This is a genomic window from Virgibacillus sp. Bac332 (assembly GCF_003667785.1).
GTDB classification, from domain to species: domain Bacteria; phylum Bacillota; class Bacilli; order Bacillales; family Amphibacillaceae; genus Virgibacillus; species Virgibacillus salarius.
In genome coordinates, this window is record NZ_CP033046.1 from 2,305,786 (window position 1) to 2,363,456 (window position 57,671).

A 57,671-nucleotide genomic window follows, 5' to 3' on the forward strand; every position below is an offset into this window, starting at 1 on the left:
AGCATACAAGCTATATCCAATTTAATGAAGGCGATCGAATCCTCCAGACAGGATCACTCGTGTTTGATGCCTCAACATTTGAGATATGGGGAAGTCTATTAAATGGACAGAGTCTGTATTTAACGAAGAAAGAGACCATCCTTTCGGTAGAAAAATTAGAAAACGCCATCGAGAAGCATTCCATCACTTTAATGTGGCTAACGGTTGCGTTGTTTAATCAATTAGCACAGGAGAAGCCAGATATGTTTCGCCATCTACGATGCCTCCTCGTTGGGGGAGACGTCCTATCTACAAAGCATATTCAACTAGTTCGTAGTCATTGTCCAAACATACAGATCATTAATGGTTATGGCCCAACCGAAAATACGACTTTTTCTACGACATTACCAATCGAAAAGGATTACGAATCGAGTATCCCGATCGGTAGACCAATTAGTAATTCCAGCGCGTATATTGTTGGGAAACATGGTGAGTTAAATCCAATCGGAGTCTACGGTGAGCTATGGCTTAGTGGGGATGGAGTTGCCAGAGGATATTTAAATAGACCAGCTCTTACCAAGGAAAAGTTCATCGAGAATCCATTTGTACGTGGTGAAAGACTATATAAGAGTGGGGACATTGCCAGATGGTTGCCGGATGGCACAATCGAATTTTTGGGTCGAGTTGATCACCAGCTTAAGATTCGTGGATTCCGAATTGAAATTGAGGAGATTGAACGGAAGCTATTACGTCACCACGCAGTGAAAGAGGCGGTTGTTTTAGTGAAAGAAAACGAGCAGCTAGACAAGTATCTTATTGCGTATCTGACCGCCCATAAATTAGAAAAAAGTAATTTAAAAGAATACTTACAAGATAGTTTGCCAGATTATATGATTCCATCCTATATAAAAGAAGTATCGAGCATTCCCCTCACCGCTAATGGAAAAGTAGATCGAAGATCGCTACCAGAAGTCACGAATCAAGATCTCATTCAAGGAGAGTACAAGGCGCCAGAGAATAAAGAAGAGGAGAAGCTTGTCAAGATTTGGCAAGAAGTCTTAGGCATAAATGAAATAGGAACGGAGGATAATTTCTTTGAACTTGGTGGGAATTCGATAAGCTTCGTTCAACTTTTATCTAAAATAAGAGAATATTTTAAAGCAGGCATTGGTTTGGATAGTTTGTATACAAATGCAACGATAAAATCAATGGCAAAATTAATAAGAAATGAAGAATCTTCCTTTATCGTTGGGGAAGAGGATCTTCACTTATTAAATGGTAAAAAGGATCATAACATTTTTGCCTTTCCGCCTATTGGCGGCTTCGGAATGGTATATAATGGAATGGCAAATTTAATGGATACACATTCCCTATATGCATTCGATTTCATAAATTCTGATAATAGAATTGATCAGTATATTGAATTAATTCGAATGGTGCAGCCAGAACCACCGTATCAACTATTAGGTTATTCAGCAGGTGGGAACTTAGCATTTGAAATTACTGCAGAAATGGAGCGACAAGGATTAGAAGTATCCTATATCATCCTTCTAGACAGTTATCCAATCGAGGGAGCAACACTAAATAAAGCGGATACTACTAACTTATATGACAATATTATAAAAGAAGCGAAAACAAATCCTGCCTATCAAAAGTATCTAGAAAGAGATTATTTTAAGGAAGAGATTATCAAGAAGATTAAACTTTATTCGGACTATGTTAATAATCTAGTAAACCATCATATCATTGATACGACTATTCACTTCATTCAGGCTCAAAATGATGAGCATTACGTTAAAGATGAACTGTCTTTGCCAAAATGGGACGAGTTTACAAAGAAAGACGTATTAAACTATCAAGGCTATGGTAATCATGGTGATATGTTATCGGAACCATATTTAGAAAGAAATATGGAAGTAATTAACCAGATATTAACCTCTTTGCAAATGAAAGCTTTAAATACTAAATGATATTAGGAACTAGTAAAGGGCGAAAAAACAGGAATAAAGGGAAACTACAATCAGTTGGGGGGTATCCCCTACGATTGTAGTACCACAAGGGTATGACCTAAAGGACTTTGTTGAACCAATCGGTCATTTACCGGCAGTCGATCGCCACATATCCATATTGGTTTCACTTTTGAAATGGAGGTCTTACTGCCGGTTATATCGAGATAAATATATATTTCAATTTTTCTACACTATTTTAATCCATATTTTCATCTTTTTTGATTATGCTTTACAATACATATAAAAGTGTAATCGTTTAATCACCTAGTTGAGATTCTACTTAGGGAAGGTGAACATGTTGAAAGGTGTTTATAAATTATTAATCATTGAAGATGATGAAAACATGGCAAACGTATTGAAGACTCTCCTTGAAAAATGGAATTTTCATACAATGGTTTGTAATGACTTTGAAAATATTTTAAAAGTGTTTGAAAAAGAAGAGCCTCATATTATTTTAATGGACATTAATATCCCGTCTTTTGATGGATTTTACTGGTGTAAAAAGATTAGAGAGATTTCAAGTGTTCCTATAATCTTTTGTTCCTCAAGAAACAGTAATATGGATATTGTAATGGCTATCAATAATGGTGGAGACGATTATATACAAAAGCCTTTTGATAGTTATGTACTAGTTGCCAAACTGCAAGCAATTATTAGACGTACGTATGAGTATAAATCAGATTCCAATCAAATCATTGAATGTAAGCAGGTCATACTAAATTTAAGCGATACAGCGGTTTACCACCAAGATCAGAGGGTAGAGCTTACAAAAAATGAGTTTGAAATTTTAAAAACATTGATGGAGAATAAAGGAAAAGTGGTCACACGAGATCGATTAATGAAGAAGCTCTGGGATGATGATATTTATGTAAACGAAAATACCTTAACTGTTAATATTAACCGTTTACGAAGTAGATTAGAAGATATCGGTGTCGTGAATTATATAGTAACGAAAAGAGGAATGGGTTATATAATTCAATGAAGATACAAGATTATTTAAAAGCTCACAAGCTATGGGTGGTAAGTAACGTAATTGTACTTTTTATTGTTAATAGTATTTACATTAGTACTGTAGTAGAATATAGATCTTCTGATTTATTGTATATGAACGGCCTACTAATCATTATACAACTATCTTTTCTATTAATTGGATTTTGGCAACAAAAAAATAAATATAACAAAGCTATGAAAAGCTCGATGGAAGAACTAGAAAAAATGGCCATTCATGATGATGATTACATTATAAATATGCTCTATACTTTATTACAGCAACAACGATTTCAACACCAAAACAATGAAGAAGCGTTTAAAAAGAAAATCAATGAAATACAAGATTATATTACACAATGGGTTCATGACATTAAAGTTAATATAGCAGTATGTGACCTGCTACTTGATGAAACAGAAGATATAAAGGTAAGAGATTTACGAAATCAAATAGAGCAAATTAAATTTAGAGTAAATCAAACGCTATATATCACTCGAGCAAATCATTATAGTCAGGATACAGTTGCTGAAAGAATAGACGTTGGTCAAGTTCTAAGAATGGCAATAAAAGAGAATGCGCTTTTCTTGATTAATAAAGACATTACGATTAATACGGATTTACACCATATTACGGTTATTAATGATAAAAGGTGGGTTTATTACATTTTTACCCAAATATTAAATAATAGTAGTAAGTATACCCAAAAAGGGGGAACAGTACAGATTAATAGTGAAGAGGATGATCATGCATATTATATTTACATTAAAGATGATGGCATTGGTATTCCTAAAGAGGATTTGGGGAGGATTTTTGACAAAGGCTTTACTGGTAAAAATGGAAAAAACGTTACCAAATCTACTGGTATGGGACTTTACTATACAAAGAAAATATCAGAAATGCTTCAAATCGGTATAGATGTTAAGAGTGAAGAAGGAGAATATACAGCGTTTACAATTATATTTTATAAACTATCAGATTACTTCAACATAGCATCTAATGGTTAAAAGTTTAAGAAAAGGTGGGAGTTTCATAATGAAAAAGATAAAACTTTTCTGTATCCCATATGCTGGCGGGTCTGCTACTGTTTATTCGAAGTGGAAAAGATTAGTAAGTGCTAATATCGAAATCGTAGAAGTAGAATTAACAGGTAGAGGACGTAGGATAAATGAGGCTTTAATAGATAATATGGATGATATGATAGAGGATATTTATACGAGCATTAAAGATCAATTACAGGAACCTTATGCAATATTTGGTCATAGCATGGGTGGACTTATTACATACGAACTTTGTCAAAGATTAAAAAAGGAAAGCCATCAAGACCCCGTACATATTTTTATTTCCGGAAGAAAAGCACCACATATAAAGAATCCATTTTATGATTATCACGATTTACCATTTGATGAATTTGTAAAGAAAATTGTAAATTATGGTGGAATGGAACGAGAGATTTTTGAAAATAAGGAGTTGGCTGAGATTTTTGTACCTATCCTACGAGCAGATTTTAAGTTGATTGAAACGTATGAATATAGCCAATTAAATCATCGTTTAGACTATGATTTTTCTATATTTCATGGCAATAACGATCACACGGTTCAATGGAATGACATAATACAATGGGATGAAATAATAAGTGGGAACAGTAAATATCATCGAATCCCTGGGGGACATTTTTTTATTAATGAGAATACAAGGCAAGTAACAGATATCGTTTGTAATGTTCTAGGAAATGAAATAAACAGCTTAACTAAAGGAATGGGGCCAACATTCAATGTGTGAAGTTTATGGTGTAAACATTGCACAAGGAATTGGTGACCAACCGTTTCAGCAATTATTAAGCATATTACCGTATGAAAAACAGAAGAGAATTAATCGATTTAAATTTGTTAAAGATGCGGAAAGAAGTCTAGTAGCAGAGTTATTAATTCGTTACCTCTTAAACATAAAGGGATTTACCAACGGTGAAATTCACTTTCAACTTAACCCATCTGGGAAACCATTTTTGCAAAATGTACCAAATATTGCATTTAATTTAAGTCATTCTGAAAACTGGGTCGTCTGTGCACTGGATAAGACCCCTGTCGGTATTGATGTTGAACATGTACAGTCTATTGATTTACAAATAGCAAATCAATTTTTTACGGATGTAGAATGCCATTATATATTTTCTAATTCTTCTGCTCAGATGGATAGATTTTATGAAATATGGACGATGAAAGAAAGCTATATAAAAGCAAGGGGACATGGGTTATCCATTCCATTGGATTCATTTTCCATAACCGCATTAAATAATAAATTTAAGATTGAGGTCCATAATACGATAAGTAAGTATAATGTAAAACTAATGACAGTCGATCCAAAATATAAGCTTGCACTATGTTCGATGAGTAATAATACTCCTGCACCTGTTACCGTTATACCCCTGGACAACTTAATTACCAATCATTTGCAAGATAGGTTATCTTAAGGGAGAAATGATCTCCCTTATTTTAGTTTCAACCTCAAATTTCTGGTTATGCATATAGATGTCCCTCCTTTGTAGTCATTATCCTCCTTACTTTAATTTAAAATTCTAGAAAACTAACATAAATGTCACATAACTATTTAAAATGTAACCTAAATCGATAGAGAGTGATTTTATTGCGAATTATAATAAAATTAAAACGTAATTAAGTTGGGTTGGAGGTTGAAATCTTTGAAAAAAATAGTAGAACTATCCAATGTAATTAAAGAATACGGTAAATCAAGTAATTCTTTTCGGGCATTAAAAGAAGTAAGCTTCGACATTAACGAAGGAGAATTTGTTGGCATTATGGGGCCATCTGGTTCAGGTAAAACTACATTGCTTAATATTATGTCTACAATTGATAAACCTACGTATGGAAAAGTCTTACTAGATGGTAAGGATTTAAATGAATTTAAAGGAGAGAATTTAGCTGGGTTCCGAAGAGATAATATTGGTTTTGTTTTTCAATCCTTTAATTTATTAGACAATATGACGGTAAGAGATAATATCGCCTTACCACTTACTTTAAATAATGTAAGACATGAAATTATTTTACAAAAAATTGATACGTTCACGAAGCTATTAGGGATCTCCGACCAAATGGATAAATATCCTGTTGAATTATCTGGAGGTCAAAAACAAAGAGTAGCTATCTGTAGAGCTCTAATTACGGATCCAAAGGTTATTTTTGCAGATGAACCAACTGGAGCATTGGATTCTAAGTATTCATCTGATGTGTTAGAGTGCTTTAAAAATGTTAATAGTAGGTTAGGGATCACCATTATTATGGTAACACATGATTCCAATGCAGCCAGTTACTGTGATCGTGTAATGTTCTTAAAGGACGGAAAGATGCACGGTAGATTAGATAGTAATGGTAACAAACAGGAAATGTTTACAAAAGTATTAGATATGCTTGCTATCCTGGGAGGTTCGGATAATGAACTCCTTTAGAATTGCTTTTAAGCTAATGCGAAACAATTCTAATATCTATGGTCTGTATTTTTTAGTGTTAGTAGTAACAGTTGCTACTTACTATAATTTCGCGGCCATTCAGTATAATGATAAATTTGTGGAATTAACCGAAAGAGTCCAGTCTGCTGTAGTAGCTAGTTTCGCCTCTGGATTTGTCTTGATATGTACAGTTGTATTTTTTATGTGGCATGCGAACAGTTTTTTTATAAAACAGCGTCAAAAAGAAATTGGGCTTTATATGTTGATGGGAATTAGCAATGCTAGAATTGGCAGAGTATTAGCGCTAGAAGGTTTGTTTATTGGTGGATTAGCTTTTACTGTTGGCTTGATCATTGGTATCTTATTTTCCAAGCTTTTCTTTATGTTATTAAGTAAGGCAATGTTTTTAGATGTTGTATTACCATTCAATATTTCAATAGAAGCAATTATACAGTTAATATTGGTGTTTGGGGTTATCTTTATCTTACTGGGAATTAAGAATTATAGTGCTATCAAGAAGAAACAGTTAATCGATATGTTACATGCTACGAAAGAAAAACCTGCTAAGCCAAAATATAGTCTACCTAAAGGTATTCTAAGCATTTTTTTAATTGTAGCAGGCTATTTCATTGCACTTAATATTAAGCCTTGGCAATTAGACTTATTGCTTGCTGCGGTAGCGATCGTGTTTTTAGTTAGTCTAGGAACATACTTATTTTTTGGAAGTTCATTAACAGTCATTTTAAGTAACTTAATTAAGACAAAGCGTTTTATTTATAAGGATGTAAGACTAATCAGTATAAGCAGTATTTTTTTTCGGTTAAAGGAGAACTATCGAAGTTTAGCAATGACAGCAATTTTGGCAGCGGCGACCGTTACAGCATTTAGCGTTAGTATTTCATTTAATCAATTTGCAAATAGTCACGAAGTGATTGAAACACCTTATAGTTTTAGCGTTGAGAGTGAATCCCCAGATACTAATGAATTGGTTAGAGAAGCTGTTGAGTCTTCTGAACATAGCTTAAAGGGAGTTCATGATCTGCATTTTTTTATTGGAAAGGTCCATTATGATGATTCCCGTAATGAAGTGGATAAAAATAATGAAGCTATAATTACGAGCTATTCACAGATGGAGAAAACACTGGAGTATTTACAGTATAAAGGTAGAGACAATCTGTTAGATCAGATTAAGCCATCTCAAAATGAAGCGACATTTATTCTAAATCCTAATACGATTGCTTCTCCTATGAATATTCTCGGAGATAAGATGAAGATAAATAAAACTGATTTCCAGATTGCAGAATTTACCCAAGTTCCATTTATAGGTAACAATAGTAAGTATGGACGAATGAACGTGTATGTTCTCCAAGATCAAGATTATGAAAGACATGTTCAAGATTTTGAAGAACTAACGCTTACTGGAGTAGACATCACCAATCAGGAGAACAGTAGTGAGTTAATTAGTAATATCAAACAAATAATTCCTAATGGGGAGCAAATGCTTTATGAGAATCCGAAACAATATATCTGGGAGTACTATGCTTTAGGAACATTGTTTTTCTTAGGTTTAATTATTTCGATTGTATTCATGCTTGCGACATTTAGTACGATTTACTTTAAGTTTTTAAGTGATGCTTTTTCTGATAAAGAACAATATGCGATGCTTAAAAAGGTTGGCATGAGTAGAAAAGAAGTCCAGCGTTCGGTTAATTTAACGGTTGGAATTGCATTCTTAATCCCTATCATAATTGGTATTGTCCACAGTGTGGTAGCGATGAAGGTATTGGAGCAAATCATGAGTGTGAAATTTACCTTCCCGCTTTTACTAGGGGTAGGTTGGTTTGTTTTTGTCATGACCTTCTTTTATAAAGGTATTATCAGAAGCTATACCAATATGGTCTATAAAGATTAAGCTTTTTATGGCCTAATTTCACAAAACAACATTGCAAAGGGGAGTTTTAAAGATGTCTTGGTTTACCAAATGGTCTTTTGCCAACAAAGCGGCTGTAACTCTAGTAACCTTAATTGTTCTGATATTGGGAGTCCTTAGTTACTTTAGGATGCCTATGGAATTCTTGCCAAAAGCGGAAACACCACAGATTAGAATCATCGCAATGGGGCAGGGTGTTAATTCTAAGTCGATGGAAACTGATGTCACAAGTCCGATTGAACAATCAATTGCAGCGGTAACTGGAAAGAGTGGAGTTCTTTCAACAACTGGTGATGGTTACAGTAAGATTGATGTGTTTTTTGAATATGGAACAGATATGGATCAAGCAAGACAAGATGTACAAGAATTAGTAGATTCGGTATCTTTACCTAATTACGTATCAAAACCTTCTGTAACAAAGCTGGATACGTCCTCTATTCCAATTTCCTTTGTAGCAATAACTTTTAAAGATGGTATCACAGCAGAAAATCTAGACTTTGTAAAAGAAAAACTGGAGCCAATATACAGAGATACAGAAGGAGTAGCAGAAGTACAAATACAGGGAGTTGAAGATTCCTTTGTTTCAATCCAATTAGATCGTGAAGAATTAGATGAATTACAAATACCAGTTCAAACTGTTATTGAGGCTCTACAAGGGCAGGATGGGTCATTTGCAGTAGGAGAAAATATCATTGAAGGTAATGCTAGTAATATTACAGTGGTTGGTAATATAGATAGTCTAGAAGACCTTGAGAATATTACTGTATCAAAAAATGTTCAGCTCGAAGATATTGCTATTATTCAAAAAACTAGACCAGGAGATGTTATTAATCGCTTTAATGGGGAGGATAGTATTGAATTTACCATTGTTAAAGATAGTACATCCAATGCAGTGACACTTAGTGAAGAGGTCGATAGCATAACAAAAGAAATAAGTGATAAATATGATAATTTAGAAGCTACTGTGTACCTGACTACAGCGGATATGGTCAAATCATCGGTACAATCGATGATCAAAGAAGTTCTTATTGGCGCTCTATTTGCAACAATTGTAATTATGCTATTCCTTCGGAAAATTCGTTCTACCTTTATTACGATTGTTTCAATACCATTATCACTATGTATTACATTAATTTTATTATCCCAATCAGGAATTACGTTAAATATTTTAACACTCGGTGGTGTAGCTGTAGCAGTTGGGCGTTTAGTAGATGATAGTATCGTTGTGATTGAAAACATATTTAAGAAAATGCAACAAGAAAAGTTCTCGGTAGGGATGATAATTGATGCAACAAGGGAAGTAGGCGGAGCAATTACTGTTGCAACTTTGACAACTGTCGCTGTTTTTTTACCGATAGGGCTAGTGAATGGGAGTTTACAAGAATTTATTTTACCATTTGCCTTAACAATTACGTATTCGTTACTTGCTTCATTACTAGTTGCATTAACAGTCGTTCCGCTTATGAGTGCAGGACTATTAAAAGGTTCAAAATTAACAGAGTATAAACCACCTGTCCGATTTAGAAAGGTTGTTAACTGGTCATTGAGCCATAAGTTCATCACGTTAACGATTGCTTTATTATTATTCTTTGGTTCAATCGGTGCATATTTCGTAATGCCAAAAGGAGTAGTGGATGATTCGAGTACAGATTATATACAAGCAACATTAAAATATCCCTCTGATACTCCGCTTAAAAAGGTAACAGAAAGCACATTGAAGCTGGAGTCGAAAGTTCAGAAAATAGAAGGAGTTAAACATGTTATCACCTATTTGGGTAACTCGAGCTCTGCCGTTCAATCGGGAGTCGTTAAGTCGCCTACAGAGGCACAGGTGAGAGTGTTACTTTCAGATGAAGAAGAGGTTGATCGTATAATGGAGGAGATAGAGCAGCAACAGGATTTATTTTCGGGCGCTGATTACAGTGTAGTAGCAGCTTCTTTCCTTGGATCAACAGCAACAGATATTAATATTGATGTAACAGGTGATAATTTAGAGAATATTGAAGATGTTACAAATGAAATAGTCGAACAGATTGAAGATGTAGAGGGAATTGAGGAAGTCACAACAAACCAACAAGAGAAGAAAAGCGTTTATTCGTTTGAAGTGAATTCTGCTAAAATCAATACTGAGCAAGTGGCATCTCAACTAGGCATATTATTAAATAAAACACCAATTGGGACGATTGATCTTCAAGGTGAAAAGACTAATATTGTATTAGAACCATTGCTGAGCACTGAAACAGAAGAGGATTTAGAGGATATCTCGATATTAAGTGAAGACGGCCCTACACCTATTACCGAAGTAGCATCGTTAAAGAGTGAGCGTACAGCTACCAATCAGTATCATAAAGATGGCGAACCATTCTTACAAGTAACGGCAAAAATAGATCCAACAAAACTATCCGAAATTAATGCAGATATTCGTACTACTATATTCGGAGATGGCGAGAAAAATGGGATTAAAATTCCCGAAGATGTTGAAGTATTTATTGGTGGAGCTAATGTCCAACAATCAGAAGACTTCAATGATCTATTCATGACGATGGGCATTTCCATTGGCTTAGTATTTTTAATCCTTGTTGTAACTTATAAAGGGATTAAAACACCAATTGCGATACTCATCACATTGCCGCTAGCATTAATTGGTTCCATTGTTGGCTTATTAATTACAGGAATTTCAGTAGATACGACCGTATTATTAGGGGCATTAATGCTCATTGGTATCGTAGTGACAAACGCAATTGTCTTATTAGATCGCGTAAAACAAAATGAGAAAGCGATGAGTATAAGAGAATCCTTATTAGAAGCCTCACAACGGAGATTACGTCCGATTATCATGACAGCTATCTCCACAATCAGTGCCATGATTCCACTGTTATTTGGAACAGCAGAAACAGGAAGCCTTGTATCAAAAAGCTTAGCAGTTGTTGTTATTGGAGGATTAACTATATCTACCTTATTAACGTTAGTAGTGATTCCATGTGTTTACGAATTATTGCATACCAAGAAGAGAAAAAGATCAGTTATAGAAAAGAATTAAATATAGCTTTTTGTTAGCTAATGGAGAAAATGATATGACGATTTATGAAAGAGTATCATTTTCTCTTTTTCAGAACATTCGATATAATGATGAAGAGACAAGGTCGTATAATAAAAAGCAGAAGGGATGGTGAAGATGGAAGCCATAATTGAAGTAAAAAACCTTAAAAAGGTCTATAAAAAAAGAAAAACGAAAGAATCTCTAATAGCTGTAGATGATATTTCATTTTCGGTTAATCGGGGAGAGATTTTGGGTCTGTTAGGTCCAAATGGTGCAGGAAAGTCTACTATAATTAAGATGATCTGTGGACTTCTTATTCCAGATGATGGCTCTATTATAGTAAATGGCATTAACACCCAAAAGAAGCGATTGGATGCGCTACGCCATATAAGCGCAGTACTTGAAGGGAATCGTAACCTGTATTGGCGTCTATCAGTAAAGGAAAATTTAGAGTATTTTGCTGGAAATAGAGGACTTTCTAGTAAAGATATTGCTGAACAAATTGAAGGCCTTTTGACCAAGTTTAATCTAAAAGACAAAGAAAATGAATTAGTGAATCGACTTTCGCGCGGAATGCAGCAAAAACTTGCCATTGCAGTTGCAATGCTTGCAGATAGCGAGATTATTTTACTGGACGAACCAACTTTAGGACTTGATATTGAAACAAGCTATGAGGTTCGCGAACTATTGAAGTCAATTGCCAAAGGGTATAACCGAACTATTATTATCAGCTCTCATGATATGGATGTCATTCAAGCTATTTGTAACCGGACTATTGTTATTAACTACGGAAAAGTAGTTGCAAATGATAATGTGGAAAACCTACTACGTTTGTTTGAAGTTCGCTCCTACAAGATTCAACTAGGTGATCATTTGACTGATCGGCAGTATAAGATGTTGGTAGAAAAGTTTCCAGGGCTAGAATACATACCAGATTCCATACAATCTACAATCGAGGTTGATCTAAATCATAGTAAAGAAATTTATGATTTGTTTGATGTATTGAAGCTTGAGCATATCCCGGTTGAGACAATTGATAGACAAACAGTTAATTTTGAAGAAATCTTTATGAAAATTGTAAAGGGAGAGAAAGAATATGCGATGGTATATCCTTCTTAAGACAAATGTTCGTAAAGAGTACATAGAGCTAAAACGCTATCTACCTAATACCATAGCTATGCTACTTACTTTTTATTTCATCTTTTTAGCAATGTTTTTAGGTATTCAAGTAATTGGGGATCCTGGTACTCAGGATGTAAACACGCAATATATTATTGTCAATTATGTTTTTTGGTTTTTGACGGTAATGGTTATAAATCAAATTGGCTTTGATATCATCAATGAATCCATGCGAGGTACACTAGAGCAACTTGCTATGTCACCTATGGGGATATGGAGAATCATGACTGCTAGACTTGTTGCCACAACAATACTGAATTTTATAATTGTCGTTATATTATTACTCATGTCTATGCTAACTACCGGACAATGGCTAAATATTGATGTGGTGACTATAATCCCAATTCTAGTATTGACACTTTTTAGTATGTATGGGCTAGGCTTAATTATTGCAGGTATTTCAATAGTGTTGAAACAAGTACAAGCTTTTCTCCAAATTTTACAGTTTATTTTAATGGGGTTAACGTTTATTCCATTATCTGTTGCACCTATCTTATCTTTCTTTCCATTTGTAAAAGGTGTGGATTTAATGCGAAGTGTGATGATAGAAGGCTTAACTTTATCCTCTATAAATTTGGGGGATATAGCAATATTGCTTATTAATGCGATTATTTACTTTACTTTAGGCTTAGCAACCTTTCTTTGCTGTGAACGGATAGCAATGAAAAAAGGATTGCTGGCACAATACTAACAGCTAAAATCAGTAAGTAAATAAGATAGAAGAAAAACTAGAATGCAGCCAAATGTATTTTAGTTTTTCCTGTGTCCTTTAGAAAGGAGTTTTTTATTGAATAATAAAAAATTAGAGAATTGAGAATAACTCTATACTGTCATCTAAAAGGGAGAGTAGAGGCTCTTTTTTATTAATCTAGGAAATTATAAAATTAGTCCATGTATAAATATCGAGCCGTGTCCAGCTCCAACGCCCAGAAACGGAATAATTAGGGGGATTATCAAGAGGATAAAGGCGACCTTGTTTTATTTGATCAACGAATCCATCTATTCATTCTAAGGAAGCGATGCAATGAAGACGCTCTAAAATAGGGTATTTGTTCAAAACTCTGGATTAGTAGAAGAGGAGACTGGCAAATGGAATTTGAATTTAGCTCTAGAATATAGGACAATGAAAAAAAGAAAAAATAACCAGAATAAGAGATGATCTTCATGAATTTGGTTTGCAACACCTAGAAAATCATAACGTCTATCAATTAAGTGAGGGAGAACAACGGATCGCTATTATCAGATTAATTTTACAAGACAGTGATTCGGGACTTGCCGATGGACCAACAGCAAGCCTTGACAGCGATAATGAAAAAATCATATTACAGTATTTAAAGCAATTAAATCAGAAGGGAAAGACAATTATCGTGGTTACACATCATCCAGCTATTTTACACTATTTCTCCCGTGTTATAAGTTTAAGCGATAGTGTATTAATGTTTCGTATGTAAAGTTGGATGCATTGGATTGGACGGAATATTTATTTATGGATTTAACTCTTAACATAGTAGTTATTCTTGTCATCGTAAGCTACTTATTTTTAGAGAAGGAGAAAATAATTGACAACGAAAATATGTGATTGCGGGGTCAAGGATAATGTTTATTTCCAAATGTGATCAATATCTTACAAGTGTTCAAAGCAAAGATTTTGTAAAAAGAAGATAGTCAGGGGCTTTAGAAAGAATTGTTTTATCTTAATGACAATAGGGAGTATAAAAGAATATGACATTAATAGGGTTGTTAGGAACAGTTCATACTCAAGAGCTTAGAGAAAAGTTTAAGTTTTCATTTGAGTTATTAGAGGAATTAATTTTAGAATTCCGACCCGACATTATTTGTGGTGAAGTAAAGAGTGAAGATTGGAAGAACTATACTAAAAATGAGAAGCAGTACACTGGTTATCTTGGGCCAGATGAGTATAAAAAGTCAATTTTACCTTTATGCAAAGAAAGAAATATTCTCTTTCATCCAATTGATTGGTTTGATAGCTCAATTGCAAGACTTGATCATTTTGATAATTATACAAAAGGTGAACAAAAAGATTTAGAAGAACAACTCTTTATAATGTATGACAAGATACTTAAGAAAAGTAAAGAATGTAAAATACCATTTAATGGACACCAAATAGATGCACTTGTTAAAGAAAAACATAATTGGCTTCATGAAATAAATCCTGAATATCAAAATCTAACTTGGATAGCAAGAAATCAAATGATGATAATTAACATTAAACAAGTCATCAATATTAATCCACAAAAAAGAATACTTTGTACAATTGGATTTGAACATAACTATTTCTTTTTTGAACAATTATCAAAGCTTAAAAATGTAAAAATCAATTATCCATTAAGGTAAATACTAGTGGGATATGTAAGAAATATGTATGGTTTGTACATGTATTGGAACTGGACAATCAGTTTATATTTTAATCTATATTTTTAGTGTTTAAATGTAGTATGTAAACAATAATACAAAGCGCCACTATATAGCTTTTGGCTATAAACTTTCAATCAGGATGATTATTAATGCGTACAGGAAAAATAAATATCTACATAAGGAGTACTGTTTGTGAAAAATCTTGTCCTTAGCTTAACAATTATTATAATGATTGGCTTAATCATTAGTAGTTACTTTTATCAAAAACAAAATCAGCTGACACTTCCGCAATTTGATCGGTCAACTAATCTAGAAGACCAAGAAAAATCATTAGATGAACAAGCACAGTCTCAGGATGTGCCATTACAGCCAATAAATAATGATATGGTTAGCTATACACTACAAAACGACAAGCTGCATCTCACCTACAATCATGGAAATGATTGGGTAGAGGTACCAATTAAAAAGGATTTATTATTTGAAGGAGAGTACAATGGTAACAAGCAAGAACTGATTGATGGTAGTTATATCATTACAGAAAAACGGGCTGCATTTTTATATTCAGAAGGTGATAACTGGGAAACAAAAAGAATAGGATTAAAATATTCCCTCAATCAAGGGAAAACGTGGAAAGATGGTGTTGTTGCGGAATCCTTTCCAGCTATGCGATTTAGAAAAGTTGATTTCATAAATGATCAGTTTGGATATGTGATTATTTCGGGAGGTCGAACTATGTCTCAGGAATATTCACGTGCTTATTTAACGCATGATGGAGGGAAAACTTGGGAAGCGACAAACGATTCAGGAGTAACGAGATTAATTTCAGATGGTGGTTTCATAAATAAAAACACCGGGTTTCTGTCTTTTGGAACAATCAATCCGGAAAAACCGGACTTTTATGTTACACAAGATGGAGGAAATACGTGGGATAAAGCAGTTTTTAATATTCCTGAGAAGTATGATAAAATCTTTGTTCAGGCTGAACTTCCAAAAAAAGAGGCAGATCATTTATCTGTTTTAGTTAATCAAGGTCCTAATGGTGATTATGAAGGCGGAAAAGTAAAAGGTAAATTTATTTCAAAAGATAACGGTAAAACATGGGAATTTTCAATGGAGGTACAGCTGAATGAAGCGAAATAGCACGAAACAAAAATGGATAGGCTGGATGTTATTTCTTTTTACAATTGCCTTTTTTTGTTTACAAATAGGATATTTGATTGTTCACGATAGATTTCAAGTAGAGTATATTGATAATAGATTATTTTATATGATTAATATTGTCTGTGTGGCCTGTTTATTTCTTGCAAATATTCTATTGCTGCGAATCACTAAACGATTCAAAATAATAGGTTCTAGTATCATATTCCTATTTATCGCTGTTCATGTAGTACTTCTAGTAGACAGTAATAAACAAGTTAACAATATAACAAGTGTTTCACCTGACTTTAAACATGTACTATCTATTAAAAAAAATGTTGAGAGTGGATCAGCCGTTTACTATAGGTCGTATTTTGGTATTTTAGCTCGTCCAAAAGATAGCTTACCAGCCGAGATAATTGGCGATTTTAAGGTAGATTGGTTAGCTAAAGATATCGCAGCCGTTACTTATAAAACGGCAGACAACTCGATACAGCAATTTATAGCGACATATGGGGATCGAGGTGATGGTACAAGCTATTATTATGTTGGCGCACAAATTCACGGGAATTGGCAAGGTGATAACATTAAAGTAGTTAGTAACCAAGAAGGGATCTCTGTTACACAAGCTAATCAAACAGAATTGTTTACATGGGACACTATTGAACAGTTTGGTACACTTGCAGTTGTTTTGAAGAAAAATAACGAAGCAGCTTGGACCATTTCTTTGAACGAGAATTTTGAAGTTGATTCTGCTGCTTCCCAATCAAATGTTGGCAATATTCGTTTATATAAAGCAACCTTAGAAGAAAATCAGCCAATTACGCTCCACTATAAATCTTCAAACTAAAATTAATTGTACTATTAGTGATCCCTACATTACTTTTTAGATGTAAGTATGCTACGTAATACGTAAGATTATATATAAATATTTGTTGCACCTTGTTAGGATGAATTATAAAATAACCAGAACGATTAACGGTCTAAGCTCTATGACAAACAGGGCAAAGGCCAATTAATCGTTATTTTTTTGAAACCAATTGGAGTTCCATTATTATCATAAACTATACTTTTATCAAACAAGATTTCTAATACTTTTGCAAGATCTTCTACTTCTTTTTCATCATAATTGTCAGCTTCAGAAGCACTTGCAGAAATACTACTTACATTTGTAATTAAAAATCGTTCAGAAACAGACAGGAACCTACAAAGTGTTGATTTATGGCTAACTACACGCTTTTTCGTAGTTGGCCATAAACTACAGTTTGTGGTTATCGGCTGTTTTAGAGGGAAGCGAGAAGCCATAGAGTTGTAAGTTAGCGTTCTTTGATAACTTACAACTTATGTGCAGACCTTTAGGCAACCCCCCTAAAAAATTTAATTTATTTGATTATTCTTGCAGGTTTGAAAAATTTTAGGCAGAAGTTATTATATAGGTTATTAATGTCGAAATTAAAAAGAAAGGGGGAATAGCCCTTCATTACCACGACAATAACCTTAATAAATGTTCTACTTTTAAAGGAGGAATTAAAATGAATAGAAAGAAAGTTATAAAGATATTGGCAGCACTTTTTATTTTACTATCAATCCCCACTTATTCTAGCGCATACGTACTTAATGGAAAATCTTTATCAAATAGATTAGATGCTTATTATTGGATAGATGGAGATTTCAATAGTAATAGAAGAGAAGTTTTATATGGCATATTAGCATGGAATGACACAAGCCAAATAAAATTCAGAAAAGAAGCCGGGGTTCCAGGGGGCGGGGATGTAATGGTAGAGTATGTAAACTATTATAACGGCGATATTTATGCTGTTAGTAAAGGACGTGGGCATATTATGGTTTATAAAAAATGGAAAAACATAAGTTCATATACACAAAGGAAAGAAGTCATAGTTCATGAGGTAGGTCATGAAGCAGGTTTAGCTCACACCCAAAAATCTAACAATAGTATCTCTGTAATGCGCCAATACGGTTTTAATAATAAAGCATATCCTTTATCAGACGATAAAGCTGGACTTCGAGCTAAATATTAAAAGGGGGTAAAAGTTATGAAGAAGATTACTAGTGTTTCGCTTATCCTAATATCTTGTCTAACAATAATGGTTTTTATAATTAGTAAATCGAATGAAGAAAAAAATATTATTCAAGGTAAGTCTTTAGATAATCTTTCCACAACTGAGACTTTAGTATTTGAAGCGAAGACAGATGGATTTGAGTCACTAGATGAATTAGAAAGTAATTCAAAAATCATTCTACGAGGAAAGAAAATAGGAGAAGAAAGTCCAGTAATTTATAGATCGGAAGTAGACGGTTCAGTAGCAGGTGGCTATACAGTAACTAACTTTAAAATATCAAAGGTATATAAAAATGAAACAAAAAATAAGAAGATTAAAGAAAAAGAAGAAGTTAATATAGCAGAAAATAATTTTTTTGATAAAAAAACAAACAAAACATACAGTTTTAATGGATATAAAAAAATGAATGTGAATGAAGAATATCTTTTATTTTTAACACCAGAACAAGATGGAGTATTTGCTACAAGAGGAGTCACTTTTGGTAAAATACCTTTAGAAACCAACAAAATTGAAGTTTTAAAAGACACAGAAGAACCTCTATCTTTGAATTTGCAAAAAATATTTAGTGAAGCAAGAAACCAATACAAATAATTTAAGTCATGAGGGAGATAACGTGAGAAAAACTATACAGTTAGTAATTATACTTTTAGTGAGCGTAAACATTATAGGTTGTTCTCAATCTTCAAAATATGATTCAAAAGAAGCGATAAAAAAGGGTGACGTTGTATACAGTGGAGATAACGTATACAACCTAGATATTTTTTTAAAATTTCTAGATAATATTCATAGCAATAAAAAAGATTCTATTCGAATAACTAGTTATACAAACGAAGGAGACCCTATATTTCAGGACTTGAATTTTGATGGAAATGTAATAAATTATAGTTATGATAATAGGTATGATGATTATGGAGGGGGTGATGTAGGAGTAAAAAAAGACGATTGTGAAAACATAAAGAAAGAAAGAAAGAAAGATGGAAAAATAGAATATTTCATCGTAGGTTGCTCAAAAAAACCTAATGATAGTTACTTACTTATTCGTACAGATGAATAAAAATAAACTTGAAGCATGATAGGTTGTTTACCAGAGGATATACAAATCTTCAATGTATTTTTAATCATAGATGTAAGCTAGCATAAATGCAGGAGTGTAATATTAACTGTGTAAGTAAGAAATGCGTACGGTTTCTTACTCACACAGTTGTTTTTATTTGGTAAAATAAAAACATAAAGCTAAAGGAGTGTTTTAAATGGGAAAACCTAAAAGAGATCCTAACTCCGTAGAATTAGCTAACAAGATTATTGAACAGTATCAACCAAAGTCTGTAGAAGGTTATGCAACATGCATTAAAGGACATATTTGGGCCGATGTTTGAATCGATGTTAAAAGGTGAAATGAATCATCATTTGGGCTATGGATCAAAGGAGAAAAAGAAACAAACAATAAACGGAATGGGTACGGAAAAAAGACAGTCAAAACGACTGCTGGCGAAATGAATATTGCCGTACCTCGTGACCGTGTCATTTGAAACACAACTTATTCTCAAGCGCAAAAGAAATGTTTCTGCCATCGAGGATAAAGTCATCTCCATGTATGCAAGAGGAATGTTCCAGCGAGATATTTCGTCCACTATCGAAGATACCTATGGTTTCTCTGTGTCTCATGAAATGATATCCGAAATTACCGATACAGTGCTTCCTGATTTAAAAGAGTGGCAAAGTCGCCCTTTAAGCAACTGTTATCCTTTTGTGTTTGTAGATTTCCTTTATACGACGATACGTAATGACTATGAAACAAAGAAATACGCTGTTTATAGGGGTGGTGTCAGCTTCGCTGGCACTACCCCTACTGCAAAAAGGATATTCAATAATCATTATCATCACGCAATAGAGGTTGTGAATTTGCATTCCTATAGGAAAGGTGAGGTATCAAAGATCATAGAAGAATTAAATATCCTTTTGATCAAATAAATATTCCTTTAGCTTTGTATACAGAAAAACCCAAGTTAGTAGATTACTACGAACAACATGGATTTATAAATTATGGAAGGTGTGGAGTTCATAGAGAATATTTTATGGTTAAATGGCCAGAGTCGTTATAGAACATGGAGAACAGAGGTTTAATGCTAATAGACATTACCAGCCTTTAGACCATTAAATAAGACTTAAACCAATAACATAATCCAAATTCCTTAACATACAAGAATTTGGATTTATCTATATAGAAATTTTCTTAGCGTACAAAATTTCCGAAATGGTGGCAGTACCCCCTTACTATTCTTTCTACAATTTTATTTATAATACCCTCCTACTAACAATACAACCAGAAGCAATTGGAAGATATGAAGGTGTTAGTCCACCAACCATCACGATTCCTCCAAGTGCAGATCCCATGGAACCACCTAAGTAATTAGCTGAGCTGTTTAAAACAACTACAGATGATCCGTGTTCTGGCTGTAGCTGAAGTAATACATGCTGCTGTGGGCCAATGAAGCCCAACCCATTTCTCCCCATACCATGAAGGGGAGAAATGCTAGAAAAGTAATTCCAAGCACCAATGGTAAACTAAACATTGCTAATGCTAATAGAGCAAGTATTCCACCTATAATCCAGCTTGGACGTCCTATTCGATCAATAAGCGTCCCAATAGATAAGTTTCCGATAACACCACCAATTCCCCATGCCCATAAATATGGTGTTACTTTTGGTACACTTGCAGTTGTTTTGAAGAAAAATAACGAAGCAGCTTGGACCATTTCTTTGAACGAGAATTTTGAAGTTGATTCTGCTGCTTCCCAATCAAATGTTGGCAATATTCGTTTATATAAAGCAACCTTAGAAGAAAATCAGCCAATTACGCTCCACTATAAATCTTCAAACTAAAATTAATTGTACTATTAGTGATCCCTACATTACTTTTTAGATGTAAGTATGCTACGTAATACGTAAGATTATATATAAATATTTGTTGCACCTTGTTAGGATGAATTATAAAATAACCAGAACGATTAACGGTCTAAGCTCTATGACAAACAGGGCAAAGGCCAATTAATCGTTATTTTTTCTTCACTGTCTATTCATAGTTTCTTATTATCTACTTCAAAAGGTCTTACAGCATGTTACTTCTTTCGTTGTTTATTTATTATAAGTATGATCAATTGCCCTAGAAAAGCCACTAGTACAAGGCAGCCAGAAGCAATTGGAAGATATGAAGGTGTTAGTCCACCAACCATCACGATTCCTCCAAGTGCAGATCCCATGGAACCACCTAAGTAATTAGCTGAGCTATTTAAAGCAACTACAGCTGGTCCGTGTTCTGGCTGTAGCTGAAGTAATACATGCTGCTGTGGGGCCAATGAAGCCCAACCCATTGCTCCCCATACCATGAAGGGGAGCAATGCTAGAAAAGGAATTCCAAGCACCAATGGTAAATTAAACATTGCTAATGCTAATAGAGCAAGTATTCCACCCATAATCCAGCTTGGATGCCCTATTCGATCAATAAGCGTCCCAATAGATAAGCTTCCAATAACACCACCAATCCCCCATGCCCATAAATATGGTGTTACTTGATGGATTTCCTGTAAATCTTGCAAGATTGGAGAAATATACGTGTAAAGACCTAAACTAGCAAGGGCAGCAACAAACGTTATGCCCACTGTTGCTGTGACACGTCCATTAGTCATCATTGCAAAACGTTGGCGCAATGAAGCTGGTTGTGAAGCAGGAATGTCCGGGAACCAGAGTATAATCCCGATCATAGCAATAATGCCGAGTGTAGTAATTAACCACAACGTACCGTGCCAACCTATCTCTGTGGCCATAATTAATCCAAGAGGAACCCCTATGACTGTGCCCAAACTCATACCACCTAATACCGTACCTAAGGCACGTCCACGTTTTTGAGGAGGAACTAGTGCGGCTGCTGCGGCTGTTGCAAGCGGTGAATAGAGACCAGCTCCAATACCTGCAATTGCCCGAGCCAATAGTAGCAGGGGGAAATTCGAGGCAAGTGCACTCATGCATTACCTAATGAGAAAATAACTAGTGCGATAACTAATATTCTTCGAGCTGGTTTGCCCGCTAATAATGTTGCGAAAACGGGGGCTGCAAGTGCAAAGCAGAGGGTAAAGACAGTGACTGCCTGTCCTGTCTGTGAGTCGCTAGTCTTAAAGGTTGCTCCGATATCAGGTAACAAACCAGCTACTACATAAGCATCAAATCCAAGCGTAAACATTCCTATAGTGAGAAGAAAAACCATTCTCATTTTACCCCTCCTTAAATGTCTCAGTATAATTTGTCAATGCTAATCAGAGTGGGATATAATTTTTTTGTTATATCGATATGTTATAATGATGGAGCGATTGACATTTGAAATAATATCATATCGATAGCCTCAATAGAATAATCAATATCTTAGAAGGGTATAACAAATAGTTATAACAGATGTGGGGTAAAAGAAATGAATACAGTGTGGATGCAAAGCTTTATAGAAGCTGCAAAGCAAAAAAGCTTGTCTAAAGCAGCTAAGGAAAATAATATATCTCAACCGGCATTGAGCAAACATATACGAAATTTAGAAAATGAACTAGATGTTGCGTTGTTTTACAGGACCTCTACGGGTATTGAGCTTACAGAAGCTGGAGAACGTTTTCGCTCTCGAATTTTACCTGTTATTACTGAGCTAAACGCGATCCGTCAAGATTTACGGCAGTTTTCACGAACTTCACCTATAGCGATAGGAAGCCTGCCTAGTCTAGCAACCTATTATTTGCCACCAATGATTAAGAAGCTTCAGTCTTTAGCCCAACCAGCAACGCTAATGATTCAAAATACTTCAAATGAGCTTGTACAATCATTAGAGGAAGGGAGACTTGATGCAATCTTTATGGATACAGTAAGTACAAGGGAATCCCTGTGGAGTTGCGAATTATTTAAGGAACCTTATTATGCGGTGTTTCCATTAGATCATCCGTATCGTTCTAGAAAAGCGGTCAAACTTGCTGAGTTATGCGAGGAGCAGCTTATTGTTCATCAATCTCCTTGTGATACAAGGAGTCGTATTATGGAGCACATGGAATTGATAGGGCAAAAACCTACTATTATTAGCGAGGTGGCTTTTGGTGATTTTATTTACGGAGCTGTAATAGCTGGAATGGGGATAACGATTGTTCCCGAAATAAGTGCAGAGCATATTGATCGTCATCAGCTTTTTGCTTTACCGATTATAGATTTCGGAAACGAGCGGTCGATTTCATTGGCCACCCGAAATGCTAAACTTGGATCACAACTTTATCAATATTTTTGTTGACATTGATTTCTTATATGTTTCCGTTAGGAGTGTAGCAGGCATTCTTACGTGTTTGGATACAAGTAGATAAGTAGTTTTAATTAGAAAGGTGAAAAATTCAGCACATTATAAGATATAATGGTTGAATACAAGTTAGATAAGTAAAATGATATATTCAAGATTAGAGATGGATGAATGAAATGAGAAGCGAGCAGGAGATAATGAATTTGATTATAAGGATTGCTAAGAATGATGAGCGTATTAGGGCTGTTTATATGAATGGCTCGAGAACGAATCCAAATGTTCCAAAGGATATTTTCCAAGATTACGATATCGTTTTTGTTGTGAGAGAAACATCCTCATTCATCAATGATGACAATTGGATCTCCAAATTAGGTAATCTATTAATGATTCAAGAACCTGATAAACTTGACAAAGGGATTGGTCAGGATAAGAATTTTGACGATACTTATGCCTATCTAATGCTATTTACAGATGTGACCTACGCCTTCAAACAGTTGATGTGATGAATCATACTTATACGAATGATAAGCTTACTCATCCAGTGTTGGATAAGGATAATATTCTGCCATCGATTCCCTCGCCATCTGATATCGACTATCATGTAAAGAAACCTACACATGGCCAGTTTGAAAGCTGTACAAATAATTTTTGGTGGTGCTTGCAAAATGTTGCCAAAGGAATATGGCGTGATGAACTGTCTTATGCAAAATTAATGTTTGAATATACCACAAGAGATTGTTTGGATAAAATGATTAATTGGTGGATTGGTATGGAACATGATTTTGGAGTGTCGACAGGGAAACTAGGAAAATATTTCAAGTACTATCTCCCTTCAACCTATTGGAAGATGTATGAAGCTACATATTCTAATTCGGACTATCAACAGATGTGGCATTCCATGTTTACTGCTTGTGAATTATTCAGGGAATTATCGTTAGATGTAGCTACATACTTTGGGTTCATCTATCCAAAGACGGACGATAACAACATAACCAAATTTCTAAAACATATTAAAGAATTACCAGCAGATGCAAAAGATATATATTAAATTACGAATAAATAAGAAAATTATTTGAATAATGGTATAACTGCATAAGTGTAAAGAAAGGAATGATTACTATGATCAATAAGCTAAATGGTATTAAAAAGGAAGCATTTGTATTTAGAAGAAAAACGATGCAGAGGAGATATTGTATTGAAGTCGGAGAACATAAACCATGATTTTGTTTCAGAAACAGAAAGATTAATAATTAGATTGTTAGATGAACAGGATTATAAACGGTGGCTGGAAGGGTTTAATAATAATTATCCTCCCCAGTACAAATATGATGATGACCACCTAGATATAAGCGAGTGGACGGAGGATGCATTTCAAAATGTTGTAAAAAAACATCGGGAATTAGCAGCTGATGATAGGGCGTATGTATTTGGGATTTTTCGAAAAATGGATGGTCAACATATTGGTAAAGTGGAATTTAGTACAATAATGAGGGGGGAATTTCAATGGGGGATGATTGGTTATCGTTTGCATAATCAATTTTGGAGATATGGCTATGGCAAGGAGGCAGTAAAAGAAGGATTGAATATCGCCTTTAGTCATCTTCATTTCCATCGGATTGAGGCCCATATAAATGTGGATAATATTCCCTCGATTAATTTAGCAGAGAGTGTAGGAATGGAGTTCGAATGTACACGTAAAGGATTTATATTTGAATTTGGAGAGTGGACGGATAATCTCGTTTATTATAAAAACGCAAAATAGCTAATTTCAAAATAGGTGCAGCTCATGTATCATATACTGACTGCACCTTTCCTATAGTCTAGGAAATTAAAGGAAATTATAAAATTTGCCCATATGGATAAAGATGGGCGTGTTGAGCCACGTTCAGCTCCAACGCCCAGAAACGTATCGACTTCACGAATCGCCCTAAGTTGTTATAAGTTTGTAGTTGAATTTTCAAAACGTGAACAATAGATAATCTTAAAAAAAAGGGGAGCTTACATGAGCCAATCAATGGGGACCGAAGAGGCAATCAAAAGATGGGATAACTTCGCTGAAAATTATTCAGAAAACCATACGGAACAAGGTGATCTTCATAAAGAAATCTTTTTAAACCCAGCTTTATTCTCACTTATGGGGAATGTGAAGAATAAAAAAGTGCTTGATGCTGGATGTGGAGAAGGATATTTGAGCAGAATTTTATCTAAGCGTGGTGCCGCTGTAACAGCGGTGGATTATTCTCCGACCATGATAGAAATCGCTAAGGAAAGAACGCCAAAAGAATTGAACGTTCATTATAGTCATGGAAATTGTGAGGATTTACATCAACTAGAGGATAAAAGTTTCGACTTCATCGTGTCCAATATGGTCATCCAAGATCTTGCGGATCATGAAAAAGCATTTCGAACGATGTATCGGCTGTTAGCAGATAAAGGTATCTTTATCTTTTCTATATTGCATCCATGTTTTGTTACTCCAGAAAGTGGTTGGGAAAGAACAGAAAACGGAGAAAAGCTGCATTGGAATGTGGACAAGTATTTTTATGAAGGAGTCTATGAACAGCCCTTAGGTGATAAAGAAAACATGCTGCTTTTCCATCGAACGTTAACAACCTATATAAATACATTAATACATACAGGGTTTGTTTTGGAGAGCATTATCGAACCACAGCCATCAAAAGACATGCTAAAAAAATACCCTTCATTTGGAGAAGATTTTAGGTGTCCTGACTTTATTGTTTTTAAATTAAGGAAATAGTCGAGCTTGTGTTATTTGTTACAGGGTGCTTATTTCTCCATACAATAAGCACCTTTTTTTGTGTGCTACATGAAGTAATATGTATAAATATTATGAAATACTTATTATTAACCTAGCATTGTAAGCAAACATACTGTCAGCCTAGAGCACAAAGTGACAGGATACATGGTGAAATACTTGTTAAGATCTGATTAGGGAGTGGGCGATATGACGTGGGTCGAATCATTACAGAAGGCCATCAATTATATGGAGGAGCATTTATTGGATGAAATATCGATAGATAGCATCGCAAAGCAGGCGAATTTTTCAGCATTTCACTTTCAGCGTACCTTTTCGATATTGACCGATATATCTGTTGGTGAATATCTCAGACGTAGACGCTTAACATTGGCTGCGCATGAGCTTAATCGTGAAAATACGAAAATTATTGATATTGCCTACAAGTATGGCTACGACACTCCAGAAGCTTTTTCCAAAGCATTTCGCAGACAGCATGGTATAACACCGAGTGAAGCGCGAAAATATGCAGGAAGGCTTAAATCTTATAACCGCCTGGTGATTCAGGTTAGTGTGAAGGGAGCAGAACCAATGCAATACAAAATTGTTGAACGGGAAGCATTTCAGATTGTAGGGATTAAACGAGAATTTTCGTGTATCAATCAGCAGAATCAAATTGATATTCCAAAAATGTGGGATAAAGTAAATGGGGATGGAACGGATGATTTATTATTCCGATTAAACGATGGTTTGATCGAAGGGGTGTTGGGGGTTTGTGTCGACAAAAGCTCGGAAGTAATTGATTATTGGATAGGTACAACCTATGAGGGGGACGTACCTGATGGGCTAGTGGCTTTGACTATTCCTGAATCAAAATGGGCTGTTTTTGAGGTGCATGGCCCGATGCCCGATGCCATGCCAAAAGTATGGAAACAGATTTTCTCTGAATGGTTTCCTTCGAGTGGTTATAAACATGCTGGTATACCGGAGTTAGAGGTTTATTCAGAAGAGGATCCTTCGAGCCCAGATTTGTATTCAGAAATTTGGATACCAGTGAAATAGAAACAGAGATGAATAGGTAGTTATTCATTCATTAATAATAATTGGGATTTCTTATTAAAATTCATGTTAATTTATAAGAGGTTGAGACAAAAGTCGTCAAAAAACAATCAAGAAACGAACGATAATTAGTTTAGATTCCACATATAACTGGCAATTAAACCCCCACTTCAAGCAATAAAGTGAAGCCAATATTGGTAAGTGGGGGTTCTCTTCCAGTAAATATCCAATTGGTTCAAAGGCCTTTAGGTCATACGTTTCTAGCACTTACAATTAGTGGGAATAAACAAACCCCCCATCATTTTAGGTTCACACCAACTTATTGAAGATAGTCAGTGTCTAGACTTAGATGCTTTACCAATAATTAATTTGTTTCCTTTTCACTAAAAGTCAATAGACGGAACAAATATTCACTAAAGCTTTTATTATGCTATAATAAGAATGTATGTTCTGGATAGGGGGAATATTCTTGTTAAAGAATAAAGAAGATGTCAGAAAGTTAATTCAAGCTGATGATGAGATGATGGAAATTTTGCAAGCTGCCAATACATTGAACCTGCCTGATTGGTGGATATGTGCCGGATTTATTCGTGCGAAAATTTGGGATACATTGCACGGCTTTACTAAACGAACTACTATACCAGATGTGGATGTAATCTATTTTGATATAGAAACGATAGATGAACAGGAGGAAAAAATTTTAGAAGCTAAATTAAAAAATAAAATGCCCAATGTTCCCTGGTCTGTTAAAAATGAAGCAAGAATGCATATTGTTAATAATATTCCACCATACACTTCATCAGTTGATGCGATATCTAAATTCCCAGAAACAGCAACTGCACTTGGGGTAAAGCTAGATAAAGAAGGTAAGGTAATTGTTACTGCACCTTGTGGTATAGCCGATGTCATCAATTTACAGCTGAAGCCAACGCCTTATTTCACAGAAACAAGAGAACGTGAAGCAATTTATGAGGAGAGAATAAGGAAAAAGAAGTGGAAATCTACTTGGAACAAGCTTAACATTTATCATACATAACTTTTTCATACAATCGGTAGATCTGTCCTATCAGTTTCCATTAAGAGCATGTAGTCGAACAAGAATAGTGGAGGAGGAGCCTAATTTGTCTTGGGAATATAAGTTATTATTAGCAAAAATTTATACCCCCACTAATTGAAGCTTCACTTTATATATTTCTTGTGAGATTAATAGATATATGTGCTATAGTCTGATAAAAAACTAATAAATTAAGAATTTTTAAAATAAAAATAGAAAGGTGCTTATAGATGAAAAAATGGCTTGGTGCTGCGGGAGTATGTGTTTATGACAGAAAGGTTCTAATGGTATTACAGGGAACCCCAGAAGAACCAAAACGTTGGTCTGTTCCTTCTGGCGGTTTAGAAGCAGGTGAAACCTTTGAGGAATGTTGTGTTAGGGAAATAAAAGAAGAAACAGGCTTAAACGTAGAGATAAGACAATCTATATGGAAAAAAGAAAGACCATATGGGGAAATTATTTATTTTGCAGTTAAGGTGGTTGGTGGAGAGGAAACCATTAATGATCCTGATAAATTAATTTATCGTATAGATTGGAAATCACCAGATGAACTAACAAATTTAGCTTTATCCTATCCTGAAGATAAAACATTTTTAATCGAATACATACAAAATTATAAGCACGATGATTTGTCTATTAAAAATGACAGAGAGTTAATAGGTGAGCATCTCAATAATGACATCGATGAAAAGTAAGCTTCTACTTAGGCATTTTCCTTTGAGAGAATTCATTTTCCATAGCATGTAGTAGGTTCAAGAACTCCCTCTTATACCTGTGATGATGGATCGATAGTTGCATTCAAACAGTAAATTCACAGAGAGCTTCTAAAAAGTTTGCAGCTATGATAGATAATAAAAAGGAATACCTTATCATGGGGAAGGGGCAGAGGACTTTAAAGTAATACTGGAAAAGAATCTGATCATATACATAGTATACTATAGACATTGATAAATCCTTAATTACTCAAGGTATAGAGTGTTTAATTATTGCTTCTATAAAAGGAAATAATTGGTTGAATTGCAGGATAAGTAAATGATATGATTAACTCAAATATATTGTTATTTATTAAGTAAAAAGCATCAATTGAGTATTAAGTTGGATTGGATGGTGGTCTTAAGTTCCTGTATTTATATTTTTTGGCTAAAAAGTCTTAATATTCTTATTGTTAGAGGGGATAAGAGGTGTTAGATTACATAGCACTTGTAACAAAGGGGAAGATTAGATGGGAAAAAAGAACAAGCGAAGGAAGTTGAAAAGGGAGAGACTTCCTTTTCGATTAAACATTTTATTTTTTGTCATGTTTATTATGTTTTCTGCATTGGTGTTGCAGCTAGGTGTAGTTCAAATTCTGAAAGGAGAGTCATTTCAAGAAGAAATCGATCGAACGATTAGAGACACAACTAAGGTACCAGTGCCGCGGGGGGAAGTTTATGATAGTAATCATCGATTAGTAGTCACGAATAAACCATTGTACGCTATTACATATACACCCGCTAAGAGAGTGCAAGCGAAGAATCGATTAACGGTTGCTAAGAAATTAGCGCAATTAATTTCTTTTGATAGCAAAGGAATTTCGGAGCGGAATAAAAAGGAATATTGGTATTTAGAGAATAAAAAAGAAGCTGTTAAGCTGCTAAGCACAGAAGAGAAAAAGGAATTAGATGATACAGAGGAATATAATCTTATTTTAGAGAGAATCCCGAAAGATAAAATAAGTGATTTCACGAAGAATGAGCAGAAGATCATAGCCATTAAGCGGGAGTTGGATAAGGCATATGCTTTAACGCCCCAAATTGTTAAAAATGAGGGGGTAACGTCAGAGGAATATGCAATGGTTTCTGAACATCTTAGCGAACTTCCAGGCATTAATGCAACAGCTGATTGGGAAAGGGAGTACCCATTTGGTGACACATTTCAAAATTTAATCGGAAATATTACAACGCAAAAGAAAGGAATTCCAGCAGAAAAGGAGGAATATTTTCTAACTAGAGGATACAGTCGGAATGATCGTGTTGGGATAAGTGGTTTGGAAGAATACTATGAAAATGTATTACGAGGTAGGAAAGAGCAGATTCAATACACAACTAAAAAGGACGGTACGATTGTAGGTTCTGAAACGGTTGTTGAAGGTGAGGCAGGGAAGGATCTCGTCTTAACCATAGATATGGAGTTTCAGAAGAAGGTTGATAAAGTTGTGAAGGATGAATTAAAAAATATTATTCAAGCGAATCCTTATCAGCATCCATACTTAACAGATGCAATTGCAGTTGTGATGAATCCGAAGACAGGTGAGTTATTAGCTGTTAGTGCTGCGAGTCGGGATAAGGAAAAAAATGAATATGTAAATGAGTCGTATAGAGCATTGTACGATTCCCACTTGCCAGGTTCTGCAGTTAAGGGAGCTACGGTTTTAGCTGGGTATGAATCGGGGGTTATTTCCCCGGGACAATCATTTTATGATCGCAAACTGAAGATTAAAGGCGATCCTAAAAGAAGGGGTTCCTATAGGAATTTAGGTGCTGTGAACGATTATGATGCATTAAGACTGTCTTCAAATGTGTATATGTTTTATATCGCTTTAAAGATGGGGGGAGAACAACGGAATCCATTACCAGATGAGGCCAAAATTACGTTTAATCCGGATGCTTGGGAAGAAATGAGAAATTATTTTCAGCAATTTGGTCTAGGTGCGAGTACAGGCATTGATTATCCATATGAATCGACAGGATTAACGGGTGAAAATTCAACGATGGGTGGCTTGTTTATGAACCTTGCCATCGGTCAGTATGATACATATACTGCGCTACAAATGGCTCAATATGTGTCAACAATTGCCAATGATGGCTACCGCATTCGCCCGCATTTTGTAAAGGAAATTAGAAATCCAAGTAACTCGTCTGAGGAATTAGGTTCCGTTTATCGAAATATTGATACAAAGATTTTAAATCGAGTAGATATGGATCAATCATATATTACTCGGATTCAGGAGGGGTTCCATCGAGTTTTTCACGCAGCTGGCGGAACAGGTGTAAAATATTTTGGTAATAACGAGTATAGTAAATATAATGCGGCAGGAAAGACAGGAACTGCTGAAAATGCATATTATATAGATGGAAAGAAGCTAGCTGATACGGAGAACCTTTCATTAGTTGGTTACGCACCATATGATGATCCGGAAATGGCTTTTGCGATCATTGTTCCACATACAGGAAAAATAAAGGGGCGGTATCCAATTAATCATAGGATTGGTCAAGGAATATTAGACGCTTATTTTGAAACATATAAACCATAGAGCTTTCTTAAGAAAAAACGTAATTGTTGAGTGGCGTTTTAGTAAAACAGTAACAGCTATTTTAAACCAGAAAGTCGAACGAATTCGAATGCTACGTACATTTCGAAAGGTCGTTCGGCTTTTAGCTTTAACGTATACTTTTGTCTCAGTCACTTTCAGTTATAGAATAGGTACCATTATGAATGGAGGATGAGAGGTGAAGCTTCGTAGCGTTTTAGTAATGGCGATCTTAAGTATTATGTTGTTTGCAACTGGGTATATAACTGCGTTATTTACAAATAGTCAGACCTCAAGAGAAATATGGTTAACGGATCATGATGAAACGGTGATAATTACAAATATAGCAGATCAATCTGTCGTCGATAATATAATAATGATTTATCTTAGAAAAAAACAGCTAACAGCTAATATTAATGAACTTGGTAAACCTGATATGTCCATTCGTGTTGTAAGTCCGAGGGAACATACAAGTCTGATTGATTCTAAATTGTAGTTTGTAAAAGACGGAGCTATTATTAGTGAACGAGCAGGAGAATCTTCGAGTCAAGTGATCTACTATAGCATTGATGAAGCGAGTAAAAATTTTATTGTAGAGGAATTTAAAGCGAAAAAGTAAGCTGTGGAAACCGTCATGCGAGAAGTAATTGTAATACTTTAAGGGGAGGAGTGGGGAAATATGTTTATCAAGGAAGTTGAGAAACTAAAGAAAATTCTTAATGGGGAGTTAATTGCTATTTATCATATCAAGTATGGCAGTTAAAGGGGGAAATGCAAAACCTATCATGGATATAATGCCTATAGTAAAATCAATCACAAAGTTAGATTTCTATAATCAAGCAATGCGTAAGCATGGTATAAATCATGTGGTGAAAACGGTATTTTAGGAAAGGTATTTTCAAAAAAGTGGAGAACAGCGTAGAGATTATGTTCCTATGTATGAAATAGCAGTTTTGCTTTTAGGATTTATTACAAATCCTTCCATATGAAGCAAAACGGTATGGGAATGTAAAAGAGAGGCTGGCAAAACGATCTCCATTGATATAGCTAAGTATATTCAAAATAAAGACGCAATTGTTAAGGAAATAGAACAAAAAGCATTGACTTGGTACAAGGGTTTGCGGTAGTTTATTCCTATTAGTATATGAAAGTTCACCTGTTAGAACAGATATAGAAAGAATGGAGAACTATAATGGGAATTAATGATGTCATTATAATTATTGTTGTCTGTTTTCTTTGTTTGGGTGCCATTGATAAATGTTTTGGTAATAGGCTTGGATTTGGTCAACATTTTACAGAAGGGTTTATGACCATGGGATCGCTTATGCTAGCCATGGTCGGAATTATTTCCTTAGCTCCAGTATTAGCTAGGATATTAACACCAATTATTGCTCCGATATACGGCTTTATCGGAGCTGATCCAGCAGTGTTTGCAAATACTATATTAGCCATTGATATGGGGGGGTATGCGCTAGCACAGGAAATGGCGCAAAATAAGGAGGCAGGATTATTTGCTTGGGTATTTTTAGGGACGATGATGGGCCCAACCATTGTATTTACAATTCCCGTAGCATTGGGGATTATTAGAAAAGAGGATCATACATATTTTGCAAAGGGTATCCTGTTAGGTTTGATTACAATTCCAATCGGCTGTTTAGTAGGCGGAATACTCGCTGGTTTTAGCATCCAGCTAATTATTATTAATCTTATACCGACATTGCTTTTTTCTGCTCTCATTTCCATGGGGCTGTGGAAGAAGCCGGGACAAATGATTATTGGTTTCTCTATATTCGGTAAATGTGTTGAAATTATAGCTATTATTGGGCTTACCGCGATTATTATTGAGACATTAACTGGTTTTATCGTCATTCCTTATCTAACACCGTTAGAAGAGGGGATTCAAATTGTTGGCCAGATTGCAATATTTTTAGCAGGGGCTTTCCCCATGGTCCATTTTATATCCAAGGTATTTAAGAAACCATTATATACGTTGGGTTCGAAGCTTGGTATTAGTGATACGTCTACAGCAGGTCTAGTAGCATCACTTGCCCATAGTATTCCGATGTTAACGCTGTTAAAACATATGGATGCCAGAGGGAAAGTCATCAATGTTGCCTTTGCCGTAAGTGGTGCGTTTGTTTTGGGTGGTCACTTAGGATTTGTAGCAGGAATTAATAAGGAAATTGTATTTCCTATGATTGTAGGGAAACTTATCGCTGGTTTTAGTGCAATTATTTTAGCAATGATTGTATTAAAAAAATCAAATGGGTCTGGACGCCATTCGTATAAATAGAACCTACGTCACCTGGCGAGATAAATATATATGATGAAAGAGAGAAGGGATAAAATGATAGTTGCCATCCGCTGGGGTATGTTTTTTGTAGGGTTAGCCCTTTTTAGTTTAGGAATAAGTATATCGATTAATGTTCAGCATTTAGGAATTCATCCATGGGATGTCTTAAATGTTGCATTATATGAAAAAGTAGGTCTTTCGATTGGGTCATGGACGATTATCATCTCTGCGCTCTTAATTATCATATCCTGGTTTTTGGATAAAAGCTATATAAAACTAGGAACTTTTCTAAATGGGGTACTGGTAGGTGTATTTGTAGACATCTATCTCTATCTTGACTTTTTACCCGTTGCAACGTATACATGGATCGATTATCTTATTATTATAGTTGGTATCGTTATTATGGGAATCGGTGGAGGAGTATACAATGCGGCAGGTGTTGGTTCTGGACCTCGTGATGGATTTATGCTTTCCATATCTGATAAGCTTGACGCATCTGTAGGCAAGGTGCGAATCATAACTGAGTGCCTTGTTCTCATAATTGGCCTGATATTAGGAGGCCCAGTGTTTTTATTTACCTTTATCTTTACATTTATTCAAAGTCCAATATTCCAATATATCTACGGAAGGCTAAGAGAGGAGATTACTCGTTTAGAACATAATAATCAGAACAAGCATCTCCCTAAGACACGTGCTTAACTGACAAGCTGCTCGAAATCATAGTTGTGAATGACGCTCGTTATTAGATCACCGTAAGTGAAGCTAAATATCGGGCGTCTTTTGCCAATTTTAGAGAACTACAAGACTCTCCATGAAATCAGAACAAGCCGGATTTAACGCATAGGAGTGACTAGAAAATGTTCGTTTTTAGGGATGGTAAGATTATTGTAATGAGAGGTTGTCTTCCAAGACATCATTGGTATAGGCATATAACAAAGTTTTATATTGTTAATGATTTTGAGTACAATTTGTGATTTTGTTGACAGAAAAAATCGATACTCATCTAAGTCCACTGTTATAAAATACGCTTTTAAAAACTAGACGTCTGATTTTACCATGCTAGAATGTAAGAAACTTAGCATGGGGGAGATAAAATGGATAAACGTGATATTGCTCCAAACATACTGATGGATGATCCGATAATGGGAGAGATTCACAGTATGATCGACGAGATAATGATCTATGCTATCGAAGAGTTCCACTCTGTCCTTACAAACATCATGGAGAATATGAGGGTGGAGCTGAACGTTTCTGATGAATGGATGAATAGACTTTATGATTCGTGGTTATGCTGGACTATTTTTTGTTTTCATGAAAAACATACTAGCAAGACTATTTATCAGCAATTTCTTCAGTATAATAGGGAAAAATGGATAGATAAGTCTATAGCCATTCAGAAGCTATTATATCAATGGAACCATCTTAAACCAGGAATTTACGTGGTGGGAAGTGACTATTCTATTGGTGAAAATTATACATTTATCGATATAGTCGAAGGAAAGGTGAATTCAGTTATATTGCGTCAGCGAAAAACTAGGATAAATCAAGGGGATATGGTTATAGGATTTCTACTTCCATATAGACAAGGTCACTATCTTAGTATAGGTAAAACATGCTTAATACCAAATATATTAACCAATCAAGTTTCCTTAGCAGTTCTTTCCTATTTTAGTAAGCACGCAGCGTCCTCTAGGTTTACTGAAAGTTTGTATCCGGCTTTGTCGGCAATAGCAATACATACGGTGGAGCAGCATCTATGAAATGGAGCAGACTGACTTCAAAAGAAGCAGAGATTACTAAGATTATAGAGCGGCTATCAGCTAGAAAAATACGCATTATCTTTGTAAGCGTAAATAGAAGTCAATATAAGGTCACAAAAAAGTGGACTAAAGAGAAAGGGTCTCACTAGTCCATTTTAGTTGCATGGCTCGTTCTAAATCGTAATCCACAATAACATCCTGTAACCAATACCAGCACAAGACAAGTGCAATTAACGTTATAATAATTAATAAAAAGACAATCATTCTTCCCTTCATTGTACTTCCTCCTTATATCTAAACTAAGCGTACCAAACAGGGTAATGTATGTAAATATAATCCATAGGTAAATGGAAAATATTTTTGAGTAAAAAGCTCTCATTCTAATAACTTGTTATGAAAATGGTAGAAAATAATAGTAAATAGAAGTTTTCTTGTGATGTACACGCTTTCTTTAGGTTTTTCCTCTTTTTTTATTTATGGTATGATGCATAGGTTATCTACGGCTAAGTCTCTGGAGGGCTTAAATAATCTAAACAATAGAAAGAGGTTGAACATTTGAAAACTGCACAATGGAAACATGAATGGTTTGGTAACGTCAAGGGTGATATTCTAGCTGGAATTGTAGTTGCTCTAGCGCTAATCCCTGAGGCGATTGCCTTCTCAATAATTGCTGGTGTGGATCCGATGATTGGCTTGTATGCATCGTTTTGCATCGCAGTTGTAATTGCTTTTGTCGGAGGTCGTCCGGGAATGATTTCTGCGGCAACTGGAGCAATGGCGTTACTTATGGTTAATCTAGTTGCGGACCACGGGTTGCAATATTTATTAGCAGCAACAATTCTTACAGGTATTATTCAAATAATCTTTGGTATCTTTAAGCTAGCAAGAGTGATGAAATTTGTACCACGTTCGGTGATGGTTGGATTTGTTAACGCGTTAGCTATTTTAATTTTTACTGCTCAGCTTCCTCATTTTAAAGGGGAAGGTTGGATCATGTACGGTTTAGTTGGGTTGACCTTAGCAATTATATATATTCTCCCACGTATTACAACCGCAGTACCCTCAGCGCTTGTAGCAATTATTGTCGTAACAGCAATTGTCATTTTAGGAGATATTCACGTAGGAACCGTAGGTGATATGGGAGCTTTAACACAACAGCTGCCCATGTTTTTAATTCCGTCTATTCCATTTACATGGGAGACGTTAACGATTATATTTCCTTATTCCTTAGCACTTGCAATCGTAGGGTTATTAGAATCGCTATTAACATCTAATATTGTAGATGATATGACAGACACGGAGAGTAATAAAAATAGAGAAAGTCGTGGACAGGGGATTGCAAATATAGTAGCTGGCTTTTTTGGAGGTATGGCTGGTTGTGCCATGATTGGCCAATCGGTGATTAATGTAAAATCAGGAGGCAGAGGAAGATTATCTACACTAGTAGCAGGTATATTCCTTATGTTTCTCATTATTGTATTAGGTGGATTAGTTGTACAAATACCGATGGCAGCTCTTGTAGGTGTTATGATTATGGTGTCGATTGGTACATTTGATTGGTCATCGATTAAAAATTTAAATAAACTGCCAAGAACGGATGCAGCTGTGATGCTAACAACAGTAGGTGTTGTGGTGTATACGCATGACTTGTCAAAAGGTGTATTAGCTGGTGTGTTATTAAGTGCCATTTTCTTTGCTGCAAAAATTTCTAGGATAAAGGTTACTAGTGAGCTTGTTCATCAAGGGCAAAAGCGCATTTACCGAATGGAGGGTCAACTGTTCTTTGCATCAGTCAGTGAGTTACCGAATAAATTTGATTTCACAGAACGTGTGAGTGAAGTGGAAATTGATTTATCAGAAGCCCATCTATGGGATGACTCTGCTATAGGAGCATTGGATAAGATCGAAATGAAGTTTGAGCAAAAACAAGTTCCCGTTCACTATACAGGTTTAAATGAAGATAGTCGGAGGCTTAAACAGCAGATCAGTGGCCTTTCCAAAGCTTCTGGACATTAATATTTGTTTTACCAAAGGCATCCATGTTTTTAATCGAAAGCACAAGGTTGTATTTTAATGAATTTCTAAGAGGTGAGCCGTTTGTTCCAAAAAATATTATTAGCTGCTGATGGTTCTGAGCATTCTGTTCGATCCGCAAAACAAGCGATTGAACTTGCAGAAAAATTTTCTAGTTTAGTAGAAGTTGTTTATGTGATAGATGGTCAAACAGCAAAAGCAGATGTATTACATGCAACAGACAAATTAGAAATTGAGAAAAAACGTAAAGAAAAGTTGAAGGTTGTTGAAAATTTATTAATAGCCGCAGAAATAGAATATGACATAGCGATTTTACATGGAGAACCTGGTCCAACGATTGTATCTTATGCCAATGACAATGCATTTGATTGTGTTGTCATCGGAAGCCGTGGATTAAATAATTTACAAACGTTTATCTTAGGTAGCGTGAGTCACAAGGTGGCAAAACGAGTGAATTGTCCTGTAATGATTGTAAAATAGTAGGAAGAACATGATGTATTGTCAGATTGTAATAGTTCTACAATCTTCTTAAGCTGTCAAGTAATTTTTCTCATTAAAGAGCCTTACTACACACAAATTGTAGTAAGGCTCTAACTATTTAAGATAAAAATTAAACAACTTTATTATCTCTATAACCCTTTCATTGTAATAAAAGGAAATAAAATACAGAATTATGATATCTAATTGGTCTTTTTGTGTTTCCTCTACCAGTTGAGACAGGGGATAAAGATGAGTGAGTAAAGAAATAAAAAAAATAGCTAACAAACTACCGAATTTTTAATTTTAAATCTTCATCTGAATGTAGGAGGATTTAAGGATGCCCAACGAAGTAATTTTGCTATTCTCCAGTCAAGCTACAGAAAATCTGCCCCTGCAGCAATCCATTATTACTTAGGGGTTCTGGAAAAGAGTAAACCTGGAGAAGTGTACTTTAGAATCAAGAAAAAGCCGAGCTATTTGAGCCAGCTCAGCTTTTCTATAGATTATAATAAACTCCATTTAGTACGTTTTTCCCCTAGCACTGTAAAAGCTTTTTCCACTAATATTTAGCATAGGAGCATGCTTTGAAAAAATTTCTTTCTTTGTTTGTTAGGTTGTGTTTATCTTTAACGTTAAGTGTTTTGTTATGTCCCAGACTATGTGTGAGTAGTGCTAGGATGTTCGAATAGAGGTACTTACGTTTAGTTTTTAGTGATCGCTTTTTCTACAGGATAATCACATAGATGGATATCAACTTCTTCTTTCATTACAAGCTTGGATAGCTGTAAACCGATGAATGGTCCCATCGTTAAGCCAGTTGATCCAAGTCCATTCGCAAGTAATAATCCATGAAAGCCAGGGAGTGGTCCAATAACTGGTAGAAATCCTGGTGTGACTGGTCGGAAACCAACGCGAGCTTCAAGAATAGTAGTTGCTTCTAATCCAGGAGCGACTTCCATTGCCTTCGTAAGGATTTCATGCATTCCACCTGCTGTTACTCGGTGATCAAACCCTACATTATCTTCATGGGTTGCACCTAATACAATTCGATTATCAGGGAAAGTCAACATATATTGGCTATTAGGTGGTTTTACGACGGGCCAATTAGATGCATCTCCTGTCGGTAGCTGAACATGGAGAATTTGTGCACGTTGCTCGTCCACTTGAAAATGAATACCCAACGGACTTAAGAGTTCCGTCATCCAAGCTCCAGTAGCAGCAATAACGGTATCTGCAGGGATTGTTTGGCTGTTTACATGTACACCATTAATTGTATTGTCTTTGTACGTTAACGCTGCGTTTCCCTTTATCAATATTGCTCCGTGTTTTTCCGCTGCACGCAAAAGTGCATCTCGTAGTTTTCTTCCATCAACTCGAGCGGCACCACTTACGTAGACCGATTTATAGTTACCGTTTAATAATGGGAACAATTCTGTTGTGGCTTGCTGATCTAATAGCTTTATTTCTCCTATTTCTGGAGCAGCAAGCTTCCGTTTTTCGGCGCGTTCTTTCATAGCAATTAACTTTTTATCATCATCATGCAAATGAATAGCTCCAACCTGTTCGTATCCTACATCCTCTTCGCCATCTTGATATAAGGAATGAATAAGGTTAGGATAGCTTCGTGCTCCTGCTTTTACGAGTTGATACCAAGCTTTATTTCGTCGTTGGGAGAGCCATGGGCATACGATACCAGCTGCAGCATCAGTTGCTTGACCATCATCAAAGCGATCGATGATCGTAACATGGTATTTATTTCTTGCGAGGTAATATGCGGTTGAAGCACCTACAATTCCCCCACCGATAATAATTATTCGATTACTCATCTATCTATTTTCAACTATCTTCTTCATTGCTTTTATTTGTCCCAAGTGCTCTGCTTCATGAGAAAGAATCATTGCAAAAACGTCACCATATGTTTTGAAATTACCAAACGGTAATGTGTACGGTAAGTCTGTAGCAAAGAACTCATCTGTAAGTGCTTCAATTCGTGGAGCTTGATTCTCTAAATCAACGATAAGCGTAGCTAATTTTGGAACATTCTCTGACCATTCAGATGGTTTTGTTCCCGTAGCAAATAACCCTTGATATGATACAGGAATATTCGTTGACTGTTTAGGATATCCAAATAATAGGCTCTCAGCAGTTACAAGGATATGCCCGATATGCCAACGTATCGTATTATTAAATCCCTTCGGTTGGATATCCATTATTTCCTTATCTAGCTGTTTCACAAAAGTTAATAAACTCCCACGTGTTAATGAAAATTGATTTGTCATTTCCGATTCCTCCATTCTTGATTCCTCTATTTATTATGATAAAAATAATCATGGAAAAAGTAAAATATTTGAAGGGTTTACCATACGAATAAAGAATTAATAAACAGGGGGGGATACAAGTTGCAACGAAATATTCTAGGAATTGCTATTTTAATTTTAGGTATTGGATTAATGCTTATTGGACCAATGTTCGCTTATTATGTCACGTTTAATGAAAGTTCTCTATATGAAATGGGAGAGCAGGAAAACAGGTTTATGTGGCAGTCCTTTTTTACGATTGCTGGTCGGTGGTTTTTAGGTGGGGTACTACTAATTGGCGTATCTGAAGTGATTCGCTTGCTCGTCTCTATTAATAATCATATCTATAATGATCGAAAACAAACTAGAGAAAAGGGGAAGCGAATGACCGACGATGAGTCTGGCTATAGTCAAACTACTGAACGAGAACAAACTGATATGCAGGAGGAATGGAACTTACGGCCAGCAGATGAAGAGAAGATTTATCACATATTTAATAATGAGGCAATTTTAGAAATGAGGCCAGCTCCCATCAAGGGGTATTGCGTTGTTAAACTCCAGGATAAAGATAGTCCTATAAATCCATATGTAAAAGTAATTGAGGTAACAGAAACAGTTGCAAAAGAGGTTCGTAATGCTGAAATTAGGAAAAGGGTTTTAGAATGGTATAACGCACAATAACAGTAAAAACAGGAGAAAAATTTTCTTGAAGGAGTTTTTATAGTGAAAAAAACGAATTCAAAACGTACATGGGGTTGGTTTGGCTGGACATTTTTCATCGTACTATTCGTATCATTTATTGGATCTACGGTATTTTTCTTTGCGCTATTTGACATTGATTTAAAAGCCGTATTTCAAGATGAAAGAGCTAGTGGTTCTACAGAAATAGTTGATGCGAAAAATAATGAAAAGAAAGAGCAAACCAAAAAGATTGCTGAACAAGAAAATGAATCAGTATCACAAAATAAAGCGGATATAGGGGATTTTATCGCTCAGGCACATGATTTTTATAATGATACGACTGGATATGGTGCTATTAATGATATTGATTGGGATGAACAGGTAACACAGGCCCAAACGATTCGAGAAACCATAAATAACCAATTAGGCGAAATTGCTAATGAGTCGTTAATAAGAGATTTAGATGCGATCAAAAAACTGACGAATCAATTAGAACAAGAAAAAAATATGAATACGGTTCGTCAATTACATCGATATTTTCATGATTTAGATATTGTTTGGAATAATTACAGTAGATCAAAAAAATTATGGGGGGTAACGGAAACGGAAGAATAAACGCTATTCAATTTTAATTAATTTTGGTAAGCTAATAATGGTAGAAGCTTAATAGAAGGAGAATGATTCATGGATAAGACGTTAATTTTTGGACATAAGAATCCAGACACAGATACAATTTGTTCAGCTTTAGCCTATGCTGACTTGAAAAATAAACTTGGTATACGTGCAGAACCAGCAAGATTAGGGTCTGTTAGTAAAGAAACACAATTTGCGTTGGACTACTTTAATGTGGAAGCTCCGAAACTAATTGAAAAAGTGGAAGATGATGTGAAATCGGTTATTCTTGTTGATCATAATGAATTTCAACAAAGTGTAGAAAATATAAAAGATGTCCGTATTGCCGAAGTAATTGATCATCATCGTATTTCTAATTTTGAAACAAGTGAGCCCTTATATTTTCGTGCTGAGCCGGTAGGTTGTACAGCTACGATTCTGAACAAAATGTACAAGGAAAACAATATCCCTGTTTCCAAAGAAATTGCTGGTCTATTACTATCTGCAATCGTATCAGACTCGTTGCTATTAAAATCTCCAACTTGTACAAAAGAAGACGTGGATGCTGCATATGAATTAGCAAAAATTGCTGGAGTAAATCTAGAAACGTATGGAATGGAAATGTTACAGGCTGGTGCTGATTTAAGTGATAAATCTGTTTACGAGTTGCTTACCATGGATGCAAAAGAATTCTCCATGGCTGATGCAAAGGTAGAAATCGCACAGGTAAATGCAGTGGATACTGCAAAAATATACGAATTGCAGCATGAAATCGATCAGGAAATTGCAAAAATAGTGAATGAGAAAGACCTTGATCTTTTCTTGTTTGTAGTAACAGATATATTAAATAATGATTCCGAGGTATTAGCACTTGGAAGTGGAAAAGAAAAAGTAGAAGCAGCATTTGATGTCAAACTTGACGATAATAGTCGTGCGCTTCTAAAAGGTGTTGTATCACGTAAGAAACAAATTGTCACAGCACTTACAGACGCTTTTACGAAATAATCTATATGACAGAGGACCCAGAAAAGCAGTATGCGCTTTTCCGGGTCCTTTTTGAATTACCATGCCCATGTATAAATGGATATGCTCCCTCAAAAACTAAATGGAAGTTGAAAGGAGGAAGCTGACATGGCGGGTAAACCAAAAGGACCAAAGCAACAGGAACATCCAAATTTGCCGCAAAGTCCAAAACAACCCTATGGCGAACCGTTAGATGGTTCAAAGAAAGTTAAAAACGCCAATCATTCTAGACAAAAGCATAATCCCCATCACGGACTTTAGCTTGAAGGTATCCTTTTACTGGGTACCTTTTTGTAAGTTAAGAAAGTATAAAATCAGTGCAATGACTGCGTTAAGCCAAGTAGTTATTTTGAAATGTTTGATGTATATTGGCAATGCTCCGACTAATTACTTCGCTTTCCGCGGGCACGGCCTCAACTAACTTTGCAAAGAAGAACACGTTGCAAAGTGGATTTTCGGCTCGCACAATTCCCGCAGGAGTCTACGTAATTAGTCTCCGCTATGAGAAGGTGCAACAATTCTTGTCATAAGTAATAGGTTGACTTTTTTTACAATGGGTAAAGTGAAAATCGCTATCCGTGAGTATAAAAGTAGCTGTGTTACTTCATGCTAGCGTTGTAGAGCCTGATAATAGCGAAGGGCGGCCACTTCAACTCCTGTGGGAAATGTTTGACCTGAAGATCCACTTTTTTGAGCGGGTTTTGCTAAAAAAGTTAGCTGAAGGACAAACCCCACGGAAAGGGAAGTGGGCAGCCGGAGTGGTGGTCAAGCAGTAGCTATTATTCCATAATAGCTACTAGAGGAAGCGTAAATCTGAGCATTTAGTGATAAGGACTGAGCGAATTTTGCTCAGTTTTTCTTACAAACAATGTCATGATAACAAGACTTTCTCCACTCGAGATTTTAAGTAATACTTCCAGCTATTCCGAGTTTGCACCATATAGGGGAAATTCGATAATGATAAAGGTCATATTGTCTCAAGTTCGTATTTTTTGTTCATTCACATTCTTAGAAGTATTTGCTATTATTTAGGATATATCCTGAAAGGAGTTGTTGCATATGTGGAAAGACTTTAAAGAATTTGCTTTTAAAGGAAATGTTATCGATTTGGCAGTTGCTGTTGTTATTGGAGCCGCTTTTAGTGCGATCGTTTCCTCACTTGTAGATAATATTATTACGCCATTAATAGGGGTTCTAATGAATGGGGTGGATTTGACCAACTGGAAGTATACTGTAGGAGATGCAGAGATACTATATGGAACATTTATACAATCGATAATCGATTTCTTCATCGTTTCACTATCTATTTTCTTTATTATTCGATTACTTATGAAATTTAAGCGTAAAAAAGAAGAAAAGGTGGTTGAAGAAGCACCTAAAGTAGATCCGCAAGAAGAATTATTGAAGGAAATAAGGGATTTATTGAAGGAACAGAATAAGGGGAAGTAGTGAAGTTAATGCATAAGCCTATAAGCAGAAGTAAACATTCCTTAGACCGTTTGAAATTTGGAGATTGGACGCAGAAATGCGCCTTCAAAGCCATAGAAAATATAAATATAATGGAGGATTTACAACAGTATACGCCATTTCTTTGTGGCACTTTTCCATTAGGGATACATACTGAAGCATCGGATTTAGATATAATCGTAGAAGCGCAAGACTTATCTGCATTTGCGGAAAAAATAAGATCATTATACGGTGGGTTTGACGCATTTTCTATAAAAAGGAAGAAAATTAGAAACCACGCTGTTGTGAAGGCGAATTTTTTATATCAAGATTTTGAATTTGAATTGTTCGGTCAAGCGCAGCCTGTTCATCAGCAATATGCATATCTACACCTGATTATCGAGGATTATTTGTTACAGTCCTTCCCTAGCTTAAAGCCATTAGTTAAAGTATTGAAAGAGAACGGTTTTAATACGGAGGAAGCATTTTGTGAGTTACTAGGTTTAGACGGAAATCCATTTGAGCAATTAATTCATTATGGAAAAAGGATACGGATAATTTAATGAAGCAAGGGAACCTTTCTCTCGTTTTCTCGTATTTACAAGTAAAATATACTGGAAGGAGAAGACTATGAATCCAAAAGCATGGATGCATCTTGAAGGGGCTGCTGTTTTAATGATTAGTATCTTTTTCTATGCAATGTACGATTTCAGTTGGTTTGTTTTTGCCATTTTTTTATTGGTACCTGATATTTCGATGGTTGGATATATGAAAAATACGAAATCGGGTGCTACGCTGTATAATATTTTTCATTCTTATATATTACCAGTGCTCTTAGTCGTTATTGGTTTTCTCTTTTTGTATTCATTCCTTATCATGATAGCTCTTATTTGGATCGCACATATTGGAATGGATCGAATGATCGGTTACGGTCTTAAATATCCAACAGCATTTAAAGACACTCATTTGCAGCGAGTTTGACACGCCATCATTGCAGGAACTTGTTCTTTTTGCTAAAGGGCTTTTTCGAATGGTATTTACTGACATATGTATAGAGGTCGTTAGTTTATAATTAGACAGAGGAACGAATAATTTTGTGTGATTATAGGTGATTGTCTTATACAAACTCTGGTTACTTGCCATAGGTTATTAGTGAACCTATTACAGGAAAGGGGAGTTCTCATGAGGCATCATCATCACGGGTGTGGTTGCCCGCCGAAACAAGTTGTTCATCCAACGAAGTATAACTGTGTAAAACAATGTAGTGAAAATGTAGTAGAACACATTCATCCGTCCCATACAACCGTAAAGAATCATCATACAACCATTAATAAACATGTATTTCCACATTCAACATCTGTACAAAATACACAAGGCAGTGTAGATGTTTATGGTGGTTCATTTAATGTTCCTGCTCCAGGAGACCAAGTAGCAGGAGCGATGGATCCAGGGTACGGCAATGGATATGGAAATGGAAATCAAGTAGCAGGTGCAATGGCACCAGGTATGGGCATGGGGCATGGTTGCCACAAGCCAAAACAGTGGCAAAAACCACATAAATGGTGTTAACTTAGATAAAAGGCTGGCATAATAAGTGTCAGCTTTTTATTATAGTCTAGGAAAATATAAAATTAGCCCATGTGGATAAATATGGGCGCTGGAGCTGCGTCTAGCTCCAGCGCCCAGAAACGAGTCGACTTCACGAATTGACCTAATCTAAGTCATCATCGACTCGCAAGCACCCCGTGATTCCTTTATCTCCGTTGATTGGCTCTAGTTGCTACGTTTCTAATCGGATGCTTGCGTTTTTGTTCTAATAGCAAGGAGGCATATAGATGAAAATTTTAGCAGTCACAGGATATAAACCAATGGAAATAAACATATTTAAAGAAGATGATCCGCGAATCACATATATAAAGGCTGCTATTGTAAAGCGAATTGTCCCACTCATAGAAGAGGGACTAGAATGGATACTCCTATCAGGGCAAATGGGAGTGGAAATATGGACAGCAGAAATCGTGTTAGATTTACAAGAGGATTATGATATAAAACTAGGTATCTTTCCGCCTTTTGAAAATCAAGAAACACGCTGGCCAGAGTCACTTCAGGAAAAATATCAAGCATTAGTGGCTACAGCTGATTTTTACAAGCCTATTTACCAAGGAGATTATAAAGGTTCGTTTCAATTTAAAGCGAAAAATATGTGGTTAGCTGACAAAAGTGATGCCTGTCTTATTTTAATGGATGAGGAATATCCAGGAAGCACTCGTTTCTTTTATGAAGCAGCAAAGCAAGCAATAGATGAAAATTCAATTTTTACCATAACACCTGCTGACTTAGATGATGTAGTTGAAGAAATGCGGATGTCTGATCCTGATTATTGGCAGAATTAAGCAAAGTCGCTGAAGTTCACAACTAAGTCGTCGAAGTTACAAATACACTTCAAGCAACCCGTAAGGGTGGTAAGTGGTGGGAGTAGTTCACTCCTCTTGAATCGTTTTTTAGTAATGAAAGAAGTTAAGAACATAAAGGAGCCTGTCATTTTTAATGATAGCGGACAAGTAATTCGAGTTACCGATGACATGGAACAGGTTCTTAGAAATCCAATCGATCAGATCAACCTGCAGCATCTTTGTCTACTTCGCTGGCTCCGGCAATTTAACCTCCCATCAATTCCTTTAGAGAAGCTTGTTGTTTATAGCAACGCTAATACAATTTTAAAGAATTTAACCAATAAATCAGCAATTACAAAAATAGTTATCCATAAGGAGAGATTAATAGAGAGAATCGATAAACTTCAAGCACGCTATTCTAAAAAGTGCTTTACAGAGACCGATTTGCTGTATCTATCCTTCCAGTTTATACTCCCGAAGAGATCGATGCTATGCAGATGTATGGAGTACATGCTGATGAATGAAAGGTGTCCTATGCCCAAGCTGTGAACGGAATAAAATGACTTTCTATTATGGCAAGTGGTATTGCTCTAATTGTCATTCGCAGTCAAATGAGGCCCATAAACAAGCACTTGCCGATTATGCTTTATTAATTAATCCATATATTAACAATCGACAAGCGAGAGAATTTCTCCAACTACCGACTTCCCATGTTACAAAACGAATATTACAAAAAGCAAATCTTGACTCAATTGGAGCAACAAGTGGAAGGAGGTATAGATTAGAATATTCGAATCTGTTGCAGGTTCGCTGAAGTTCACAAATATAAAAGCCAAGCATGAAAATAGTTAATCATTTACTTATACAAAGCATAGAATGATATAAATGGAGAAAGGAGAGTGCAGATGCAATACTCTTACAACCCTTATGTCAGACAGCAGCCCACTCCTGAAGCTACAGAGTCAAGGCGAAGACTAACGGTGTATGGAAATGGAAAGGTCTCGGTTGAACCAAATGTCGTTTCAATTCAATTGGCTGTTGTGACGGAAAATCAATCGCTGAGCCAAGCACAACAGGAAAATGCGCAAACGATGAATCAAGTGATTCAATCTTTATTAAACCTAGGAATTTCACAAGAAGATATTCAAACTGCTTCGTATACAATTTCCCCGAAGTATGATTATGAAGATGGAAAACAAATTGACCGAGGCTATCAGGTTAGCAATGCGATACGAGTCATCATAAAGGATTTAAATCAGATTGGAATTGTAATTGATACCGCTGTGCAGCAGGGAGTTAATCGGGTATCCAATATTGTATTTACTACAGATCATCCTCAGGCATTTTATGAGGAGGCGCTTCGTTTTGCCCTTGAGGACGGTGGAAGAAAAGCACGAACCATTGCCGACTCGTTGCAGCTTAATCTAGATCAAATCCCTGTTAAAATTATTGAACAGACAGAATCACCACCAGTTGCTTATAAAACGTTTGCTACAACAGCGGAGAGCTTCGCTACACCGATAGAACCAGGTCAAATAGAGATAGAAGCTGCAGTTGAACTTATTTATCAATATTAAGACTACGCTTTTTCCAGTCTATCTAGGTACATATACTGTGACAACTTTATGAATATTTCAGATAAGGCAGGTACTTTGGTGAATTTGTCGAATACAAATGCATAAGCTATTTATTGGAACATCATCGTAAAAAAGCGATTGGTGGTGAACGTATGGATCAAGATCATGATGAAAAAAATGAACTAAAAGAGAAGCCGAAGTATGCTGATCCTATTGGTGAAATGATTAGGAAGGCGGAAAAGGATGGTCAGTTTGATCATTTACCGGGCAAAGGAAAACCTTTAAAGCTGGGAAAGGATTACATGAATCCAAGTGAAAAACAGTTATACAAAACCATGAAGGATAATCATGTACTTCCGAAGTGGGTTGAATTAGCAAATGAGATTGACACGCTAAAGGAAGAAATTAGCGCTTTAGAAGGTGAAGAAAGAAAAAGAAAAATTAAAACGGTAAACAAAAAAATTAAAGCATACAATTTTGCTTGCCCACCATCCTTGCAACGAAACAAAGTTATAGAATAAGCAATACTGATAAAAGATGGAGGATAGTATATAATCCTGCATCTTTTTTTGTAGTATTATCGAATTCATAATATAATGAATTTAATTATATTAGATGATATGCTTATCTCACTAATTTTAAAAATGGCTGACTTGAAAAACAGATGAGAATAGAAGTATAAACAGGACAATATAGACGCATTGACAGAAAAAATAGCAAGCATTTTCATTAATGCTTTTTATATAATAGAAAGGAGCGTAATGATGAATTATGTAATCCGCCAACTAGAAGTACGAGATATTGCTTCTGTCCAAGCTGTTGCTAAAGAAAGCTGGCATGCCACGTATGATGGTATTATTCCGTTACCTATTCAGGATAACTTTTTAAATTCTGCCTACAGTGATGAGATGATGAGGCGTCGAATGGATTTTTCAAATCTTTTTGTTGTTGATTTTGATAAAATGATCGTAGGGTTTGCAAATTTTTCGCCTGTATCTGATTCAGGGAAAGTAGAACTTGGAGCTATATATTTGTTGCCAGCATACCAAGGCATTGGACTCGGAACTGCTCTATTAACTCATGGAATTGACTACTTACGAGGGGCAAGAGAAATATATATTAATGTCGAAAAGGATAATGACATTGGAAAGCGATTTTATCAATCCAAAGGGTTCGAGGTTATCGAGGAATTCACGGAGAATTTTGACGGACACGAGCTACAAACCATCCGAATGATGTTGAAGCTGGGTAATTAGCTAACAATCTAGTAAATTAGGAATAGATACAGTATTTAACAGGCAATAAGGAAAGTTTGATAGGTAGATATATGCGAAAAATAGTAGTTGGACTATGGTACATATATGCTTGTTAATAAGTTTATTGGATATAATGGGAAGCTATACCATGCAATCCTGTGGCTGAGAGCACTATGTTTTCTGGAAGTATTTAAGTTTAGCTAATTGGAAAAAATGGGAGCGTACCTTATGCAAAAAAATATTGTGATCTGGGATGTCATTTGCTATCTAGTATTTCCATTATTTATTTGGAATTTTATGAGAGATACAATTGGAGATTACACAGCGATGCTAATATCGACGATTCCAGGAATTATTTATTCGTTTATTCGCTTTTTTAGAGTTAAACAGGTTAATATATTTGGTGCCTTTATGATTCTGACACTTATAGCAAGTACTTTAGTAAATGTGCTGGCAGGATCGGCATTGCAGATGCTTTGGAATAATGTCTACTATGCCTTTGCGATGGCAGTTTTTTTCCTATTTACTATATTAATAAAAAGGCCACTCTTTCTATTGTTTACATTAGATTTTGTGGAATTGCAGGGATACAGTAGGCAAAAAATGAAGGCGATTTTTAATGAGCGGAAATATTTTCTCGTGTTCAATCTGATTACACTGGGTTTTGCAGCAAGAGAAATTATCTTGGCTTTTATAAAAATTAAGCTTATTTCGGTTTATGGTGTAGATGCCTTTGATAAAGGTCTGATTATACGGAATGTTCTTAGCTGGGGAATTACAGCCATATGCGTTATTGGCTTTATTTATATTTCAAAGATGCTTCAAGCAAATGAGACAAGTAGATTATCGAAAAATAGGGAACGTGAAGTGTTTTAACGTATGAAAGCTAATTCCAAGTAATACATAAAAAGGTGATACGATGAAAATAAGAAAGGCAATTATGGCGGATGCAGCTAAAATAGCCTACGTACATGTGGAAAGCTGGAAATCCACTTATAAAGGAATTATTCCGGATGCTTATATACAAAAGCAGACTTATGAGAGGCGAACTAATCTTTGGAACGATAATCTTAGAAATCAGACCGTGTTTATAGCGGAAGATCATACTGGAAATATTGTAGGTTTTGCAGTTGGTGGTCAAGAACGAACGAATGACTACCCTGGTTATCAAGGGGAGCTGTATGCGATTTATTTATTAAAGAACTATCAAGGAATAGGTATCGGTAGACGTTTATTTCGTTCTGTCACACAACAATTGAGGAGAGATGGCTTCCGGTCTATGCTTGTATTAGTGTTAGCTGATAATAATGCACGCTATTTTTATGAAACAATGGGCGCCAAGCGAATAGATGCAAAAGAGATTATGATCGCTGAAAAGAAACTTACAGAATATGTATATGGATGGCATCAATTATAACAACAAAACAAGGAGTGCATAAATAAATGGAATTTCATGATTTTTTTGCAGCACAAATAAGAATAGCTAGACCAACGGATAAATTTGATGAAGTTATCGAGTTTTATGAAAAAGGTATAGGATTAAAGCGAATTACCGAATTTACTGGTCATCGTGGGTATACAGGTGTCATATTAGGTCTTCCAGAGATTACGTACCAACTTGAATTCACAAAACATGTGGATGGTAGTCCTTGTCCTGCACCCACCAAAGATAATTTACTAGTCTTTTATATTCCCGTCCAAAAGGAAATTATTTCTATAGTTAAACGGCTACAGGATATGGGGTGCTACGAAGTAGATCCAGAGAATGGTTATTGGAAAGAGAAAGGTATCACTATTGAAGATCCGGATGGATGGAGAGTTGTATTGATGAATACAAATGGTATTTAGGAATAGTCCCTTCAAAAATAGAATAATGAGAATGGAGAAAACGAATGAAAATAACAGAGCTAAGAGATAAGAAACAGGCACCGAGACATTTGCTATTACTAGCAGATCCGTCCGAAGAATTAATTGAAGCTTATCTTATCAAGGGGAAATGTTTTATTGCCGAAGAAGCAGGAGAGGTAATTGGAGTGTATGTCCTGATGGCGAAGCGTATGGATACGGCAGAACTGATGAATATTGCTATTGATGAACGATTTCAAGGGAAAGGACTTGGTAAAAAATTGGTCTTACATGCCATTGAAACAGCGCAACTAAACGGTTTTCATGGTATCGAAGTAGGAACAGGTAATTCCAGTATAGGGCAGCTTGCCCTGTATCAGAAATGTGGTTTTCGTATTACAGGTATCGAGCAAGATTTCTTCACAAAACATTATCCTACTGAAATTATTGAAAATGGAATTGTTTGTAGAGATATGCTTCGACTTTCATTGCGATTAAATAATTAGATTGAACTAGTTTATATGATTAAGGAGGCAGTTATGAAAACTATTGGATTAATTGGTGGCATGAGTTGGGAATCTACAGCATTGTATTATCGCATCATTAATGAAGAAGTAAATAAGCGCTTGGGTGAATTACATTCTGCAAAATGCTTGTTGTATAGTGTGGACTTCCAAGAAATTGAGAGTTGCCAAGCTACTGGTGATTGGGAGAAGGCGGGAGAGATACTAAGTAAAAGTGCACATGCTTTAGAAAAAGCAGGAGCCGACTTCCTAATTATTTGTACGAATACGATGCATAAGGTAGTACCAGCCATTGAAGCAACTACTCATATACCAATCTTACATATTGCTAACTCAACAGCAGAGCAAATCAAACAACGTAATTGCAATAAAGTAGGATTATTAGGAACAAATTATACGATGGAACAAAATTTCTATATATCTCGTTTACGTGAACAAGGAATTCAAGTTATTATCCCGAAGCCGGATGAAAGAGAGCGGGTCAATGCCATTATTTTTAATGAATTGTGTTTAGGAGAAATTAAAGATGCTTCTAGAACCTATTATAAAGAAGTTATACAAGGGATGATTGACCAAGGAGCTGAAGGGATTATATTAGGATGTACAGAAATTGGCTTGCTCATCGGTCAAGATGATGCGCAAGTTCCGTTGTTTGATACAGCAAAAATACATGCAATAGCAGCAGTTAATAAAGCATTAACTAAGGGGGAAGAAGCATAGTGAAGGGGAAATTATCTCGTGTAGGGACCACCTATCTGCCTGTTAAAGACGTGGAAGAATCAGCAACGTGGTATGCAGAACACTTAGGAGCTAAAGTGAATTATAAAGATAATGATAAAGCAATTCTACAATTTGCTGATCAAAGTTTTTTTCTTGTTAAATCACCATTAGGTGAATCAGCTAACTTTACAGATAGTTATGGGAACGAATGTTTTTCCGTTACCTTTGAAGTGAATGGTGTAGAAGCGTTAGCGAACTTGCATCAAGATTTTAAAGGCAGAGATATTAACGTGGGCAAAATAGAAGATCGGGGACATGCTGGAAGAAATTTTGTGTTTTATGATCCAAATGGAAACAAATTTGATGTATGGAGTGAGTTAAGCCCAACATTTAGGGCATTACACCATCAGAAATAAAAACAATTATTAAGATTCACCAGTTATACCCTGTTCTGAATTAGATTGTAAAACATCTGTAGTGCCTAACTGTAGAATTAGGAGTGATGATGTGGGTTCACGAATGATGCACTTAATTATTGCAAATGAAATCGCTAAGCAACTATCGTTACGAAACAAGCATGCCTTTTTATTAGGAGGGATTGCTGCAGATGCAAAACATCCTAAGGATCAATCACATTATTATCAAGGTAATATTGAAGATTTTTCGAGAGTCATAGCATGGAACGATTTTTATCAAACATATAAAGAGGATACTTCTGATTATATTAAGGGATATTATTCTCATCTTATAGCAGATGATCTATGGTTACATGGATTTTATTTCGCATGGTTGAAAAATAGAATGGAAGTAAACAAACAGTTATTTGAAAGGTATCATCAGGATTTTCGTCTGCTTAATGGGATGCTAATTCAACATTATAATGTTTCGACTCAAATTATAGATGAATTAGAATATGGCTTAGAAACGGGTTCGATTGTAGAGGTAAGTAAAAATGAACTTCGTGCATTACTGAGAATGGTAAAGGAAGATTTTCAATCTGCCCACAAGCGATCGGACATAATATTGAAAGTATTTACATTTGAGCAAATCATTGGGTATATTGAAACTTCTGTTGAAAAGGGAAAAATGAAGATACAAGAGCTATTTATGTCATATCCCTGCTGAGGAAAGTGGTGAGGGCACTTCGTAAAATGAATGGGAGGAGGAAGGTTGTGAAAATTAAAAACTAACGCTATGTGAGGCGATTTTAAATGGAGCATTTTTACTGGTGTTGATTCAGAGCATGTTTTTTGGAACCTTAATAAGCGGGTGATCGTGTGAATTGGAGCAAAGGAAAGTTAGGTGTTCGTTCCTTAAAAGCTAAAGACAAAGTTTTAATAAAAAAATGGCTGACAGATCCAAAAATATTAGAATTCTACGAAGGGCGAGATAAACCTTATAGCTTGGACATGGTAAATGCAGATTTTTATGATCACAATCCAGAAATAGATCGTTCCATTGTAATCTACAAAGATTCGCCGATTGGGTATATTCAGATTTACCCAATTAATGAACAGACGAGTGCACTGACGGAGTATATGTCAAAAGGTAATGTTTGGTATGGATCAGTTCATAGGCGAGGTAGATTGTTGGAATAAAGGGATAGGTACACTCCTAGTAACAACAATGGTGCAACATTTATTAAAAGAAAAAGGAGCAAATAAGGTTATAATGGATCCGAAAGTTACGAATATTAGAGCATTGAGGTGCTATGAAAAAGCTGGTTTTAAAAAAATAAGAAAGCTATTGAATTTCGAATTTCATGAAGGAGCGTATCGCGATTGTTGGCTGCTTGAATTTAATAAGAATAACGAATAATCGCGGAATACATATGGTTATAGATTGCTTTTTGTTGAAGGCCGAAGAAAGTAGCTAATAATCAAAGTCCTAATAATATGGAGGTTAGCTGATTGACATGCTCCTTTGTTATGATGATTAATACGTTGATATATGCATCATGTTAATTTCTCAAGAAAGGCGATGAGAGGTTGTGAGAAATCGCGGTTCAGTTGTATTGCTTGAAAATAATCAAGTAGTCCTGATAAGGAGAAGGGTAGACAAACTGGAGTATTATGTTTTTCCTGGTGGAGGAATTGAAGTGAATGAAACTCCAGAAGAGGCTGCGAAAAGAGAAGCTTTAGAAGAACTAGGTGTTGTAGTTTCGATTACCAGCTGTCTGGGCATTCTTTCATACCATGGTGATCAGTATTTCTTTCTGGCTCGCATTGTTTCTGGAAGGTTTGGCACCGGAATGGGAGAAGAATTTTGTAATAAAACAACTGGTAGAGGCACTTATCATCCAGTATGGATTGATATTCCTCAGTTAATGAATATAGATGTAAAACCGAAGGAAATGGCGGAATTATTAATAGAAAAGTGTAATGAACTACATGTATGATTCAAGGGAGAATGAAATGAAGATTCAGCTAACTGAACAAAAAACGATAGCAATACGGTATGTATCGAAAAAATGATTTTTCTTCTATTCAGCTCTTAAATCAAGAAGAGGATTGGAATAACCTAGTGCAGAATGAAGGAACAACGAGAGCAGCCTGGGATCATTCCAATGTCCGTTATGTTTTAGAAGATGAAGAAAGGATTATAGGCTATGTAAGAGGTTTGACGGATGAAAATGTTACATTATATATTTGTGAACTGCTTATCGCTAAAGACTATCGCGGTATAGGTTTAGGAAGACAGTTACTGGATTATGTACGCCAGATGTATCCGAAAACAAGGGTTGATCTATTAGCAAGCAGTAGTTCCTATACGTACTATGAAAAACATCACTACCGCCCGTTCTATGGATTTAGAAAAACTTGGGAAGAAGGATAAATGGCCAAAAGGAGAGACGGATAGTGGGATACATTGAAACGTTAAGAGAATTAGTAGGGCATCGACCGCTAATATTTGTTGGAGCTGTTGCTATCATTTTAGATGAAGAAAATAGAATATTGCTACAACAACGCAAATTCCCTAATGGTTCATGGGGGATTCCGGGTGGATTAATGGAATTAGGTGAATCCACGGAAGAAGTTGCCTGTAGAGAAGTTTTTGAAGAAACAGGTTTACAAATAGATAGTCTAGCTTTATTAAATGTCTATTCTGGAAAGGAACATTTTATTAGAGCAGAAAATGGTGATGAATTTTATGTCGTCACCGTCGCTTATTATACAAAGAGCTTTTACGGCAACTTGCAGATGGATGAAAAGGAATCGATATCTTTGCAATTTTTTAACGCAAGTAATTTACCTACTATTCTTGTAAAGAGTCATCAAGCAATTTTGGATGAATTTATCAGTACATATAACTGGCAATAAGACCCCACTTTAAGCAAAAAGTAAAACCAATATTGGTAAGTGTGGGATCTACTGCTAGTAAATGACCGATTGGTTCAGAGGCTTTAGGTCATACCCCTGTGGTACTAAACATCATTGGAGGATAAACAAAACTTCCACTGATTGAAGTGTCACTTTAGTACTGCTAGTAATAATTCATCAGAACCGTACGTGCTTCGTCATTGTAACTTGCGTACAGGCTTTAATAACAAAGGTCTATCAGAATATCAACGATTCCTTTATCTATTTCAGGTTCGTTCGGTGAAGGAGAGCCTTTTTTGATATGGAAGTAATACTGGTAATGCCCTAAAGTGACGGGATGAAGTGACCTCGAAAAGTCGGACTTTTCCTGTGGAGAGCATGTGGTTTACTTCCTAGTAGAACATAAAGAAAGCTTGTAAAGAAACAAAGCGTTTCTCTACAAGCTAAGATTGGTATTCACAACAGTTTTTAGGATTCGTTTGTGGCAGTATCTGGATGATTATCATGATTTGCTGTCCGTTTCATCATCATTTCTTGTTGTTCTTTTTGATTTTGACTGGTATCGACCCGTTTCATAAAGAGCGCTAAAATTAACGCTCCTGCAGCGATGATTGTAGAAATGAGGAATGTAAAGTTAATTCCGTTTAACATGGCATTATTTGCAATTTGCGCCTGCATTTCAGCCATCGCTTGTTCTGAAGCCATAGTACTTGGATCGATGTTTGCCATTGCTTCTTTTCCTAATTCTGCTGCCTTTGTTTCTGTTCGGTTGTTCATAACGGTAATAAGTAATGCAGAACCGATTGCTCCAGATACTTGCTGTAACGTATTGTTCATAGCAGTTCCATGTGGGTTATCCTTCATTGGTAACTGGTTTAATCCATTTGTCATTACTGGCATCATCACCATGGACATTCCGAACATGCGAAGGGTGTAAAGGAGCATAATTGTTCCATAAGCTGTTTCCATATTCAATTTACTAAAGAAATACGTTGTGCTAATCGTAATGAATAAACCAAAAATAGCCAATAGCTTTGGTCCATATTTATCAAATAAACGCCCTGTTATTGGCGACATTACCCCCATCACCAAAGCACCTGGGAGCATGAGCAGTCCAGATTCGAATGGGGAAATACCTCTTATCGTTTGTACATAAATAGGCATTAAAATCATAGCTGAGAACATCGCTATTGCAAGCACGATGGAAATAGCAGAGGATAATGCAAACATTGGGTATTTAAAAATCCGGAATTCGAGCATTGGATCATCCATACGAAGCTGACGCATGATCAAACCGGTAACAGAAATTACCCCCACAATAATCGTTCCATACACAAGAGGATCATCCCAGCCATTTTCTCCAGCTGTACTGAATCCGTACAATAGTCCTCCAAAACCTAAACTTGATAGAATAATAGATAGGACGTCAAGTTTAATATCACGTTGTGGCGTAATATTTTTCAATTTAAAAATGGCATATACGAGTGTAAATACTGCGATCGGTAAAACAATATAAAATAAAGTTCTCCAGCTGTAATGTTCAATTACCCAGCCAGATAATGTTGGGCCAATGGCAGGCGCGACAATCATAACAAGTCCAAAGGTACCCATGGCTGTTCCGCGTTTTTCAACAGGAAACGCTGTTAACATCACATTCATTAATAGTGGCATCATAACAGCTGAACCAGAGGCTTGAATCATTCTTGCTACAAGTAGTACTCCGAAAGACGGTGCTAAACTTGCTAAGAATGTACCAGCTG

At 35.6% G+C, this 57,671-nt stretch carries 67 protein-coding genes and 2 pseudogenes (2 of these 69 only partly in view); 61 read left to right on the forward strand and 8 right to left on the reverse strand.

The window, feature by feature from the left end; all coding sequences use genetic code 11:
- The 14 genes from D9782_RS10880 to D9782_RS10945 form a co-directional block, all read left to right on the forward strand.
- Positions 1–1,949, forward strand: partial view of a non-ribosomal peptide synthetase gene (locus tag D9782_RS10880; protein WP_121604757.1) — the final stretch only. 10,606 nt of this gene lie to the left of the window's left edge; the window shows 1,949 of its 12,555 coding nt (coding positions 10,607–12,555); the start codon falls outside the window, past its left edge; its stop codon occupies positions 1,947–1,949.
- 334 nt (positions 1,950–2,283) lie between these two features.
- Positions 2,284–2,970 (forward strand): response regulator transcription factor, encoded by a 687-nt coding sequence (locus D9782_RS10885; protein ID WP_034679502.1) that lies wholly within the window; start codon positions 2,284–2,286, stop codon positions 2,968–2,970.
- Positions 2,967–3,980, forward strand: coding sequence for a sensor histidine kinase (locus D9782_RS10890; RefSeq protein WP_026682509.1), 1,014 nt, complete (start codon positions 2,967–2,969; stop codon positions 3,978–3,980). Before D9782_RS10885 ends, D9782_RS10890 begins: the two co-directional genes overlap by 4 nt.
- A gap of 28 nt (positions 3,981–4,008) precedes the next feature.
- Positions 4,009–4,755: a thioesterase II family protein gene (locus D9782_RS10895; RefSeq protein WP_162986380.1), complete on the forward strand. Its 747-nt coding sequence runs from the start codon at positions 4,009–4,011 to the stop codon at positions 4,753–4,755.
- The gene (locus D9782_RS10900) at positions 4,748–5,443 is read left to right on the forward strand and encodes a 4'-phosphopantetheinyl transferase family protein (RefSeq protein WP_121604759.1); all 696 of its coding nucleotides are present in this window, start codon (positions 4,748–4,750) and stop codon (positions 5,441–5,443) included. The genes D9782_RS10895 and D9782_RS10900 overlap by 8 nt, the downstream gene beginning before the upstream one ends.
- A 228-nt stretch (positions 5,444–5,671) precedes the next feature.
- Entirely contained in the window at positions 5,672–6,436 is a 765-nt protein-coding gene (locus D9782_RS10905; RefSeq protein WP_026682512.1) for an ABC transporter ATP-binding protein, read from the forward strand.
- Positions 6,423–8,348 carry an ABC transporter permease gene (locus tag D9782_RS10910; protein ID WP_121604760.1) on the forward strand — a complete coding sequence of 642 codons (1,926 nt, stop codon included), beginning with the start codon at positions 6,423–6,425 and terminating at the stop codon, positions 8,346–8,348. Before D9782_RS10905 ends, D9782_RS10910 begins: the two co-directional genes overlap by 14 nt.
- A 52-nt stretch (positions 8,349–8,400) precedes the next feature.
- Entirely contained in the window at positions 8,401–11,406 is a 3,006-nt protein-coding gene (locus tag D9782_RS10915; RefSeq protein ID WP_121604761.1) for an efflux RND transporter permease subunit, read from the forward strand.
- A 135-nt stretch (positions 11,407–11,541) separates the two neighbouring features.
- Positions 11,542–12,525 carry an ABC transporter ATP-binding protein gene (locus tag D9782_RS10920; protein WP_121604762.1) on the forward strand — a complete coding sequence of 328 codons (984 nt, stop codon included), beginning with the start codon at positions 11,542–11,544 and terminating at the stop codon, positions 12,523–12,525.
- Positions 12,503–13,276, forward strand: coding sequence for an ABC transporter permease (locus D9782_RS10925; protein ID WP_026682516.1), 774 nt, complete (start codon positions 12,503–12,505; stop codon positions 13,274–13,276). Before D9782_RS10920 ends, D9782_RS10925 begins: the two co-directional genes overlap by 23 nt.
- Before the next feature lie 484 nt (positions 13,277–13,760).
- Entirely contained in the window at positions 13,761–14,036 is a 276-nt protein-coding gene (locus D9782_RS23565; RefSeq protein WP_240455721.1) for a P-loop NTPase family protein, read from the forward strand.
- A 271-nt stretch (positions 14,037–14,307) separates the two neighbouring features.
- Entirely contained in the window at positions 14,308–14,940 is a 633-nt protein-coding gene (locus D9782_RS10935; protein ID WP_121604763.1) for a hypothetical protein, read from the forward strand.
- 213 nt (positions 14,941–15,153) lie between these two features.
- Entirely contained in the window at positions 15,154–16,101 is a 948-nt protein-coding gene (locus tag D9782_RS10940) for a WD40/YVTN/BNR-like repeat-containing protein (RefSeq protein ID WP_121604764.1), read from the forward strand.
- On the forward strand, positions 16,088–16,948 hold the full coding sequence (locus D9782_RS10945; protein ID WP_121604765.1) for a hypothetical protein: 861 nt from the start codon (positions 16,088–16,090) through the stop codon (positions 16,946–16,948). Before D9782_RS10940 ends, D9782_RS10945 begins: the two co-directional genes overlap by 14 nt.
- 140 nt (positions 16,949–17,088) lie before the next feature.
- Here the strand turns inward: D9782_RS10945 and D9782_RS10950 are convergent, their stop codons facing one another.
- The gene (locus tag D9782_RS10950; protein ID WP_026682519.1) at positions 17,089–17,403 is read right to left on the reverse strand and encodes a hypothetical protein; all 315 of its coding nucleotides are present in this window, start codon (positions 17,401–17,403) and stop codon (positions 17,089–17,091) included.
- Positions 17,404–17,630: 227 nt separating this feature from the next.
- Here D9782_RS10950 and D9782_RS10955 point away from each other — a divergent pair, with 227 nt between their 5' ends.
- The 4 genes and pseudogenes from D9782_RS10955 to D9782_RS10970 all read left to right on the forward strand — a co-directional run.
- Positions 17,631–18,137, forward strand: coding sequence for a matrixin family metalloprotease (locus tag D9782_RS10955; protein ID WP_121604766.1), 507 nt, complete (start codon positions 17,631–17,633; stop codon positions 18,135–18,137).
- A gap of 15 nt (positions 18,138–18,152) precedes the next feature.
- Positions 18,153–18,770: a hypothetical protein gene (locus tag D9782_RS10960; RefSeq protein WP_051388429.1), complete on the forward strand. Its 618-nt coding sequence runs from the start codon at positions 18,153–18,155 to the stop codon at positions 18,768–18,770.
- Positions 18,745–19,233 (forward strand): DUF4362 domain-containing protein, encoded by a 489-nt coding sequence (locus tag D9782_RS10965; protein ID WP_162986381.1) that lies wholly within the window; start codon positions 18,745–18,747, stop codon positions 19,231–19,233. The genes D9782_RS10960 and D9782_RS10965 overlap by 26 nt, the downstream gene beginning before the upstream one ends.
- Before the next feature lie 196 nt (positions 19,234–19,429).
- Positions 19,430–19,994, forward strand: a pseudogene (locus D9782_RS10970) (transposase); the annotation flags it as partial.
- 480 nt (positions 19,995–20,474) lie between these two features.
- On the opposite strand, the gene D9782_RS23570 reads toward D9782_RS10970, so the two are convergent.
- Positions 20,475–20,678, reverse strand: a complete 204-nt coding sequence (locus tag D9782_RS23570; RefSeq protein WP_240455722.1) for a hypothetical protein — start codon at positions 20,676–20,678, stop codon at positions 20,475–20,477.
- A gap of 18 nt (positions 20,679–20,696) precedes the next feature.
- On the opposite strand from D9782_RS23570, the gene D9782_RS23575 reads away from it, so the two are divergent.
- Positions 20,697–21,062: a hypothetical protein gene (locus D9782_RS23575; RefSeq protein ID WP_240455723.1), complete on the forward strand. Its 366-nt coding sequence runs from the start codon at positions 20,697–20,699 to the stop codon at positions 21,060–21,062.
- A gap of 236 nt (positions 21,063–21,298) precedes the next feature.
- Here D9782_RS23575 and D9782_RS10980 read toward each other — a convergent pair whose 3' ends face one another.
- Positions 21,299–22,201: an MFS transporter gene (locus D9782_RS10980; RefSeq protein ID WP_240455724.1), complete on the reverse strand. Its 903-nt coding sequence runs from the start codon at positions 22,199–22,201 to the stop codon at positions 21,299–21,301.
- Positions 22,198–22,446 (reverse strand): MFS transporter, encoded by a 249-nt coding sequence (locus tag D9782_RS23580; protein ID WP_240455725.1) that lies wholly within the window; start codon positions 22,444–22,446, stop codon positions 22,198–22,200. The genes D9782_RS10980 and D9782_RS23580 overlap by 4 nt, the downstream gene beginning before the upstream one ends.
- A 195-nt stretch (positions 22,447–22,641) precedes the next feature.
- Here D9782_RS23580 and D9782_RS10985 point away from each other — a divergent pair, with 195 nt between their 5' ends.
- The 13 genes and pseudogenes from D9782_RS10985 to D9782_RS11045 all read left to right on the forward strand — a co-directional run bounded on the left by D9782_RS10985 (position 22,642) and on the right by D9782_RS11045 (position 35,703).
- On the forward strand, positions 22,642–23,490 hold the full coding sequence (locus D9782_RS10985) for a LysR family transcriptional regulator (RefSeq protein WP_026682929.1): 849 nt from the start codon (positions 22,642–22,644) through the stop codon (positions 23,488–23,490).
- Positions 23,491–23,690: 200 nt separating this feature from the next.
- Positions 23,691–24,541, forward strand: a pseudogene (locus tag D9782_RS10990) (aminoglycoside 6-adenylyltransferase).
- 87 nt (positions 24,542–24,628) lie between these two features.
- Complete coding sequence (locus D9782_RS10995; protein ID WP_080668771.1) at positions 24,629–25,255, forward strand: GNAT family N-acetyltransferase; 627 nt, start codon at positions 24,629–24,631, stop codon at positions 25,253–25,255.
- Positions 25,256–25,495: 240 nt separating this feature from the next.
- Entirely contained in the window at positions 25,496–26,251 is a 756-nt protein-coding gene (locus D9782_RS11000) for a class I SAM-dependent methyltransferase (RefSeq protein ID WP_121604767.1), read from the forward strand.
- Positions 26,252–26,458: 207 nt separating this feature from the next.
- Positions 26,459–27,310 (forward strand): AraC family transcriptional regulator, encoded by an 852-nt coding sequence (locus D9782_RS11005; protein ID WP_026682932.1) that lies wholly within the window; start codon positions 26,459–26,461, stop codon positions 27,308–27,310.
- A gap of 442 nt (positions 27,311–27,752) precedes the next feature.
- Positions 27,753–28,343: a nucleotidyltransferase family protein gene (locus tag D9782_RS11010; RefSeq protein WP_080668772.1), complete on the forward strand. Its 591-nt coding sequence runs from the start codon at positions 27,753–27,755 to the stop codon at positions 28,341–28,343.
- A 248-nt stretch (positions 28,344–28,591) separates the two neighbouring features.
- Positions 28,592–29,056 (forward strand): NUDIX hydrolase, encoded by a 465-nt coding sequence (locus D9782_RS11015; protein WP_080668773.1) that lies wholly within the window; start codon positions 28,592–28,594, stop codon positions 29,054–29,056.
- Between the two features lie 527 nt (positions 29,057–29,583).
- Positions 29,584–31,653 carry a peptidoglycan D,D-transpeptidase FtsI family protein gene (locus tag D9782_RS11020; protein ID WP_121604768.1) on the forward strand — a complete coding sequence of 690 codons (2,070 nt, stop codon included), beginning with the start codon at positions 29,584–29,586 and terminating at the stop codon, positions 31,651–31,653.
- A gap of 196 nt (positions 31,654–31,849) precedes the next feature.
- A complete protein-coding gene (locus D9782_RS11025) occupies positions 31,850–32,146 on the forward strand; it encodes a hypothetical protein (protein WP_026682935.1) in 297 nt (98 codons plus the stop codon).
- 298 nt (positions 32,147–32,444) lie between these two features.
- Positions 32,445–32,537, forward strand: a complete 93-nt coding sequence (locus D9782_RS11030) for a hypothetical protein (RefSeq protein ID WP_240455726.1) — start codon at positions 32,445–32,447, stop codon at positions 32,535–32,537.
- A 305-nt stretch (positions 32,538–32,842) separates the two neighbouring features.
- Positions 32,843–33,943, forward strand: coding sequence for an ethanolamine utilization protein EutH (gene eutH, locus D9782_RS11035; protein WP_121604770.1), 1,101 nt, complete (start codon positions 32,843–32,845; stop codon positions 33,941–33,943).
- A gap of 54 nt (positions 33,944–33,997) precedes the next feature.
- Complete coding sequence (locus D9782_RS11040) at positions 33,998–34,642, forward strand: YczE/YyaS/YitT family protein (protein WP_034679802.1); 645 nt, start codon at positions 33,998–34,000, stop codon at positions 34,640–34,642.
- 395 nt (positions 34,643–35,037) lie between these two features.
- Positions 35,038–35,703 (forward strand): hypothetical protein, encoded by a 666-nt coding sequence (locus D9782_RS11045; protein WP_121604771.1) that lies wholly within the window; start codon positions 35,038–35,040, stop codon positions 35,701–35,703.
- 126 nt (positions 35,704–35,829) lie between these two features.
- Here D9782_RS11045 and D9782_RS22885 read toward each other — a convergent pair whose 3' ends face one another.
- On the reverse strand, positions 35,830–35,979 hold the full coding sequence (locus D9782_RS22885; RefSeq protein WP_161629298.1) for a hypothetical protein: 150 nt from the start codon (positions 35,977–35,979) through the stop codon (positions 35,830–35,832).
- A 279-nt stretch (positions 35,980–36,258) separates the two neighbouring features.
- Between D9782_RS22885 and D9782_RS11050 the strand changes: the two genes are divergently transcribed.
- Positions 36,259–37,719, forward strand: coding sequence for a SulP family inorganic anion transporter (locus D9782_RS11050; protein WP_121604772.1), 1,461 nt, complete (start codon positions 36,259–36,261; stop codon positions 37,717–37,719).
- 81 nt (positions 37,720–37,800) lie between these two features.
- Positions 37,801–38,217, forward strand: coding sequence for a universal stress protein (locus D9782_RS11055; protein ID WP_121604773.1), 417 nt, complete (start codon positions 37,801–37,803; stop codon positions 38,215–38,217).
- A 701-nt stretch (positions 38,218–38,918) separates the two neighbouring features.
- Here the strand turns inward: D9782_RS11055 and D9782_RS11060 are convergent.
- Positions 38,919–40,043, reverse strand: coding sequence for an NAD(P)/FAD-dependent oxidoreductase (locus tag D9782_RS11060; RefSeq protein ID WP_121604774.1), 1,125 nt, complete (start codon positions 40,041–40,043; stop codon positions 38,919–38,921).
- Complete coding sequence (locus D9782_RS11065) at positions 40,044–40,496, reverse strand: DinB family protein (protein WP_240455727.1); 453 nt, start codon at positions 40,494–40,496, stop codon at positions 40,044–40,046.
- Positions 40,497–40,616: 120 nt separating this feature from the next.
- Here D9782_RS11065 and D9782_RS11070 point away from each other — a divergent pair, with 120 nt between their 5' ends.
- The 27 genes from D9782_RS11070 (at position 40,617) to D9782_RS11190 (ending at position 55,911) form a co-directional block, all read left to right on the forward strand.
- A complete protein-coding gene (locus tag D9782_RS11070) occupies positions 40,617–41,195 on the forward strand; it encodes a hypothetical protein (RefSeq protein ID WP_121604776.1) in 579 nt (192 codons plus the stop codon).
- A gap of 42 nt (positions 41,196–41,237) precedes the next feature.
- Entirely contained in the window at positions 41,238–41,810 is a 573-nt protein-coding gene (locus D9782_RS11075; protein ID WP_121604777.1) for a hypothetical protein, read from the forward strand.
- 69 nt (positions 41,811–41,879) lie between these two features.
- Positions 41,880–42,812: a manganese-dependent inorganic pyrophosphatase gene (locus tag D9782_RS11080; protein WP_026682945.1), complete on the forward strand. Its 933-nt coding sequence runs from the start codon at positions 41,880–41,882 to the stop codon at positions 42,810–42,812.
- A 126-nt stretch (positions 42,813–42,938) separates the two neighbouring features.
- On the forward strand, positions 42,939–43,091 hold the full coding sequence (locus D9782_RS11085; protein WP_026682946.1) for a small acid-soluble spore protein P: 153 nt from the start codon (positions 42,939–42,941) through the stop codon (positions 43,089–43,091).
- Between the two features lie 317 nt (positions 43,092–43,408).
- Positions 43,409–43,606: a hypothetical protein gene (locus D9782_RS11090; protein WP_121604744.1), complete on the forward strand. Its 198-nt coding sequence runs from the start codon at positions 43,409–43,411 to the stop codon at positions 43,604–43,606.
- Positions 43,607–43,889: 283 nt separating this feature from the next.
- Entirely contained in the window at positions 43,890–44,279 is a 390-nt protein-coding gene (mscL, locus tag D9782_RS11095; RefSeq protein WP_026682044.1) for a large conductance mechanosensitive channel protein MscL, read from the forward strand.
- An 8-nt stretch (positions 44,280–44,287) separates the two neighbouring features.
- Positions 44,288–44,839 (forward strand): DUF4269 domain-containing protein, encoded by a 552-nt coding sequence (locus D9782_RS11100; RefSeq protein ID WP_034679333.1) that lies wholly within the window; start codon positions 44,288–44,290, stop codon positions 44,837–44,839.
- A gap of 67 nt (positions 44,840–44,906) precedes the next feature.
- The gene (locus tag D9782_RS11105; RefSeq protein ID WP_026682046.1) at positions 44,907–45,257 is read left to right on the forward strand and encodes a DUF4260 domain-containing protein; all 351 of its coding nucleotides are present in this window, start codon (positions 44,907–44,909) and stop codon (positions 45,255–45,257) included.
- 201 nt (positions 45,258–45,458) lie between these two features.
- Positions 45,459–45,845, forward strand: a complete 387-nt coding sequence (locus D9782_RS11110) for a spore coat protein (RefSeq protein WP_121604778.1) — start codon at positions 45,459–45,461, stop codon at positions 45,843–45,845.
- 266 nt (positions 45,846–46,111) lie between these two features.
- A complete protein-coding gene (locus tag D9782_RS11115) occupies positions 46,112–46,669 on the forward strand; it encodes an SLOG family protein (protein WP_026682048.1) in 558 nt (185 codons plus the stop codon).
- A gap of 96 nt (positions 46,670–46,765) precedes the next feature.
- Positions 46,766–47,218 (forward strand): NERD domain-containing protein, encoded by a 453-nt coding sequence (locus D9782_RS11120; protein ID WP_026682049.1) that lies wholly within the window; start codon positions 46,766–46,768, stop codon positions 47,216–47,218.
- Positions 47,219–47,228: 10 nt separating this feature from the next.
- Positions 47,229–47,483: a hypothetical protein gene (locus tag D9782_RS22890; RefSeq protein WP_162986383.1), complete on the forward strand. Its 255-nt coding sequence runs from the start codon at positions 47,229–47,231 to the stop codon at positions 47,481–47,483.
- A gap of 91 nt (positions 47,484–47,574) precedes the next feature.
- Entirely contained in the window at positions 47,575–48,246 is a 672-nt protein-coding gene (locus D9782_RS11125) for an SIMPL domain-containing protein (RefSeq protein ID WP_026682050.1), read from the forward strand.
- Between the two features lie 152 nt (positions 48,247–48,398).
- Entirely contained in the window at positions 48,399–48,767 is a 369-nt protein-coding gene (locus tag D9782_RS11130) for a DnaJ family domain-containing protein (RefSeq protein ID WP_026682051.1), read from the forward strand.
- A 243-nt stretch (positions 48,768–49,010) separates the two neighbouring features.
- Positions 49,011–49,502 carry a GNAT family N-acetyltransferase gene (locus D9782_RS11135; protein ID WP_121604779.1) on the forward strand — a complete coding sequence of 164 codons (492 nt, stop codon included), beginning with the start codon at positions 49,011–49,013 and terminating at the stop codon, positions 49,500–49,502.
- A gap of 228 nt (positions 49,503–49,730) precedes the next feature.
- A complete protein-coding gene (locus D9782_RS11140; protein WP_034679329.1) occupies positions 49,731–50,378 on the forward strand; it encodes a VC0807 family protein in 648 nt (215 codons plus the stop codon).
- Between the two features lie 43 nt (positions 50,379–50,421).
- Positions 50,422–50,919 (forward strand): GNAT family N-acetyltransferase, encoded by a 498-nt coding sequence (locus D9782_RS11145; RefSeq protein ID WP_121604780.1) that lies wholly within the window; start codon positions 50,422–50,424, stop codon positions 50,917–50,919.
- 26 nt (positions 50,920–50,945) lie between these two features.
- Positions 50,946–51,350, forward strand: coding sequence for a VOC family protein (locus tag D9782_RS11150; protein WP_026682054.1), 405 nt, complete (start codon positions 50,946–50,948; stop codon positions 51,348–51,350).
- A 44-nt stretch (positions 51,351–51,394) separates the two neighbouring features.
- A complete protein-coding gene (locus D9782_RS11155) occupies positions 51,395–51,853 on the forward strand; it encodes a GNAT family N-acetyltransferase (protein WP_121604781.1) in 459 nt (152 codons plus the stop codon).
- A gap of 33 nt (positions 51,854–51,886) precedes the next feature.
- A complete protein-coding gene (locus tag D9782_RS11160; RefSeq protein WP_121604782.1) occupies positions 51,887–52,591 on the forward strand; it encodes an aspartate/glutamate racemase family protein in 705 nt (234 codons plus the stop codon).
- Positions 52,591–53,007 carry a VOC family protein gene (locus D9782_RS11165; RefSeq protein ID WP_121604783.1) on the forward strand — a complete coding sequence of 139 codons (417 nt, stop codon included), beginning with the start codon at positions 52,591–52,593 and terminating at the stop codon, positions 53,005–53,007. Before D9782_RS11160 ends, D9782_RS11165 begins: the two co-directional genes overlap by 1 nt.
- 91 nt (positions 53,008–53,098) lie before the next feature.
- Positions 53,099–53,716, forward strand: coding sequence for a zinc dependent phospholipase C family protein (locus D9782_RS11170; protein WP_026682058.1), 618 nt, complete (start codon positions 53,099–53,101; stop codon positions 53,714–53,716).
- A gap of 152 nt (positions 53,717–53,868) precedes the next feature.
- Positions 53,869–54,189: a GNAT family N-acetyltransferase gene (locus D9782_RS23965; RefSeq protein ID WP_308036062.1), complete on the forward strand. Its 321-nt coding sequence runs from the start codon at positions 53,869–53,871 to the stop codon at positions 54,187–54,189.
- Positions 54,152–54,409 (forward strand): GNAT family N-acetyltransferase, encoded by a 258-nt coding sequence (locus D9782_RS23970; protein ID WP_308036063.1) that lies wholly within the window; start codon positions 54,152–54,154, stop codon positions 54,407–54,409. Before D9782_RS23965 ends, D9782_RS23970 begins: the two co-directional genes overlap by 38 nt.
- Before the next feature lie 172 nt (positions 54,410–54,581).
- Complete coding sequence (locus tag D9782_RS11180) at positions 54,582–54,989, forward strand: NUDIX hydrolase (protein ID WP_121604784.1); 408 nt, start codon at positions 54,582–54,584, stop codon at positions 54,987–54,989.
- A gap of 59 nt (positions 54,990–55,048) precedes the next feature.
- Positions 55,049–55,426 carry a GNAT family N-acetyltransferase gene (locus tag D9782_RS11185; protein ID WP_121604785.1) on the forward strand — a complete coding sequence of 126 codons (378 nt, stop codon included), beginning with the start codon at positions 55,049–55,051 and terminating at the stop codon, positions 55,424–55,426.
- Between the two features lie 23 nt (positions 55,427–55,449).
- Complete coding sequence (locus D9782_RS11190; RefSeq protein ID WP_026682061.1) at positions 55,450–55,911, forward strand: NUDIX hydrolase; 462 nt, start codon at positions 55,450–55,452, stop codon at positions 55,909–55,911.
- Positions 55,912–56,379: 468 nt separating this feature from the next.
- On the opposite strand, the gene D9782_RS11195 is transcribed toward D9782_RS11190, so the two are convergent.
- A protein-coding gene (locus D9782_RS11195; protein WP_051388366.1) for a DHA2 family efflux MFS transporter permease subunit crosses the window boundary here: on the reverse strand, positions 56,380–57,671 show its 3' portion. The gene runs 226 nt beyond the window's last position; the window shows 1,292 of its 1,518 coding nt (coding positions 227–1,518); its start codon lies beyond the right edge, outside the window; the stop codon is at positions 56,380–56,382.

What these genes read in the sequence shown, in the direction of transcription:
- D9782_RS10885 (WP_034679502.1), top strand. Translation starts at nt 2,284, where the DNA reads ATGTTGAAAGGTGTTTATAAATTATTAATCATTGAAGATGATGAAAAC.
- D9782_RS10890 (WP_026682509.1), top strand. Translation starts at nt 2,967, where the DNA reads ATGAAGATACAAGATTATTTAAAAGCTCACAAGCTATGGGTGGTAAGT.
- D9782_RS10895 (WP_162986380.1), top strand. Translation starts at nt 4,009, where the DNA reads ATGAAAAAGATAAAACTTTTCTGTATCCCATATGCTGGCGGGTCTGCT.
- D9782_RS10900 (WP_121604759.1), top strand. Translation starts at nt 4,748, where the DNA reads ATGTGTGAAGTTTATGGTGTAAACATTGCACAAGGAATTGGTGACCAA.
- D9782_RS10910 (WP_121604760.1), top strand. Translation starts at nt 6,423, where the DNA reads ATGAACTCCTTTAGAATTGCTTTTAAGCTAATGCGAAACAATTCTAAT.
- D9782_RS10915 (WP_121604761.1), top strand. Translation starts at nt 8,401, where the DNA reads ATGTCTTGGTTTACCAAATGGTCTTTTGCCAACAAAGCGGCTGTAACT.
- D9782_RS10920 (WP_121604762.1), top strand. Translation starts at nt 11,542, where the DNA reads ATGGAAGCCATAATTGAAGTAAAAAACCTTAAAAAGGTCTATAAAAAA.
- D9782_RS10925 (WP_026682516.1), top strand. Translation starts at nt 12,503, where the DNA reads ATGCGATGGTATATCCTTCTTAAGACAAATGTTCGTAAAGAGTACATA.
- D9782_RS10935 (WP_121604763.1), top strand. Translation starts at nt 14,308, where the DNA reads ATGACATTAATAGGGTTGTTAGGAACAGTTCATACTCAAGAGCTTAGA.
- D9782_RS10945 (WP_121604765.1), top strand. Translation starts at nt 16,088, where the DNA reads ATGAAGCGAAATAGCACGAAACAAAAATGGATAGGCTGGATGTTATTT.
- D9782_RS10950 (WP_026682519.1), bottom strand. Translation starts at nt 17,403, where the DNA reads ATGGCTTCTCGCTTCCCTCTAAAACAGCCGATAACCACAAACTGTAGT.
- D9782_RS10955 (WP_121604766.1), top strand. Translation starts at nt 17,631, where the DNA reads ATGAATAGAAAGAAAGTTATAAAGATATTGGCAGCACTTTTTATTTTA.
- D9782_RS10960 (WP_051388429.1), top strand. Translation starts at nt 18,153, where the DNA reads ATGAAGAAGATTACTAGTGTTTCGCTTATCCTAATATCTTGTCTAACA.
- D9782_RS23575 (WP_240455723.1), top strand. Translation starts at nt 20,697, where the DNA reads ATGAAGGGGAGAAATGCTAGAAAAGTAATTCCAAGCACCAATGGTAAA.
- D9782_RS10980 (WP_240455724.1), bottom strand. Translation starts at nt 22,201, where the DNA reads ATGAGTGCACTTGCCTCGAATTTCCCCCTGCTACTATTGGCTCGGGCA.
- D9782_RS23580 (WP_240455725.1), bottom strand. Translation starts at nt 22,446, where the DNA reads ATGAGAATGGTTTTTCTTCTCACTATAGGAATGTTTACGCTTGGATTT.
- D9782_RS10985 (WP_026682929.1), top strand. Translation starts at nt 22,642, where the DNA reads ATGAATACAGTGTGGATGCAAAGCTTTATAGAAGCTGCAAAGCAAAAA.
- D9782_RS10995 (WP_080668771.1), top strand. Translation starts at nt 24,629, where the DNA reads ATGGTATTAAAAAGGAAGCATTTGTATTTAGAAGAAAAACGATGCAGA.
- D9782_RS11000 (WP_121604767.1), top strand. Translation starts at nt 25,496, where the DNA reads ATGAGCCAATCAATGGGGACCGAAGAGGCAATCAAAAGATGGGATAAC.
- D9782_RS11005 (WP_026682932.1), top strand. Translation starts at nt 26,459, where the DNA reads ATGACGTGGGTCGAATCATTACAGAAGGCCATCAATTATATGGAGGAG.
- D9782_RS11010 (WP_080668772.1), top strand. Translation starts at nt 27,753, where the DNA reads ATGTTCTGGATAGGGGGAATATTCTTGTTAAAGAATAAAGAAGATGTC.
- D9782_RS11015 (WP_080668773.1), top strand. Translation starts at nt 28,592, where the DNA reads ATGAAAAAATGGCTTGGTGCTGCGGGAGTATGTGTTTATGACAGAAAG.
- D9782_RS11020 (WP_121604768.1), top strand. Translation starts at nt 29,584, where the DNA reads ATGGGAAAAAAGAACAAGCGAAGGAAGTTGAAAAGGGAGAGACTTCCT.
- D9782_RS11030 (WP_240455726.1), top strand. Translation starts at nt 32,445, where the DNA reads ATGCCTATAGTAAAATCAATCACAAAGTTAGATTTCTATAATCAAGCA.
- eutH (WP_121604770.1), top strand. Translation starts at nt 32,843, where the DNA reads ATGGGAATTAATGATGTCATTATAATTATTGTTGTCTGTTTTCTTTGT.
- D9782_RS11040 (WP_034679802.1), top strand. Translation starts at nt 33,998, where the DNA reads ATGATAGTTGCCATCCGCTGGGGTATGTTTTTTGTAGGGTTAGCCCTT.
- D9782_RS11045 (WP_121604771.1), top strand. Translation starts at nt 35,038, where the DNA reads ATGGATAAACGTGATATTGCTCCAAACATACTGATGGATGATCCGATA.
- D9782_RS22885 (WP_161629298.1), bottom strand. Translation starts at nt 35,979, where the DNA reads ATGAAGGGAAGAATGATTGTCTTTTTATTAATTATTATAACGTTAATT.
- D9782_RS11060 (WP_121604774.1), bottom strand. Translation starts at nt 40,043, where the DNA reads ATGAGTAATCGAATAATTATTATCGGTGGGGGAATTGTAGGTGCTTCA.
- D9782_RS11065 (WP_240455727.1), bottom strand. Translation starts at nt 40,496, where the DNA reads ATGACAAATCAATTTTCATTAACACGTGGGAGTTTATTAACTTTTGTG.
- D9782_RS11080 (WP_026682945.1), top strand. Translation starts at nt 41,880, where the DNA reads ATGGATAAGACGTTAATTTTTGGACATAAGAATCCAGACACAGATACA.
- D9782_RS11085 (WP_026682946.1), top strand. Translation starts at nt 42,939, where the DNA reads ATGGCGGGTAAACCAAAAGGACCAAAGCAACAGGAACATCCAAATTTG.
- mscL (WP_026682044.1), top strand. Translation starts at nt 43,890, where the DNA reads ATGTGGAAAGACTTTAAAGAATTTGCTTTTAAAGGAAATGTTATCGAT.
- D9782_RS11100 (WP_034679333.1), top strand. Translation starts at nt 44,288, where the DNA reads ATGCATAAGCCTATAAGCAGAAGTAAACATTCCTTAGACCGTTTGAAA.
- D9782_RS11105 (WP_026682046.1), top strand. Translation starts at nt 44,907, where the DNA reads ATGAATCCAAAAGCATGGATGCATCTTGAAGGGGCTGCTGTTTTAATG.
- D9782_RS11110 (WP_121604778.1), top strand. Translation starts at nt 45,459, where the DNA reads ATGAGGCATCATCATCACGGGTGTGGTTGCCCGCCGAAACAAGTTGTT.
- D9782_RS11115 (WP_026682048.1), top strand. Translation starts at nt 46,112, where the DNA reads ATGAAAATTTTAGCAGTCACAGGATATAAACCAATGGAAATAAACATA.
- D9782_RS22890 (WP_162986383.1), top strand. Translation starts at nt 47,229, where the DNA reads ATGACTTTCTATTATGGCAAGTGGTATTGCTCTAATTGTCATTCGCAG.
- D9782_RS11125 (WP_026682050.1), top strand. Translation starts at nt 47,575, where the DNA reads ATGCAATACTCTTACAACCCTTATGTCAGACAGCAGCCCACTCCTGAA.
- D9782_RS11130 (WP_026682051.1), top strand. Translation starts at nt 48,399, where the DNA reads ATGGATCAAGATCATGATGAAAAAAATGAACTAAAAGAGAAGCCGAAG.
- D9782_RS11135 (WP_121604779.1), top strand. Translation starts at nt 49,011, where the DNA reads ATGAATTATGTAATCCGCCAACTAGAAGTACGAGATATTGCTTCTGTC.
- D9782_RS11140 (WP_034679329.1), top strand. Translation starts at nt 49,731, where the DNA reads ATGCAAAAAAATATTGTGATCTGGGATGTCATTTGCTATCTAGTATTT.
- D9782_RS11145 (WP_121604780.1), top strand. Translation starts at nt 50,422, where the DNA reads ATGAAAATAAGAAAGGCAATTATGGCGGATGCAGCTAAAATAGCCTAC.
- D9782_RS11150 (WP_026682054.1), top strand. Translation starts at nt 50,946, where the DNA reads ATGGAATTTCATGATTTTTTTGCAGCACAAATAAGAATAGCTAGACCA.
- D9782_RS11155 (WP_121604781.1), top strand. Translation starts at nt 51,395, where the DNA reads ATGAAAATAACAGAGCTAAGAGATAAGAAACAGGCACCGAGACATTTG.
- D9782_RS11160 (WP_121604782.1), top strand. Translation starts at nt 51,887, where the DNA reads ATGAAAACTATTGGATTAATTGGTGGCATGAGTTGGGAATCTACAGCA.
- D9782_RS23970 (WP_308036063.1), top strand. Translation starts at nt 54,152, where the DNA reads ATGGATCAGTTCATAGGCGAGGTAGATTGTTGGAATAAAGGGATAGGT.
- D9782_RS11185 (WP_121604785.1), top strand. Translation starts at nt 55,049, where the DNA reads ATGTATCGAAAAAATGATTTTTCTTCTATTCAGCTCTTAAATCAAGAA.